47 protein-coding genes and 1 pseudogene (1 of these 48 running past the window's edge) are annotated in these 50,887 nt (G+C 38.8%); 27 read left to right on the top strand and 21 right to left on the bottom strand.

The window, feature by feature from the left end:
• The 6 genes from torA to rimO form a co-directional block, all read right to left on the bottom strand.
• Positions 1–721: the 5' portion of a trimethylamine-N-oxide reductase TorA gene (torA, locus tag ACXVWP_RS07350; RefSeq protein ID WP_297568703.1), read on the bottom strand. Its footprint begins 1,757 nt before the window's first position; the window shows 721 of its 2,478 coding nt (coding positions 1–721); the start codon lies at positions 719–721; its stop codon lies off the left edge, out of view.
• Positions 722–748: 27 nt separating this feature from the next.
• Entirely contained in the window at positions 749–1,849 is a 1,101-nt protein-coding gene (locus ACXVWP_RS07355; protein ID WP_297568705.1) for a NapC/NirT family cytochrome c, read from the bottom strand.
• 182 nt (positions 1,850–2,031) lie between these two features.
• Entirely contained in the window at positions 2,032–2,967 is a 936-nt protein-coding gene (locus ACXVWP_RS07360; protein ID WP_289902367.1) for an alpha/beta fold hydrolase, read from the bottom strand.
• A 54-nt stretch (positions 2,968–3,021) separates the two neighbouring features.
• Positions 3,022–4,137 carry an aspartate-semialdehyde dehydrogenase gene (asd, locus tag ACXVWP_RS07365; RefSeq protein WP_297568708.1) on the bottom strand — a complete coding sequence of 372 codons (1,116 nt, stop codon included), beginning with the start codon at positions 4,135–4,137 and terminating at the stop codon, positions 3,022–3,024.
• A 138-nt stretch (positions 4,138–4,275) separates the two neighbouring features.
• Positions 4,276–6,285, bottom strand: a complete 2,010-nt coding sequence (locus ACXVWP_RS07370) for a UDP-glucose:protein N-beta-glucosyltransferase (RefSeq protein ID WP_297568711.1) — start codon at positions 6,283–6,285, stop codon at positions 4,276–4,278.
• Positions 6,286–6,324: 39 nt separating this feature from the next.
• The gene (gene rimO / locus ACXVWP_RS07375; RefSeq protein ID WP_297568714.1) at positions 6,325–7,662 is read right to left on the bottom strand and encodes a 30S ribosomal protein S12 methylthiotransferase RimO; all 1,338 of its coding nucleotides are present in this window, start codon (positions 7,660–7,662) and stop codon (positions 6,325–6,327) included.
• Positions 7,663–7,812: 150 nt separating this feature from the next.
• Between rimO and ACXVWP_RS07380 the strand changes: the two genes are divergently transcribed.
• Both ACXVWP_RS07380 and mutS read left to right on the top strand, forming a co-directional pair.
• The gene (locus tag ACXVWP_RS07380) at positions 7,813–8,529 is read left to right on the top strand and encodes an MgtC/SapB family protein (RefSeq protein WP_126470028.1); all 717 of its coding nucleotides are present in this window, start codon (positions 7,813–7,815) and stop codon (positions 8,527–8,529) included.
• An 84-nt stretch (positions 8,530–8,613) separates the two neighbouring features.
• Positions 8,614–11,199: a DNA mismatch repair protein MutS gene (gene mutS, locus ACXVWP_RS07385; RefSeq protein WP_297568719.1), complete on the top strand. Its 2,586-nt coding sequence runs from the start codon at positions 8,614–8,616 to the stop codon at positions 11,197–11,199.
• A 56-nt stretch (positions 11,200–11,255) separates the two neighbouring features.
• Here the strand turns inward: mutS and glpX are convergent, their stop codons facing one another.
• Positions 11,256–12,269: a class II fructose-bisphosphatase gene (gene glpX / locus ACXVWP_RS07390; protein WP_014064477.1), complete on the bottom strand. Its 1,014-nt coding sequence runs from the start codon at positions 12,267–12,269 to the stop codon at positions 11,256–11,258.
• Between the two features lie 143 nt (positions 12,270–12,412).
• Between glpX and ACXVWP_RS07395 the strand changes: the two genes are divergently transcribed.
• The 13 genes from ACXVWP_RS07395 (at position 12,413) to ACXVWP_RS07455 (ending at position 23,202) form a co-directional block, all read left to right on the top strand.
• Complete coding sequence (locus ACXVWP_RS07395) at positions 12,413–12,631, top strand: cell division protein ZapB (protein ID WP_014064476.1); 219 nt, start codon at positions 12,413–12,415, stop codon at positions 12,629–12,631.
• A gap of 48 nt (positions 12,632–12,679) precedes the next feature.
• Positions 12,680–13,117, top strand: a complete 438-nt coding sequence (gene mioC / locus ACXVWP_RS07400) for an FMN-binding protein MioC (RefSeq protein WP_049355606.1) — start codon at positions 12,680–12,682, stop codon at positions 13,115–13,117.
• A 429-nt stretch (positions 13,118–13,546) separates the two neighbouring features.
• The gene (gene mnmG, locus ACXVWP_RS07405; protein ID WP_297568724.1) at positions 13,547–15,436 is read left to right on the top strand and encodes a tRNA uridine-5-carboxymethylaminomethyl(34) synthesis enzyme MnmG; all 1,890 of its coding nucleotides are present in this window, start codon (positions 13,547–13,549) and stop codon (positions 15,434–15,436) included.
• A gap of 170 nt (positions 15,437–15,606) precedes the next feature.
• Positions 15,607–16,218, top strand: coding sequence for a 16S rRNA (guanine(527)-N(7))-methyltransferase RsmG (gene rsmG / locus ACXVWP_RS07410; RefSeq protein ID WP_297568727.1), 612 nt, complete (start codon positions 15,607–15,609; stop codon positions 16,216–16,218).
• Between the two features lie 140 nt (positions 16,219–16,358).
• Entirely contained in the window at positions 16,359–16,733 is a 375-nt protein-coding gene (locus tag ACXVWP_RS07415; protein WP_049355603.1) for an ATP synthase subunit I, read from the top strand.
• Positions 16,734–16,755: 22 nt separating this feature from the next.
• On the top strand, positions 16,756–17,553 hold the full coding sequence (atpB, locus tag ACXVWP_RS07420; protein WP_049355602.1) for a F0F1 ATP synthase subunit A: 798 nt from the start codon (positions 16,756–16,758) through the stop codon (positions 17,551–17,553).
• A gap of 48 nt (positions 17,554–17,601) precedes the next feature.
• Positions 17,602–17,856 carry a F0F1 ATP synthase subunit C gene (gene atpE, locus ACXVWP_RS07425; RefSeq protein WP_005632219.1) on the top strand — a complete coding sequence of 85 codons (255 nt, stop codon included), beginning with the start codon at positions 17,602–17,604 and terminating at the stop codon, positions 17,854–17,856.
• Positions 17,857–17,894: 38 nt separating this feature from the next.
• Positions 17,895–18,365: a F0F1 ATP synthase subunit B gene (gene atpF, locus ACXVWP_RS07430; RefSeq protein ID WP_049355601.1), complete on the top strand. Its 471-nt coding sequence runs from the start codon at positions 17,895–17,897 to the stop codon at positions 18,363–18,365.
• A gap of 12 nt (positions 18,366–18,377) precedes the next feature.
• Entirely contained in the window at positions 18,378–18,911 is a 534-nt protein-coding gene (atpH, locus tag ACXVWP_RS07435; RefSeq protein WP_049355600.1) for a F0F1 ATP synthase subunit delta, read from the top strand.
• A gap of 12 nt (positions 18,912–18,923) precedes the next feature.
• Positions 18,924–20,465, top strand: coding sequence for a F0F1 ATP synthase subunit alpha (gene atpA, locus ACXVWP_RS07440; protein WP_289902358.1), 1,542 nt, complete (start codon positions 18,924–18,926; stop codon positions 20,463–20,465).
• An 18-nt stretch (positions 20,466–20,483) separates the two neighbouring features.
• The gene (gene atpG / locus ACXVWP_RS07445; RefSeq protein ID WP_289902357.1) at positions 20,484–21,353 is read left to right on the top strand and encodes a F0F1 ATP synthase subunit gamma; all 870 of its coding nucleotides are present in this window, start codon (positions 20,484–20,486) and stop codon (positions 21,351–21,353) included.
• A gap of 17 nt (positions 21,354–21,370) precedes the next feature.
• The gene (gene atpD, locus ACXVWP_RS07450) at positions 21,371–22,744 is read left to right on the top strand and encodes a F0F1 ATP synthase subunit beta (RefSeq protein ID WP_049355597.1); all 1,374 of its coding nucleotides are present in this window, start codon (positions 21,371–21,373) and stop codon (positions 22,742–22,744) included.
• A gap of 29 nt (positions 22,745–22,773) precedes the next feature.
• The gene (locus tag ACXVWP_RS07455; RefSeq protein ID WP_289902356.1) at positions 22,774–23,202 is read left to right on the top strand and encodes a F0F1 ATP synthase subunit epsilon; all 429 of its coding nucleotides are present in this window, start codon (positions 22,774–22,776) and stop codon (positions 23,200–23,202) included.
• A gap of 49 nt (positions 23,203–23,251) precedes the next feature.
• On the opposite strand, the gene ilvA is transcribed toward ACXVWP_RS07455, so the two are convergent.
• The 6 genes from ilvA to ACXVWP_RS07485 form a co-directional block, all read right to left on the bottom strand.
• A complete protein-coding gene (gene ilvA, locus ACXVWP_RS07460) occupies positions 23,252–24,793 on the bottom strand; it encodes a threonine ammonia-lyase, biosynthetic (protein WP_297568734.1) in 1,542 nt (513 codons plus the stop codon).
• A gap of 86 nt (positions 24,794–24,879) precedes the next feature.
• The gene (ilvD, locus tag ACXVWP_RS07465) at positions 24,880–26,718 is read right to left on the bottom strand and encodes a dihydroxy-acid dehydratase (RefSeq protein ID WP_289902354.1); all 1,839 of its coding nucleotides are present in this window, start codon (positions 26,716–26,718) and stop codon (positions 24,880–24,882) included.
• A 335-nt stretch (positions 26,719–27,053) separates the two neighbouring features.
• Positions 27,054–27,629 (bottom strand): hypothetical protein, encoded by a 576-nt coding sequence (locus tag ACXVWP_RS07470; RefSeq protein WP_297568737.1) that lies wholly within the window; start codon positions 27,627–27,629, stop codon positions 27,054–27,056.
• On the bottom strand, positions 27,629–27,847 hold the full coding sequence (gene ilvM / locus ACXVWP_RS07475; RefSeq protein ID WP_297568740.1) for an acetolactate synthase 2 small subunit: 219 nt from the start codon (positions 27,845–27,847) through the stop codon (positions 27,629–27,631). The genes ACXVWP_RS07470 and ilvM overlap by 1 nt, the downstream gene beginning before the upstream one ends.
• A 1-nt stretch (position 27,848) precedes the next feature.
• Positions 27,849–29,504 (bottom strand): acetolactate synthase 2 catalytic subunit, encoded by a 1,656-nt coding sequence (ilvG, locus tag ACXVWP_RS07480; RefSeq protein ID WP_329506025.1) that lies wholly within the window; start codon positions 29,502–29,504, stop codon positions 27,849–27,851.
• Positions 29,505–29,690: 186 nt separating this feature from the next.
• Complete coding sequence (locus tag ACXVWP_RS07485) at positions 29,691–30,329, bottom strand: tellurite resistance TerB family protein (RefSeq protein WP_289902351.1); 639 nt, start codon at positions 30,327–30,329, stop codon at positions 29,691–29,693.
• 164 nt (positions 30,330–30,493) lie between these two features.
• Between ACXVWP_RS07485 and ACXVWP_RS07490 the strand changes: the two genes are divergently transcribed.
• Both ACXVWP_RS07490 and ACXVWP_RS07495 read left to right on the top strand, forming a co-directional pair.
• Positions 30,494–32,008 (top strand): sodium-dependent transporter, encoded by a 1,515-nt coding sequence (locus tag ACXVWP_RS07490; protein ID WP_289902350.1) that lies wholly within the window; start codon positions 30,494–30,496, stop codon positions 32,006–32,008.
• Positions 32,009–32,010: 2 nt separating this feature from the next.
• Entirely contained in the window at positions 32,011–32,109 is a 99-nt protein-coding gene (locus ACXVWP_RS07495) for a methionine/alanine import family NSS transporter small subunit (RefSeq protein ID WP_049355588.1), read from the top strand.
• A 57-nt stretch (positions 32,110–32,166) separates the two neighbouring features.
• Here ACXVWP_RS07495 and cpdB read toward each other — a convergent pair whose 3' ends face one another.
• Positions 32,167–34,140, bottom strand: coding sequence for a 2',3'-cyclic-nucleotide 2'-phosphodiesterase (gene cpdB, locus ACXVWP_RS07500; protein WP_289902349.1), 1,974 nt, complete (start codon positions 34,138–34,140; stop codon positions 32,167–32,169).
• Between the two features lie 229 nt (positions 34,141–34,369).
• Between cpdB and ACXVWP_RS07505 the strand changes: the two genes are divergently transcribed.
• From ACXVWP_RS07505 to potE, 4 genes are all read left to right on the top strand, one after another.
• A complete protein-coding gene (locus ACXVWP_RS07505) occupies positions 34,370–35,374 on the top strand; it encodes an ornithine carbamoyltransferase (protein WP_289902348.1) in 1,005 nt (334 codons plus the stop codon).
• Between the two features lie 210 nt (positions 35,375–35,584).
• On the top strand, positions 35,585–35,779 hold the full coding sequence (gene speFL / locus ACXVWP_RS07510; protein ID WP_289902347.1) for a leader peptide SpeFL: 195 nt from the start codon (positions 35,585–35,587) through the stop codon (positions 35,777–35,779).
• 250 nt (positions 35,780–36,029) lie between these two features.
• Positions 36,030–38,192 carry an ornithine decarboxylase SpeF gene (speF, locus tag ACXVWP_RS07515; RefSeq protein WP_126469984.1) on the top strand — a complete coding sequence of 721 codons (2,163 nt, stop codon included), beginning with the start codon at positions 36,030–36,032 and terminating at the stop codon, positions 38,190–38,192.
• A gap of 104 nt (positions 38,193–38,296) precedes the next feature.
• Positions 38,297–39,616, top strand: coding sequence for a putrescine-ornithine antiporter (gene potE, locus ACXVWP_RS07520; RefSeq protein ID WP_112122537.1), 1,320 nt, complete (start codon positions 38,297–38,299; stop codon positions 39,614–39,616).
• A gap of 101 nt (positions 39,617–39,717) precedes the next feature.
• Here potE and ACXVWP_RS07525 read toward each other — a convergent pair.
• Positions 39,718–39,864, bottom strand: a pseudogene (locus tag ACXVWP_RS07525) (SoxR reducing system RseC family protein); the annotation flags it as partial.
• A gap of 176 nt (positions 39,865–40,040) precedes the next feature.
• Between ACXVWP_RS07525 and pepE the strand changes: the two are divergent.
• The 3 genes from pepE to ACXVWP_RS07540 all read left to right on the top strand — a co-directional run bounded on the left by pepE (position 40,041) and on the right by ACXVWP_RS07540 (position 43,400).
• Positions 40,041–40,745, top strand: coding sequence for a dipeptidase PepE (gene pepE, locus ACXVWP_RS07530; protein ID WP_289902346.1), 705 nt, complete (start codon positions 40,041–40,043; stop codon positions 40,743–40,745).
• A 17-nt stretch (positions 40,746–40,762) separates the two neighbouring features.
• The gene (dcuC, locus tag ACXVWP_RS07535; RefSeq protein ID WP_289902345.1) at positions 40,763–42,058 is read left to right on the top strand and encodes a C4-dicarboxylate transporter DcuC; all 1,296 of its coding nucleotides are present in this window, start codon (positions 40,763–40,765) and stop codon (positions 42,056–42,058) included.
• Positions 42,059–42,128: 70 nt separating this feature from the next.
• Complete coding sequence (locus tag ACXVWP_RS07540) at positions 42,129–43,400, top strand: M20 family metallo-hydrolase (RefSeq protein WP_458473336.1); 1,272 nt, start codon at positions 42,129–42,131, stop codon at positions 43,398–43,400.
• Positions 43,401–43,499: 99 nt separating this feature from the next.
• Here ACXVWP_RS07540 and ACXVWP_RS07545 read toward each other — a convergent pair whose 3' ends face one another.
• The 6 genes from ACXVWP_RS07545 to ACXVWP_RS07570 form a co-directional block, all read right to left on the bottom strand.
• Entirely contained in the window at positions 43,500–43,940 is a 441-nt protein-coding gene (locus ACXVWP_RS07545) for a SoxR reducing system RseC family protein (protein ID WP_289902343.1), read from the bottom strand.
• Positions 43,934–44,701, bottom strand: a complete 768-nt coding sequence (locus ACXVWP_RS07550) for a class I SAM-dependent methyltransferase (RefSeq protein ID WP_289902342.1) — start codon at positions 44,699–44,701, stop codon at positions 43,934–43,936. The genes ACXVWP_RS07545 and ACXVWP_RS07550 overlap by 7 nt, the downstream gene beginning before the upstream one ends.
• The gene (gene trmA / locus ACXVWP_RS07555) at positions 44,683–45,774 is read right to left on the bottom strand and encodes a tRNA (uridine(54)-C5)-methyltransferase TrmA (RefSeq protein ID WP_289902341.1); all 1,092 of its coding nucleotides are present in this window, start codon (positions 45,772–45,774) and stop codon (positions 44,683–44,685) included. The genes ACXVWP_RS07550 and trmA overlap by 19 nt, the downstream gene beginning before the upstream one ends.
• Before the next feature lie 100 nt (positions 45,775–45,874).
• Entirely contained in the window at positions 45,875–46,210 is a 336-nt protein-coding gene (locus tag ACXVWP_RS07560) for a MaoP family protein (protein ID WP_289902340.1), read from the bottom strand.
• Positions 46,211–46,265: 55 nt separating this feature from the next.
• Entirely contained in the window at positions 46,266–46,871 is a 606-nt protein-coding gene (gene dsbA, locus ACXVWP_RS07565; RefSeq protein WP_289902339.1) for a thiol:disulfide interchange protein DsbA, read from the bottom strand.
• A 9-nt stretch (positions 46,872–46,880) separates the two neighbouring features.
• Entirely contained in the window at positions 46,881–47,147 is a 267-nt protein-coding gene (locus ACXVWP_RS07570; RefSeq protein WP_289902338.1) for a YihD family protein, read from the bottom strand.
• Between the two features lie 66 nt (positions 47,148–47,213).
• On the opposite strand from ACXVWP_RS07570, the gene mobA reads away from it, so the two are divergent.
• The 3 genes from mobA to ACXVWP_RS07585 form a co-directional block, all read left to right on the top strand.
• The gene (gene mobA / locus ACXVWP_RS07575; RefSeq protein ID WP_289902337.1) at positions 47,214–47,780 is read left to right on the top strand and encodes a molybdenum cofactor guanylyltransferase MobA; all 567 of its coding nucleotides are present in this window, start codon (positions 47,214–47,216) and stop codon (positions 47,778–47,780) included.
• A 78-nt stretch (positions 47,781–47,858) separates the two neighbouring features.
• Entirely contained in the window at positions 47,859–48,710 is an 852-nt protein-coding gene (gene htpX, locus ACXVWP_RS07580; RefSeq protein WP_289902391.1) for a protease HtpX, read from the top strand.
• A gap of 252 nt (positions 48,711–48,962) precedes the next feature.
• Positions 48,963–50,887: ESPR-type extended signal peptide-containing protein (locus ACXVWP_RS07585; protein WP_369866758.1), on the top strand; the 1,925-nt coding region annotated here is incomplete at its 3' end.

A 50,887-nucleotide genomic window follows, 5' to 3' on the forward strand; every position in this document is an offset into this window, starting at 1 on the left:
GGTCGGTAGACATCCAAGCAATACGCATGGTTGTGAGTGGGTTTGCAGACCAAAGCACAATAATATCGCTGTTTTCTAACACAGATTCCCAGCTGGTTTGTTGTTCATAGACCTCAATAGTACCAAGCACATGCGGCATGATGACTTGCGCAGCACCCGTAGAGTAGTCCCCTTTATGCCCCACAAAACCACCGGTAGCATTCATGTAGCGCTGTAATAACGTACGAGAAGCATGTAATGAACCACAACTAAACCAACCATAAGAACCGGCAAAAATACCTGTTGGCCCATGTTCGTCACGAACACGTTTAAGTTGATTGTGTACTAAATCTAACGCTTCATCCCAAGAAACTCGCACCCATTCATCACGACCACGCATTGCGGTATCACTTTTTCCTGGGTTAGCTAAAAAGCCTTTACGCGCCATTGGATATTTCACGCGAGTTTCGCTGTATAGCTGATCAGCAACAACTGTTTGTAATTCGTTTGGTACAGCAGGTTCAATGGCAGGGCCAGATTTCACAACTTTACCATCTTCCACAACCACACCAAGCGGTCCCCAGTGAGCCGCAGTAACTACTGTTTTTATTTCAGCTTCTTTTGCGACCGCACTTTTTGATACAACGCCCACCATACCACCAGAAAGGGCACTACCTGCCACGCCTAAAGATGTTTTTTTCAGAAAATCACGACGTTGTTCATTTACGTTATTCTTTTTCATTTCAGCCTCGTTTTAGATAGTTGGTTATTATTGTTTTGCCATATCTTTGGCATTGCGTTGCAGATAAATAGTTAATGCTCGTACTTCATCTTTGTTCATTGATGTACGGTCTTTCATAGAATTCACCACACCAATCCATTGGTTAGCGGTGTAATGATCTGCACCAATTGCCGCGTGACAACCACTACATTGAGTTTGATTTAACTGATTGCCATATTGATTAAGTGCGGTCAGATCTGATGACATTTTTTCTTTTGCGACATTCACCGCAACATTGATTTCTTTCCACTCAGAATCTGTTACTGCATCATGTATTGTTTTTACGACTTGAACATGGTTACGTGCATCTTCATCCAGTAAAGCAAGCGTGATACGTTTGCCTAACTCTTGATAAACAACCGCTTCAGCTCCCACTTGTTGCCAACCATGTAAGGTGCCTTGAACTTGATCACCATTTACTTTCCATTGCATTAATTCTGCATAAGGCATGAGGCGAACCTCATTTCCTTTATCATTGGTCGCTTTCACCATTTCAGTGGCAAAAATAGCTGAGCCATCAGAGAGAATGCTACCTTGTACGGCAGAGGATTTTTGCGCATTTTGATCGCCATGCACTTCAGGAAGGAAGTGAACAATGCCTTTATGGCAATCAATACAGGTTTGGCCGTTTGTTTGAGCATCTGTATGGGTTTGTTTTGCTAATTTAGTTTGTTGTGAAAGCTCCATTGCATCAAAACTGTGGCAGCTACGACAGGTTTCTGAATCGTTGGCTTTCATATCATTCCATACCATTTGAGCAAGCTCTGCACGATGGGCTTCATATTTTTCTTTATTCTCAATCTTACCTTGTGCTTCATACCACAAGTCTTTTAAAGCAATAAATTTAGCTTTGACATAATGCCAGCCTTCTTTTGGAATATGGCAGTCTGAACATTGTGCTCGCACACCTTTTGCATTAGCAAAGTGGCTCGAGCCTTCCCATTCTTCTTTTGGATAGCTCATTGAATGACAACTGACACAAAACTCTGGTGAACTTGTTTTATGCATAACCCACTGCGTTCCCCACAATACCACAGCGCCGACACCAGCCAAGCAAAGTGCGGTGACGATTTTCTTCATTTTTGACATAGACACTCCAACTATACAAACAACAAAAACATAACTACAAATAAGTATTATGGATTGTAGGCATATAGTGAGAAAGAAACTATGATCTTGCTCAATAAAAGGCTAAACACTCATGAGATAAAAATAAAAAAACATTAATAAATCAATATATAATGTTTTGTATTTAATCTAATTAGGAAAATTTAAGAATGAAGAAATTGATTAACGCGTTCAAGCACGGCTTTTCTCACGTTATCCTTTTCAAAAAGGATTTCATGTTTTGCTTGAGGTACAAGCATGGATTCTGCATGCGGAAAAAGTGCGGTCAATTTTTCAAGATTTTTGTTATCCACTATCTTTTCCTTTTCCGCTTGTAGGATAAGCACGGGTATTTCCACTCTTGGAATGATTTTAGGGAGCGCTTTGATTGCATTTAAACACAAATGTACCCAACGGAATGTCGGGCCACCTAAGTGAATAGCTGCGCGTTTTCGATTAACTCGGTTCATCCATTTCATTCGCGTTTTAGAATGACTAAGTTCATTAAGGTTTAAATCTGCCGGTTTGTAATGTCCTTTGCCAAAAACATAACGATGACCTTGACCAAATGCCATCATCGTTGCAATGATGATTTCATCTCGTAACGGATGTTTCATGGGAACGCCAAAGAAAGGCGAAGAAAGCACAGCCTTTTTAATATGATGATCGTAATTGGCTAGATAATAGGTAGAAATCAAAGCGCCGAGGGAGTGTGCAAGAATATATTGCGCTTGATAAGAATAAAGTGCGGTCGTTTTTTCAATGATTTTTGCCATATCATCAATATAAAAACGAAACTCATCTAAATGCCCTTTTTGAGGAATAATACGCTGTGAATAGCCTTGTCCTCGGTGATCGAAAAGCAAAACATCATAACCTTGTTGATAAAAGTCATAAGCCAACTCAGTCCATTTCAGCATATTTTCTGCTCGACCATTAACCAAAATCATCAATTTTCTGACCGCGCTTTCAGGCTGAACCAAATGACGATAAGCTAATTTGATATTTCGTTCACCAGAAAGATATTGCGTCGGAAATTGCTCAAAAAAAGGCAATAACTCTGCAAGAGCAAATTGATGAAAATGAGGTTCTCTGATCATAATTTTTTAATGAAAAGGGCGTAGTAAATACGCCCTTTGTAGTGAAAGTAAAACTTATGCCACCAATTGTTTTAAGATACGGCGAACTGGCTCTGCAGCGCCCCATAATAATTGGTCACCTACAGTGAATGCCGCTAAGTATTCCGGACCCATTGCCAATTTACGTAAACGACCAACCGGTACGCTTAATGTACCTGTTATTTTCGCTGGAGTTAATTCACGTAATGTGGTTTCTTTGTCGTTTGGAATCACTTTCACCCATTCATTGTGAGACGCTAAAATTTGTTCGATTTCTTCTAACGGTAAGTCTTTTTTCAGTTTGATAGTGAATGCTTGGCTGTGGCAGCGTAATGCACCGATACGCACACATAAACCATCAACAGGAATTGGATTGTCGCTTAAACCTAAGATTTTGTTGGTTTCTGCATAGCCTTTCCATTCTTCTTTCGTTTGTCCTGTTTCAGGGAGAAGTTTGTCAATCCAAGGGATTAAGCTTCCCCCTAATGCTGCACCGAAGTTATCCGTTGGGAAGCGATCAGAACGCATTTCTGCCGTCACTTTACGTTCAATATCTAAAATTGACGAAGCAGGATCTTTTAATTCACTTGAAACCGATTGTTCTAATAAGCCCATTTGTGAAATCAATTCACGCATATTTTTTGCGCCCGCACCTGAAGCCGCTTGGTAAGTTGCAACAGATACCCATTCCACTAAATCTTTTTCAAACAAACCACCGATAGCCATCAACATTAAGCTTACAGTACAATTACCACCCACAAAAGTTTTAATGCCTTTTTTCAAGCCTTCAGAAATCACGTGTTGGTTTACCGGATCAAGCACGATAATCGCATCATCTTTCATACGTAGTGCAGACGCTGCATCAACCCAATAACCATCCCAACCTGTTGCTTTTAATTTTGGATAGACTTCATTGGTATAGTCGCCACCTTGGCAGGTCACGATAATGTCTAATTTTTTAAGTTCTTCAATGTCGAATGCATTTTTAAGCTCACCTGCCTCTTTGCCTGCGAATACAGGGGCTTTTTGACCTGCTTGAGAAGTAGTGAAGAAAACTGGATTAATATTGGCAAAATCTTGCTCTTGTACCATACGATCCATTAATACGGAACCGACCATTCCGCGCCAACCGATAAAACCGACGTTTTTCATGAGTTTTTCCTTATTTTATGTTGTGTTGAATGGGTCTATTAATTACAGGCTTTATGTCACAAAATCAAGTTTTTTTAGAAAAAATGAGGCTTTGTTTAATTTTTTTCAATAAAAAATCCCCTTTCGGGGATTTATTGATTATTTATCTGCTTTTTTTTTTACCATTTTTTTCGGCTCAGATTTACCTTCAGATTTGACCGCACTTTTCTTTTCTGTCGTAGACTTTGTGGCCTTCTCTTTTGTCGTTGCGGATTTAGTCGCTTTTTTCTTTGGCTTTTCAGCTAAATTTGCTGCTTTCCATTCCTCAAATTTTTCAAGTAACACTTTACCCATTGGGCTTGGATCACCTGTAAATAAGGTTTGTAAACCGTTATTTTCAATGATATGACGGCGAAGTTCTAAACGTTCTTGATGATTTTCTGCTAAACGAATTGCACGCTCAACATATTCATCTACCGTATTTGCAATTAACCATTCCGGTAAACCTAAACGTTTGAATAACCCTTCATCAATATGTTCATGCACTTCTGCACCAGTTTTACATACGCCCACTAAACCTAACGTCACCATATCAATAATGCCGTTGGTGTTACCGAATGGGAATGGGTTTACCATCATATCGCAGTTATGCAAAATACGAAGATATTGATCATAAGGTGCATGTGGATGAGCTGTCGCATCATTGCCTAAATAAGATTTAATAAAACGCTCAACATAAGGATGCGTCACACCACTAGATTGACCTAATGCAAAGTGGAAATGCACTTTCACATTAGCACGATCACGAATAGCCTTTAATGCTGCCAAGAAATAGGGGTTAAGCTTCATTGTGGTAGAGGCAATACCAATATTCACCACTTCAGGGTTTTCACGTAAGCGATATTCTACGTGTTGTGGTGCAAGTGCTGAAGGCACATAAGGTAAGGCATCTTTCGGTAAACGCAATAATTGCTCACTGAAACATTTTTCAGAACCCACATAATCATCTTCTACAATCACATATTCAATAAAATCAGAATGTGTCGTAGCTGGGTGACCTAAAGCAATTACTTGAACTGGTGCAAGGCGTGTATTGCTTGCAAAAATAGTGGTTAAATCCATTCCAATACTTGGCATATAAAGAACCGCAGCACCATTTTTTTCACAAATCTCTTTTAATTCATTCAATTTACCAAAAATATTATCACCTTTTAATAAATGGAATTCATCAAACACCGCTTGTCCTGCTGCATCTACAGCATCATTACCTACACCAATTAAATGAAAACGCTCACGCGCAGCAATCATTGAAGTGGAATGCGTACGATAAATTGAATGGGATGAATGGAAATGCTCCAATAATATGACCATGACTGGTTTGCCATCACGTTCACCTAATTTCGTGACATCGCGATCTACCCATCCACCTTGCAATAAATGACGACGAATAACTTGGTTTAATGCTTGTTTCACCCAGTGTTTATTTTCAGCAATATCGTAGCTGCAATGCATATACACATCATGTGAAATTGCACTTGGTATATTATTTAAGTTTTCAATCGTTGCTAATTTTTCAGGGAACCATTGTAAAAGCGTACCACGCTTAGAAAACGATTGTTCTGTACCAATAAAACGTGGTGATTGCAATGCAAAACAAAGGGATGCACATAATTCTGGATCTAAATTCCATAAAGCATCAAGATTGACGTTTATATTCGATTCCGGCAAATACAAAATACAGAATTTAATTAATGATGATTTCGTATTATCTAAATGGAAATCGAATAAATTGGTTTTATCTGGATTGCGGTTATAAGCTTGTAACACATGATCAGCGTTCACAAATGGTGATGAAGCAAAAATCATATTAATCCAACGTTGTAATGTAAAGAAACGTTGTGCCCCACCTTCAGAAATATCTAATTTAGGATCAGAAAATAACTCACTCATTGCTACCGCTACACGGATGCATAAATGCTTAATTTTATCTTGTACTAATTCATCATTTAATTGGCTAGGATAATCAATTTCAATACCTTCAACGCCACCAAAATTACTATCAATTTTGCTTAAAATATCCAGCAATTCAACGCAAGCTGATTCATAGCTTTTTGCTGCTACTTCCTGTTCAAAACGGATAACACTTGGTTGTTTTTGTGCTTCTGTCATTTCTAAATTTCTTTGGTAAAAAATAAATAAAATGAATAATTAACAGGTTCCCCACAGATCATATTCATCTGAATGGGTGATAGTGACTTTAATAACTTCGCCTACTTTTACAGGTGTGCCACTTAGATTTTCAATATAAACTAAGCCATCAATTTCTGGTGCATCAGCTTTTGTACGGCCAATAATACCTTCGTCATCAATTTCATCCACGATTACATCAAGCATTCGGCCAATTTTTTGCTTTAATCGTTCAGCGGAAATTTCTTGTTGTAACTGCATAAAGCGGTGGAAACGTTCTTCTTTTACCTCTTCAGGCACTTGGTCGGCCATTTCGGTAGCCGGTGCGCCTTCTACTGGGCTAAATTTGAAACAGCCCACGCGATCAAGTTGTGCTTCTTTTAAGAAATCCAATAACATTTGGAAGTCTTCTTCTGTTTCACCCGGGAAGCCTACAATGAAAGTTGAACGCAAGGTTAAATCCGGACAAATCTCACGCCATTGCTTGATACGCTCTAAAGTGCGGTCAATTTTTCCTGGTCTTTTCATCGCTTTTAAAATTTTTGGACTTGCGTGTTGCAATGGAATATCCAAATAAGGCAACAATAAACCTTCCGCCATTAATGGAATTAAATCATCCACGTGCGGATAAGGATAAACGTAGTGTAAACGTACCCAAATGCCTAATTTACCAAGTTGTTTACACAAGGTCATTAAGTCATTTTTAATTGGCATACCATTCCAGAAAGCCGTTTTTACGCCACCTTCTTTGCGTTGTGTATCCATTGCATAAGCAGAGGTATCTTGTGATACGACCAATAACTCTTTCACGCCTGCATCAGCAAGACGTTTTGCTTCATCCAATACTTGCGTGATAGAACGGCTTTCTAAATCCCCACGCAATGAAGGAATTATGCAGAATGTACAACGATGATCACAACCTTCTGAGATTTTCAAATATGCATAGTGTTTTGGTGTTAATTTCACTCCTTGTTTTGGAACAAGGCTGGTGTAAGGATTATGTTCTGGCTTTGGTACATACTTGTGTACTTGAGCCATTACTGCTTCATAACTATGCGGACCAGTTACTTCCAATACTTTCGGGTGAACTTGGCGAATTTGATCTTCTTTCGCCCCTAAACAGCCGGTCACAATCACACGTCCGTTTTCTTCCAACGCCTCGCCAATAGCTTCTAGGGATTCCTGTACAGCACTATCAATAAAACCGCAAGTATTCACAATGACCAAGTCTACATTTTCATAACTTGGCACAATGTTATATCCGTCAGTACGTAATTCGGTCAAAATCCGTTCTGAATCAACTAAATTTTTAGGGCAACCTAAACTTACAAAGCCAATATTTGGCGTTGATTTTTGCATAAATTTATTCTCAGCTATCGTCATTTTTCAAAACCTTAGATTTTACTCAATTTCAAGCAGAAAGGCGATAATTAAAGTAAATTTACCCATTAACGCCTTTTTTTCAGGTAGAATAAGTACCATTTTTATTTACTTATATTGATTATTAATATGGAAAATCTCTCTCTTTTTTCAACTATTTTTGAACAAATGGCTTATTTAATTATTCTCGGAAAAATGCTACTCGCACTTGTACTTGGCGGGATTATTGGCTTAGAACGAGAACTTAAACACAAACCGGTTGGTGTCAAAACTTGTGCTATTATTGCGGTAACGACTTGTGTACTCACGATTGTCTCCATTCAAGCTGCTGAACATTACGCACAAGTTTCAGATAATATCCGAACTGACCCTATGCGACTTGCCGCACAAGTAATCAGTGGTATTGGTTTTTTAGGCGCAGGGGTAATTTTACACAAGAAAAATGATGCTATTTCAGGCTTAACTACTTCCGCCATTATTTGGGCGGCTGCGGCTATCGGTGTGGCAACAGGTGCGGGTTTTATTTTTGATGCGATTATTGCTACTTTGATGATTTTAATCGCTATCCGTATTAGTCCGATTGTACAACGTTATGTTCGCCGCAAAAAATACAAAAAACGTACTCGATTAGCTATTCAACTGAGTTCTGCTAACGGCATCAGTAAAGTGACAGATTTATTATTGAAACATGATTACCGCATTGAAAATATCTCAGTCAAAGACCAAGCAAGTGGCGAGGTTCGCTTGCAAGTGCGATGCTACAACATCGATAATGAAATGCTAAAAGATGTCTATACGCTGTTAAAAACAGAAGATGAAGTACTAAGTGTAGATGTAGAAAATTAGAATCAGCTTAAAGTAACACATTACTTCTATCATAAAACCTATACTTGCTAGACAAAAAGTTAAAAACTTAAACTGGATAACATCATGAATTTACAAGATAATTTCGAGCAACATACGCCAATGATGCAGCAATATCTCAAGTTAAAAGCAGAAAATCCTGATATTTTGTTATTTTATCGAATGGGGGATTTTTATGAGCTTTTTTATGATGATGCAAAAAAAGCGGCAGCGTTGTTAGATATTTCTTTAACGAAACGTGGACAATCAGCAGGTAATCCAATTCCCATGGCTGGCGTGCCTTATCATGCGGTAGAAGGTTATTTAGCAAAATTAGTGCAATTAGGTGAACCTGTAGCCATTTGTGAGCAAGTGGGTGATCCCGCTACATCAAAAGGGCCGGTTGAACGCAAAATTGTACGAATTGTGACACCAGGTACAGTGAGTGATGAAGCGCTTTTACCAGAACGCCAAGATAACTTAATTGTGGCGGTTTATCAGGAAAAAGAAAAATTCGGTCTAGCTACATTAGACATGACATCTGGACGCTTCCAGCTTTGTGAACCTCATTCAAAAGAAGCCTTGCAAGCTGAATTACAGCGTATTAATCCCGTAGAATTACTTTATTGTGAAGATTTTGCCGAAATGGCCATTATTGAACCTTATAAAGGTCTACGCCGTCGCCCAATTTGGGAATTTGAACTCAGTACGGCTATTTCAGAACTTAATCGTCAATTTGGTACGAAAGATTTACGTGCATTTGGTGTAGAAAAATCACCTCTTGGTTTGGCAGCAGCAGGTTGTTTATTGCAATATGCGAAAGAAACACAACGTGCTTCTCTGCCACATATTCAAAGCATCAGTGTTATTCAAAATAACGATAATATTCAATTAGATGCCGCAACACGCCGAAATTTAGAACTCACTCAAAATCTTGCGGGTGGCACAGAAAACACGCTGGCTTCGGTATTAGATAAATGTGTGACGCCAATGGGTAGCCGTTTATTAAAACGTTGGATTCATCAGCCTATCCGTCAAACAGACATTCTATTAAAACGCCAAAAAACCATTGGTGAAATTATTGAGCAAGATTTGTATCACGAATTGCAGCCTTATTTGCAACAAGTGGGGGATATGGAACGGATTCTTGCTCGTGTAGCACTACGTTCTGCGCGTCCTCGAGATCTCACACGTTTACGTACTGCATTAGAACAAATTGAACCGATAAAATCGCTGATTTATACAAAAACATCGTCAAATTTGACCGCACTTTCCGCGCAAATTGATGATTTTTCCGCACAAATAGCGCTACTTCAAAAAGCAATTATTGAAACCCCTCCGTTATTAATTCGCGATGGTGGCGTTATTGCTGAAGGCTATAATGCAGAATTAGATGAATGGCGAACCCTTTCCGCTGGCGCAACGCAATATTTAGAAAATTTAGAACAACGCGAACGAGAAAACACAGGTATTGATACCTTAAAAATTGGCTTTAATGCGGTGCATGGTTATTACATTCAAATTAGCCAAGGACAAGCCCATAAAGCACCAATTCATTATGTTCGTCGTCAAACCTTAAAAAATGCCGAGCGCTATATTATTCCTGAATTAAAAGAATACGAAGATAAGGTTTTAAAATCAAAAGGGGCAGCGCTTGCTTTAGAAAAGCAACTTTATGATGAATTGTTTGATTTATTATTGCCACATTTAGGTCAATTACAATTAGCCAGCTTGGCATTGTCTGAATTGGATGTGTTAGTTAACTTAGCAGAAAGAGCAGAAACCTTAAATTATGTTGCACCACAATTTAGCGATGAAATTGGTGTAAAAATTGAAAATGGTCGCCATCCTGTGGTGGAACAAGTCTTAAAAGACCCCTTTATTGCCAACCCTGTTAAGCTCAATCAACAGCGTCATTTGCTGATTATTACTGGCCCAAATATGGGCGGTAAAAGTACCTATATGCGTCAAACGGCTTTAATTACGTTAATGGCGTATATAGGCAGTTTTGTGCCGGCTGATAGCGCGGTTATCGGGCAAATTGATCGCATTTTCACTCGAATTGGCGCCTCTGATGATTTAGCCTCCGGTCGTTCTACATTTATGGTAGAAATGACCGAAATGGCGAATATTCTTCATCAAGCCACTTCACAAAGTTTGGTTCTGATTGATGAAATTGGACGAGGCACTTCTACTTATGATGGGCTTTCTTTAGCTTGGGCTTGTGCCGAATGGTTGGCGAAGAAAACTCATTCGCTTACGTTATTTGCGACCCATTATTTTGAACTCACCGCACTGCCAGAAAAAATTGAAGGTATTGCGAATATTCATTTAGATGCATTAGAACACAACAATACCATCGCCTTTATGCACGCGGTTCAAGACGGTGCGGCAAGTAAAAGCTATGGCCTTGCTGTTGCAGCACTGGCTGGTGTGCCTCAATCTGTCATTAAACTGGCGAAGCAAAAATTGCATCAATTAGAAAAATTGTCGGCACAAAATGGTGATCAACAAATTCAACATTTAAGAGCGTTAAATCAACATCAAGGTGAATTGGCTTTTGAAGCTGAACCGGATGCTTTACGCGAAGCCATTGAGCAACTTGATCCTGATGAATTAAGTCCAAAACAAGCCTTAGCTTATCTGTATCAATTGAAGAAAATGCTGTCATAAATAAAAAAGAGCGGTCAAAAAATTCATTGTTTTTTATGACCGCTCTTTTATTTTCACTAATTTCTTAAAATCTCATAGATTTCAGAATCTTTTCTATCAAGATAATGGATGGATTGGATTTTACGAATGGTGCGTGATTTACCACGAATTAATAAGGTTTCTGTAGTTGCCAAGTTTCCACGGCGAGAAATTCCTTTAAGCAATTCACCGTGCGTAATTCCCGTTGCAGCAAAAACAAGATTATCATCACGTACTAAATCTTCTAATTTTAAGATTTCATTGACCTTCACACCTAACGCTTCACAACGTTGAACTTCTTCTGCGGCAATTTTACGGTTTTCTTCTGTATCGCCTTTCACTTCATTACGTGGAATAAGACGAGCTTGCATATCCCCACCTAATGCACGAATTGCAGCGGCAGCTGCCACACCTTCAGGTGCACCGCCAATACCATAAACCATATCCACTTCAGCATCTGGTAAGCAACATAAAACCGAAGCTGCAACATCACCATCTGGAATAGCCATCACGCGAATACCTAAATTATGCATTTGCTTAATCACTTCATCATGACGTGGTTTAGCGAGTACCATCACGGTTAAATCCGATAAGGATTTACCTAAACGAGAAGCTACACGGCGCAGGTTTTGCTCAATCGGTAAACTTAAATCAATCATGCCTTTTACTTCAGGACCGACAACCAATTTTTCCATATACATATCAGGCGCTTTTAAAAAAGTACGTTTACCACCAGCCGCCAATACCGAAATCGCATTTGATTGTCCCATTGCTGTCATTCGTGTGCCATCAATCGGATCAACCGCAATAGAAACGAGTTCACCATTACCTGATCCCACTTTTTCGCCAATATAAAGCATTGGGGCTTCATCAATTTCCCCTTCACCAATCACAATTTCACCGTCCATATGGATTAAATTCAGCATATAACGCATGGCTTTGACTGCCGCCTCATCTGCCGCATTTTTATTACCACGTCCAAGCCAAGTATAAGCCGCTAATGCAGCTGCTTCGGTTACTCTTGAAAATTCAATAGCTAATGCACGATTCATTTTTCTCTCCCAATGCAAAAAGTCTCGCTATTTTATCACTAAGCAAACGTTTGCCTAATAATTTTTGATAAGAAGCTTTTAAAAATAAGATTAAGTGGGTAAAATGAAGTCATTTCGGACTTATTTTAAAAAAGGAAATCACTATGTCTTTAGAAATTTTAGATCAGCTTGAAGAAAAAATTAGACAAGCAGTAGAAACCATTCAATTACTTCAACTTGAAGTAGAAGAATTAAAAGAACAAAAAAATCAATCTCAACAAGCGGTAGAAGCATTGCAACATGAAAACGAGCAACTTAGAAATGAACACCGCAACTGGCAAGAACACATTCGTTCATTGTTGGGTAAATTCGACAACGTATAATGACTATAAAGGCTTAGAAAATCTAAGCCTTTTTTATTAGGAAAGAATATGCATATTTGTTTGATTTCAGGCAGTACATTAGGCAGCGCTGAATATGTGGCGGAGCATTTAGAAGATGTATTAAAAACACAAGATTTTTCTACCGCACTTTTCCACGGACCAGAACTTGATGAGGTGATTGATGAAAATATTTGGTTGATCGTCACTTCAACACATGGTGCAGGTGAATTACCTGATAATTTAAAACCACTTTTTGAACAAATTGCGGCATCAGATAAAGATTTCTCTTCTCTCCGCTTTGCCGTTGTAGGCTTAGGTAATTCAGATTACGATACATTCTGTCATGCCGTGAATAAAGTCGAAACACAATTAAGTGAAAAAAGTGCGGTCAAAATCTGCGAGAGTTTAAAAATCGATGTCTTGTATGTTGATGATCAAGAACAATTTGCGGAAGATTGGTTACCACAATTTATTCATGCACTTTAGTCATAATAAAGCGATAATTTGAGTTATCGCTTTTTCTTTATCTATTATCCAAAAAAATTATCTGTGGGTAACTTTAATAAAACCTGTCAAAAACTTGTTCTTTTCCACTGAGTAAATATGATGATTGTTTTAACTGTGGATAAAATTGAAGGTTATCCACAAGAAAAAGCCTCCAAACTGATGACATTTCAACAAAGTCTAAAATGATCTAACTTCTTCATTTAAAAAAGGAAAAGGATCTTATTCACAAGGTAAAAGGATCATAATAGTAACAATAATAAGATCTTTATATATAAATAGATCTTATCTTTATTACCTTTAGATCTTCTCTTATCACAGATTGAATTCTTGCTTTCAAGCACACGTAATTTTCAGTAGAATAGCGTCTATTTTTAGATCGAAGATCAAATTAAAGACAAAGAGAGAGATATGTTTTACACCGAAAATTATGATGTGATCGTTGTTGGTGGCGGTCATGCTGGTACAGAAGCGGCATTAGCACCAGCACGTATGGGATTAAAAACTCTGTTATTGACACATAATGTCGATACCCTAGGACAAATGTCATGTAATCCAGCCATTGGTGGCATTGGTAAAGGCCATTTAGTGAAAGAAATTGATGCGATGGGTGGCCTTATGGCTCATGCAGCGGATAAAGCCGGTATTCAATTTCGTACTTTAAACAGCAGTAAAGGGCCTGCTGTACGTGCAACTCGTGCTCAAGCTGACCGGGTGTTATATCGTCAAGCGGTACGCATCGCACTAGAGAATCAACCAAATTTAGATATTTTCCAGCAAGAAGTGACCGATATTTTAATTGAGCAAGATCGCGTTTGTGGTGTAGAAACCAAAATGGGGCTTAAATTCCGTGCTAAATCAGTTATTTTAACTGCCGGTACTTTCTTAGCGGGTAAGATCCATATCGGTTTAGAACATTATGAAGGTGGCCGAGCTGGTGATCCAGCATCTGTTACACTTTCTCATCGTTTACGTGATCTGAATTTACGTGTAGATCGTTTAAAAACCGGTACACCGCCGCGTATTGATGCACGCACGATCAATTTCGATATTTTAGCTAAACAGCATGGTGATGCCGTATTACCGGTATTCTCTTTTATGGGATCGGTGGATGATCATCCTCAACAAATTCCTTGTTATATCACCCACACTAATGAACAAACCCATGAAGTGATCCGTAATAACTTGGATCGTAGTCCAATGTATACCGGTGTGATTGAAGGGATCGGTCCACGTTATTGCCCATCTATTGAAGATAAAGTGATGCGTTTTGCAGATCGTAATTCACATCAAATTTATTTGGAACCAGAAGGCTTAACCAGTAACGAAGTGTATCCAAACGGGATCTCTACCAGTTTGCCGTTTGATGTGCAAATGGGCATTGTGAATTCTATGAAAGGTTTGGAAAAAGCGCGCATCATTAAACCAGGTTATGCCATTGAATATGATTATTTTGATCCACGAGATTTAAAACCAACATTAGAAACTAAAGCTATTTCTGGTTTATTTTTTGCGGGTCAAATTAACGGTACAACAGGTTATGAAGAGGCGGCGGCACAAGGCTTATTGGCCGGGATTAATGCAGGTCTTTACGTACAAGAAAAAGAGGCATGGTATCCACGTCGCGATCAATCTTATACAGGCGTATTGGTGGATGACCTTTGCACACTTGGTACCAAAGAACCATATCGCGTATTTACTTCTCGTGCAGAATACCGTTTGTTATTACGTGAAGATAATGCGGATATTCGTTTAACGCCAATTGCCCATGAATTAGGTTTGATTGATGAGGCTCGTTGGGCGCGCTTTAATCAAAAAATGGAAAATATTGAACAGGAACGCCAACGCTTACGCAGCATTTGGTTGCATCCGCGTTCTGAATATTTAGAAGAAGCGAATAAAGTGCTTGGTAGCCCACTTGTGCGTGAAGCCAGCGGTGAAGATTTATTGCGTCGTCCAGAAATGACCTACGATATTTTGACTTCTTTAACGCCATACAAACCAGCAATGGAAGATAGAGAAGCTGTAGAACAAGTGGAAATTGCTATTAAGTATCAAGGCTATATTGAGCATCAACAAGAAGAAATTGAAAAACAAAAACGCCACGAAAATACGGCTATCCCGGCTAACTTTGATTACAGCAAAGTGTCTGGTTTATCTAATGAAGTACGTGCGAAGTTAGAACAGCATCGTCCGGTTTCCATTGGCCAAGCGAGCCGAATTTCAGGCATTACTCCTGCAGCAATTTCAATTATTCTGGTGAATTTGAAAAAACAAGGCATGCTAAAACGTGGGGAGTAAACTTCTCAGGTATTGAAAGCAAAAGTGCGGTGAATTTTCATCGCACTTTTTTATATTACAAATTAAAAAGATGTAATTAGTAGGCTAAATTTTTACTGAAATAAAAACACTAAGGATTTTAACCGCACTTTCAAGTAGAATGGCGACAAACAGACAAGATAGATAGAAAAATGAAAGCAAAACTCGAAAATTTACTGGCTCAAGCAGAAATTCAATCAACCGATCTACAAAAAGATCAGCTGATTCAGTTGGTACAATTACTCAATAAATGGAACAAGGCTTATAATTTAACCTCTGTACGTGATCCGCAAGAGATGTTAGTAAAACATATCTTGGATAGTATTGTTGTTAGTCCTTATTTACAAGGGGATCGTTTTATAGATGTAGGAACAGGTCCAGGCTTGCCAGGACTGCCTTTGGCCATTATTAATCCTACCAAGCAATTTGTCTTGTTAGATAGTTTAGGTAAGCGTATTAGCTTCATTCGAAATGCAGTACGTGAGTTAGGACTAACAAATGTAGAACCTGTTCTTAGCCGTGTTGAGGAATACCAACCTGAACAAAAATTTGACGGAGTATTAAGTCGTGCATTTGCTTCGTTAAAAGATATGACAGATTGGTGTCATCATTTGCCAAAAGAAAATGGGTATTTTTATGCTTTGAAAGGCATTTATCACGAAGATGAAGTTCAAGAATTAGACAAAAAATTCGAAGTAAAAGACGTGATAACTTTGCATGTACCAGAGCTTATAGGTGAGCGACATTTAATCGTTTTACGATAAAACACACTTTTTTTACGGCTATTTTGTTAATTATTTTTTAAAAGTGTGATTTGTTTAACATTTTTTAGTGGTTTAAAAGTTGAAACTCTTTGTAGCACGGGTATAATTAGGTAGTTTTTGTATTTTAAAAAAATAAGATAATGTCTAAGGTTTTAACGCAGGCCAAAAATCGATATCAAAAGGCGATAATCATTGAATCAGTCTGTCTTGTTGTTTTTGGTTTGTTAGTTGCGCTTTGGCAAGGTGAAAGTGCGGTAGATTTTAGTTTAGGATTTATTAGTGCTTTTGTACCATTTTGTGCTTTTGCTTATATTGTTTTTTTTCGTAAACAAGATTTTTCAACAAAATTAACGGCATTTTATCGTGGTGAAGCGTTAAAGTTTATGTTAATGATTGTGCTTGTGGGGGTGTCCTTTAAATGGCTTGTTATCTCACATTTTATTTTGTTTTTTGTTGGTTTTTTTACAGCATTAGCGTTGAATAATTTTATTCCGTTTTTGTTAAATAGATCTTAATTTTTTCTACAAAGGATCGATTATGTCTGGACAAACTTCAATTGAATATATCCAACACCATTTAACTTATCTTACAGCAGGTGAAGGTTTTTGGACGTTTAATCTTGATACGTTTTTCTTCTCTGTGTTGTGTGGTTTCCTTTTCTTAGCTATTTTTCGTAAAGTGGCTAAAAAAGCAACAGCAGGTGTACCGAGTAAACTACAATGTGCTGTTGAAATGGCTGTAGAATGGATTGATGGTGTGGTAAAAGAAAATTATCACGGCAAACGAGATGTGATAGCGCCGTTGGCTTTAACCATTTTCGTATGGGTGATGATTATGAATACTATTGATTTGCTACCTGTGGATTATATTCCCCAGTTGTTTGCTATTATTACAGGTGATCATCATATTCCTGTACGAGCTGTGCCGACTACGGATATGAATATGACATTTGCAATGTCGATTTCAGTATTTGTATTGATCCTTTTTTATACGATTAAATCTAAGGGTATTAAAGGTCTTGCAAAAGAATACACTTTACATCCTTTCAATCATTGGGCATTTATCCCTGTTAATCTTCTTCTTGAATCCGTGACGTTGATCTCAAAGCCTGTTTCATTAGCACTTCGTTTATTCGGAAATATGTATGCTGGTGAGCTGATCTTTATTTTGATTGCCGTGATGTATTCAGCCAATGCATTTGTGGCTGCACTGGGTGTGCCATTGCAGTTGGTGTGGGCGATTTTCCATATTTTGGTCATCGCATTACAAGCCTTCGTCTTTATGATGCTTACTGTGGTTTACCTGAGTATTGCATATAATAAAGCGGAACATTAATTTTTATTTTTTATTTAACAACTCAACTCTCAACAACGGAGAAAATTTATGGAAACTGTAATTAGTGCAACAATCATTGCTTCTGCGATTATGCTTGCTTTTGCTGCGTTAGGTACTGCGATTGGCTTTGGTCTTCTTGGCGGTAAATATCTTGAGTCTGCCGCTCGTCAGCCTGAATTAGCTAATTCACTACTTACTAAGATGTTTATTGTTGCAGGTCTTCTTGATGCGATTGCGATGATCGCGGTAGGTATCGGTTTATATTTCGCATTCGCAAATCCATTTGCTGCATTATTAGGTTAATAAACAACAAATTTCCTAATTAACGAAGGAGGTATGTTGTGAATATTAATGCAACATTAATTGGTCAAACCATCGCCTTTATTATTTTTGTATGGTTTTGTGTGAAATTTGTTTGGCCACCAATTATTAATGCGATTGAAACTCGTCAAAGTCAAATTGCGAACGCTTTAGCGTCAGCTGAAGCAGCTAAAAAAGAGCAAGCAGATACGAAAAATCTTGTTGAACAAGAACTTTCAGCTGCAAAAGTACAAGCTCAAGAAATTTTAGATGCAGCGAATAAACGTCGTAATGAAGTGTTAGACGAAGTGAAGGCTGAAGCCGAAGAACTGAAAGCAAAAATTATTGCACAAGGTTATGCTGAAGTAGAAGCTGAACGTAAACGTGTTCAAGAAGAATTACGTGTTAAAGTAGCTTCATTAGCAGTGGCTGGTGCTGAGAAAATTGTGGGTCGTTCTATTGATGAAGCGGCAAACAATGACATTATTGATAAATTAGTTGCAGAGTTATAAGAGGCTTAGCTTATGTCAGAATTAACTACAATAGCTCGCCCTTATGCAAAAGCTGCATTTGACTTTGCCATTGAACAAAGTGCGGTCGAAAAATGGACTGAAATGTTAGGTTTCGCTGCCGCCGTAGCTGAAGATGAGACGGTAAAAGCTTACTTAAGTAGTTCTCTTTCTGCACAGAAATTAGCTAATACAGTAATTTCTATTTGTGGCGAACAATTGGATCAATATGGGCAAAATCTTATTCGGTTAATGGCTGAAAATAAGCGTTTGAGTGCGATTCCTACCGTGTTTGAAGAATTTAAACATTATGTGGAAGAACATCAAGCTATTGCAGAAGTTGAAGTAACGTCTGCACAACCATTGAATGCAACACAAATCGAAAAAATTGCAGCTGCAATGGAAAAAAGATTAGCTCGCAAAGTGAAATTAAATTGCAATGTAGATAGCTCACTGATTGCTGGTGTAGTGATTCGTACAGAAGATTTTGTGATTGACGGAAGTAGCCGTGGGCAACTTACTCGTCTCGCAAACGAGTTGCAATTATAAGAGGAATACAAGATGCAACTAAATTCAACAGAAATTAGTGAATTGATTAAAAAACGCATCGCTCAATTCGACGTGGTGAGCGAAGCCCGTAATACAGGGACAATTGTTTCTGTAAGTGATGGGATTATTCGTGTTCACGGTTTAAGCGATGTGATGCAAGGCGAAATGATCGCCTTACCAGGTAACCGTTACGCAATGGCACTTAACCTTGAACGTGATTCTGTTGGTGCGGTAGTAATGGGTCCTTACGCAGATTTAGCGGAAGGTATGGAAGTACAATGTACTGGCCGTATCCTTGAAGTACCAGTTGGTCGTGGTTTATTAGGTCGTGTGGTAAACACACTTGGTCAACCAATTGATGGCAAAGGCGAAATTGAAAACGATGGTTTCTCTCCTGTTGAAGTGATTGCACCAGGTGTTATCGATCGTAAATCTGTTGATCAGCCTGTACAAACCGGTTATAAAGCGGTTGACTCCATGGTGCCAATCGGTCGTGGTCAACGTGAGTTAATCATCGGTGACCGTCAAACGGGTAAAACAGCATTAGCAATCGACGCTATCATTAACCAACGTGATTCAGGTATTAAATGTATCTATGTCGCGATCGGTCAAAAAGCGTCGACTATTGCAAACGTAGTGCGTAAATTAGAAGAGCACGGTGCACTTGAAAATACTATCGTTGTTGCGGCATCTGCATCTGAATCAGCGGCTTTACAATATTTAGCACCTTATGCTGGTTGTGCAATGGGTGAATATTTCCGTGATCGCGGTGAAGATGCGTTAATTGTTTACGATGATTTATCAAAACAAGCCGTTGCTTATCGTCAAATTTCATTATTATTACGTCGTCCACCAGGTCGTGAAGCCTATCCAGGTGACGTATTCTATCTACACTCACGTTTACTTGAACGTGCAGCACGTGTAAATGAAGAATACGTAGAAAAATTTACTCAAGGTGCAGTAAAAGGAAAAACTGGTTCTTTAACCGCTCTTCCTATTATTGAAACTCAAGCGGGTGACGTTTCTGCATTCGTTCCAACCAACGTAATTTCGATTACCGATGGTCAGATTTTCTTAGAATCTAACTTGTTTAACTCTGGTATTCGTCCAGCGGTAAACCCTGGTATTTCGGTATCTCGTGTGGGTGGTTCTGCACAAACTAAAGTAGTGAAAAAATTAGCTGGTGGTATCCGTACTGCATTAGCTCAATATCGTGAATTAGCTGCGTTTGCTCAGTTTGCATCTGATTTGGATGATGCGACACGTAAACAATTAACGCACGGTGAAAAAGTTACTGAATTGTTAAAACAAAGACAATATGCACCCCTCAGTGTGGCTGAACAAGCCATTGTACTTTTTGCTGTTGAGTTTGGTTATTTAGAAGATGTGGAATTGCAAAAAATTGCAAGTTTTGAGACCGCACTTTTAGATTATGCATACCGTACTCATGGCGATTTTATGGCTGAATTAACCAAAACTGGTAATTACAATGATGAGATTAAAAACACATTGAAAACAATTTTGGATAATTTTAAAGCCAATAGCGCATGGTAAAAGTAACGGAGAAATAAAATGGCAGGTGCAAAAGAGATAAAAACCAAAATTGCCAGCGTACAAAGTACACAAAAAATTACTAAGGCAATGGAAATGGTGGCGACTTCGAAAATGCGTAAAACGCAAGATCGTATGGCAGCGTCTCGTCCGTATTCTGAAACAATACGAAATGTTATCAGCCATGTCTCTAAAGCGAATGTTGGTTACAAACATCCATTTCTAGCAGAAAGAGATGTGAAGAATGTCGGCATTTTAGTCGTTTCTACAGATAGAGGAATGTGTGGCGGTTTAAATATAAATTTATTTAAAACGGTGGTAACAGAAATCAAACAATGGAAAACGAAAGGTGTTAATGTTCAATTAGGATTAATTGGTTCAAAAGGCATTAATTTCTTTCGTTCACTAGGATTGCCTGTTAATGAACAGCTCTCAGGTCTCGGTGATAATCCGGCAATGGAAGCATTGCTTGGTGTTGCAAATGGGATGTTTGAGGCCTATCGTAAAGGTGAAATTGATGCGATTTATATTGCTTATAACAAGTTTATCAATACGATGTCTCAATCCCCTATTTATCAACAATTAGTACCATTACCAGAATTAGAAACGGATAATTTAGAGCAAAGACAACACACTTGGGATTATCTTTATGAGCCAGATCCTAAAGCGTTATTAAATAGCTTATTAACTCGTTATTTAGAATCACAAGTGTATCAATCTGTGGTGGATAACCTTGCTTCCGAGCAAGCTGCTCGTATGGTTGCAATGAAAGCGGCAACAGATAATGCGGGTAACTTAATTAATGACTTGCAGTTAGTTTATAACAAAGCTCGTCAAGCGAGTATTACAAATGAATTAAATGAAATTGTCGCCGGTGCGGCTGCAATTTAACGAAAAGAGGAACGGTAATGGCAACAGGTAAAATTGTTCAAATCATCGGTGCGGTGATTGACGTTGAATTCCCACAAGATGCAGTACCAAAAGTTTATGATGCATTAAAAGTTGAATCAGGTTTAACCCTTGAAGTTCAACAACAATTAGGTGGCGGCGTAGTTCGTTGTATCGCATTAGGTACATCTGATGGTTTAAAACGTGGCTTAAAAGTGGACAACACGGGTAACCCAATTCAAGTGCCTGTAGGTACAAAAACCCTTGGTCGTATTATGAACGTATTGGGTGAACCTATTGATGAACGGGGTGAAATTGGTGCAGAAGAAAGTTGGTCTATCCATCGTGCAGCGCCAAGCTATGAAGAACAATCTAACAGTACAGAATTATTAGAAACAGGGATTAAAGTTATCGACTTAATTTGTCCATTCGCAAAAGGCGGTAAAGTTGGTCTATTCGGTGGTGCGGGTGTGGGTAAAACCGTAAATATGATGGAGTTAATCCGTAATATTGCGATTGAGCACTCTGGTTATTCTGTATTTGCGGGAGTTGGTGAACGTACTCGTGAAGGTAATGACTTTTATCATGAAATGACCGAATCTAACGTATTAGATAAAGTATCCTTGGTTTATGGTCAAATGAATGAGCCACCAGGTAACCGTCTTCGCGTTGCATTAACTGGTTTAACTATGGCTGAAAAATTCCGTGATGAAGGCCGTGATGTATTATTCTTTGTTGATAATATCTATCGTTATACCCTTGCAGGTACCGAAGTATCGGCACTTTTAGGTCGTATGCCATCTGCGGTAGGTTATCAACCAACATTAGCGGAAGAAATGGGTGTGTTACAAGAACGAATTACTTCAACCAAAACAGGTTCTATTACTTCTGTTCAAGCGGTATATGTGCCTGCGGATGACTTGACTGACCCATCGCCAGCAACAACATTCGCACACTTAGATTCAACCGTTGTATTAAGTCGTCAAATTGCATCTTTAGGTATTTATCCAGCAGTTGACCCGTTGGATTCGACTTCTCGCCAATTAGATCCGTTAGTCGTGGGTCAAGAACATTATGATGTTGCTCGTGGCGTACAAGGTATCCTACAACGTTATAAAGAATTAAAAGATATCATCGCTATTCTTGGTATGGACGAATTATCAGAAGAAGACAAATTAGTAGTGGCACGTGCTCGTAAAATTGAACGTTTCTTATCACAGCCATTCTTCGTTGCTGAAGTATTTACCGGTTCTCCAGGTAAATATGTATCATTAAAAGATACTATTCGTGGTTTCAAAGGTATTTTAGACGGTGAATACGATCATATTCCAGAACAAGCGTTCTATATGGTAGGTTCGATCGAAGAAGTGCTAGAAAAAGCCAAAAATATGTAATCGCTTCAAGTTATTGAAGGAGAACTAAAATGGCAACATTAAAACTCATTATCGTGAGTGCCGAAGATAAAATCTTTGAAGGTGATGTAACACAACTTAGAGCAACAGGTATTGAAGGAGAGCTTGGTATTTTACCTGGTCATACTCCCTTACTTACTGCGATTAAGCCTGGCATTATCAAATTTACGCTTAAAAATGAAACTGAAGAAGTTATTTATGTTTCAGGTGGTTTTTTAGAAATACAACCTACAGTTGTAACAGTACTCGCTGATGTAGCAATTCGTGGAGAAGAGTTGGATGCTGAACGCATTTTGAATGCAAAACGCCAAGCAGAAGAAAATATTGTGGCTCATATTTCTGATGTAGATCATGACCTACTTGTAGCGAAACTTTCTAGAGAGTTAGCGAAACTTCGTGCTTACGAGCTTACTGAAAAACTCGTTAAATCAAAACGATAAATTTATGGTAATAAAAAAAGAGTGGTCATTTTGACCGCTCTTTTTGTTTCTATCTTAAGAAATATCGATAAGCTTTACTTTCGCTTACATCTTCATAAACATAACCGAGTTGTGTTAAAGCTTGCTCAAATTCTGTGTTATCTTTTTCTTCTAATTGAAATGCTGCAAGGATATTACCGTAATCGGCACCATGCGCACGATAGTGGAACAATGAAATATTCCAGCGTTTACCTAATATTTCTAAGAATTTCAGTAAAGCTCCTTTTTGTTCTGGGAATTCAAAGCTATAAAGTCGCTCATTACGGTTTGAAACTCGTCCACCCATCAAGTAACGAATGTGTGTTTTAGCAATGTCGTCATTAGACATATCTTCAACATCAAAGCCATTTTTCGTTAAATCAGCAATAATGTCTGCTTTTTCTGCTTCATTAGTCGTTCGCACACCAACAAAAATGCAAGCTTTTTGGTTATCTGCATAACGATAACTAAATTCTGTTACTGCTCGATTACCGATGACATGGGCAAATTTTAAGAAACTACCAGGTTGCTCAGGCATGGTTACCGCCAATAAAGCTTCACGGTTTTCACCAATTTCGCAACGTTCTGAAACATAACGTAAAGTATGGAAGTTAAGGTTGGCACCGGATAAAATCGCTGCCATGTTTTTATCTTCTAGATTGTTTTGTTTTACGTATTTTTTCAAACCAGCTAGACCTAGAGCACCAGATGGTTCGGCGATCGCGCGCACATTTTCGAATAAATCTTTCATTGCGGCACAAACTTCATCGCTATCCACCAACACCATACCATCCAAATATTTCTGGCATAAGCGGAATGTTTCATCACCAATACGTTTTACTGCTACACCATCAGCAAACAGGGCAACGTGTGCTAAATCTGTAGGTTCACCTTTTTCTAAAGCAGCATTCAAACAGGCTGAATCTTTGGACTCGACACCGATCACTTTAATTTCCGGCATAAATTGTTTGAGTAAAATGGCTACGCCAGCGGCGAGACCACCGCCTCCAACTTGAACAAAGACATAATCCAAATCAGCCACTTGTTGCAGCATTTCCATCGCTAACGTACCTTGACCCGCTATCACCAATGGATGATCAAACGGTGGAATAAATGTCATATGTTTAGATTTTGAAAGCTCAATCGCTTTAGCTTTAGCTTCATCAAAATTGGCTCCGTGCAGCAACACCTCACCATCAAAACCACGGACTGCATCCACTTTAATGCTTGGCGTGTTCTGTGGCATAACAATTAATGCTTTTAGCCCAAGTTGTTTCGCTGATAAGGCTACGCCTTGCGCATGATTACCTGCAGAAGCAGCAATGACACCCGCCTGTTTTTGTTCATTGGAAAGGCTGGAAATCATTGCATAGGCACCACGCAGCTTAAAGCTATTTACTGGCTGGCGGTCTTCACGTTTAATCCAAATATTATTATGTAGGCGCTCGGATAATTTCCCCATTTTTTGTAGCGGGGTTACAGTAGCGGCTTCATATACTCTGGAGCCAAGTTTAACAATCGCGTTAACATAATCCGATTGAGAGGGTTGAGAATTGGTAAGTAGATTTTTCATGATACTTAATTTGTTATGATGAAGTGCGGTTAATTTTTCTTTATTTTTATCCTCCTCTCTTTTGTGAGAGGAGGAGTGATTAGAAATTATTTTAAAAGTGTTTTATCACGCACTGCACCTTTATCTGCAGAAGTAGCGAAGTGACCAAATACTTTTAAGGCGAATGATACTTCACGTTCACGGTGAGCTGGTTGCCAGCCTTTGGCATCTTGCTCAGTACGACGTGTTGCTAATTCTTCATCGCTAATTTTTAGATTAATCGAACGATTTGGAATATCGATTTCGATAATATCGTCATCATGTACTAAGCCAATTGCACCGCCGGAAGCTGCTTCAGGCGAGGCGTGACCAATAGATAAACCGGATGTACCACCAGAGAAACGACCATCTGTTAATAAAGCACATTTTTTACCTAAGCCCATCGATTTTAAGTAGCTGGTTGGATAAAGCATTTCTTGCATACCTGGGCCACCTTTTGGACCCTCGTAGCGGATGACTACTACATGGCCTTCTTTAACTTTACCACCTAAAATACCGGCTACAGCGTCTTCTTGGCTTTCAAATACGATAGCACGGCCTGTGAATTTCCAGATAGACTCATCCACACCCGCCGTTTTTACGATACAACCGTCTTTTGCGATATTACCGAATAATACGGCTAAGCCACCTTCTTGAGAAATTGCATTTTCTTTGTTACGGATACATCCACTTACACGGTCATCATCTATGCTATCCCAACGACAATCTTGCGAGAAGGCTTGTGTGGTGCGAATACCAGCAGGGCCGGCACGGAAGAATTTGTGTAATTCTTCGTCTTTGTTACGAATAATATCGTATTGATTTAATTGTTCTTCTAGTGTTGTTCCTAACACGGTTTTGGTGTTGCGATGGATTAGCCCCGCACGATCTAATTCACCTAATAAGCCCATAATACCACCTGCACGGTGTACGTCTTCCATATGGTATTTATTAGTATTTGGTGCAATTTTGCTTAAGCAAGGCACAACGCGTGATAAGCGGTCAATATCTTCCATTTTGAAATCTACGCCTGCTTCTTGAGCAGCCGCTAATAAGTGTAAAACGGTATTACTTGAACCACCCATCGCAATATCTAAACTCATGGCATTTTCAAAGGCTTCAAAGGTGCCAATTGAACGTGGCAATACACTTTCATCGTCTTGCTTGTAATAGCGTTTACAAAGCTCAACAATTTGACGACCAGCTTTTAAGAATAATTCTTTGCGGTCAGCATGGGTAGCCAACATTGATCCATTGCCTGGTAAAGATAAACCTAAAGCTTCGGTTAAGCAGTTCATTGAGTTAGCGGTGAACATGCCTGAGCAAGAACCACAAGTTGGGCAAGCGCTGCGCTCAATCGCATCAATACGCTCATCACTTACATTCGGATCTGCCGCTTCAATCATCGCATCCACTAAATCTAAGCGAATAAGCTTATCAGATAATTTCGTTTTACCCGCTTCCATTGGGCCACCTGAAACGAAGATAGTTGGAATGTTCAAACGCATTGCCGCCATTAACATTCCCGGGGTGATTTTGTCACAGTTGGAAATACACACCATCGCATCAGCACAGTGAGCATTAACCATATATTCCACGCTATCTGCGATTAAATCACGGCTTGGTAAGGAATAAAGCATCCCACCGTGACCCATAGCAATACCGTCATCTACCGCAATAGTATTGAATTCTTTTGCTACGCCGCCGGCTTTTTCAATTTCAGCTGCAACCAGTTGCCCCATATCTTTTAAATGAACATGCCCAGGTACGAATTGGGTGAAAGAGTTCACTACCGCAATAATCGGTTTACCAAAGTCATTTTCTTTCATCCCTGTTGCACGCCATAAGGCACGTGCACCTGCCATATTACGACCCTGAGTGCTGGTCGCTGAACGTAGTTTTGGCATAAATAATCTCTCCAAGTAAATTTTTGTTAAAGTTCGTTATATTATTTAATTTCTTCGTTAATGAATACTGCCAAATCTCCCCTACCCCTCTTTGCTAAAGAGGGGATTTTCTTTATAAATTTGCTGTCATCTGACTAATTTATATTTGCCATATCAAAGTAGAATAATGATATAAAATCTCGCTCGTTCTTTCCCCCTCTTTATCAAAGAGGGGTAGGGGAGATTTGGCAGAAGATAATACGAAGAAATTATTCAATAAAGTTAAATTTATAAATGCAATTATTTAGATAAAGAATCTATAGCTTGAAATGGTAATGTAATAATTGCTAATGGAATCATAAGAATAGCAACGCCCCCCAAACAACAGCCATTGAAGCTCCCTCTTTGGTCCCTTCATAATCAAAACTTGTTGATTTTTTATATTCAATAAAATTTGTTTTTAATGGTTTAGAGAGCTTTCCTTTAATCAAGATCTCATCTTTATTCTGAAGCTTTACAAGCTCACCATGACTTATTCCAAAAAGTAAGTCAGGATTTCCCTGAGAGGATTTGTAAACATCACGTTTATTAAATAAACTTTCTATCTCCTTTTTAGTCAATTTTTTGCTATCAAGTTCAATAAATACGAATGCTTTAATTTTGTTATCTTCACTATTTTTTTCAATACGATCTATGCGTGCTTCTTTAAAAGCTTTCATATCTTTAGAATTTAAAAAATTAATGAAATTTTGCACATCTTCAGATTTAGAAGATGAGAATTGATAGCTATTTAAATCTCCTATGGCATAAATATTATTGTTTGCAATAAAAAAGGCTTGGATCACCTCTGTTTGTTTAGATATTTCTTTTTTATTGGTTGTACATCCAACTATAAATAAGATAGAAATAACAAGTAAAAGAAATTTTTTCATTATTTTATCTCCACCACATCCGGCAATTTCTCCAATTGATTCACCAACAAATCAAAAGTGCGGTCAGATTTTACAGTGATTTTTAACTTCACTTGGGTTTCTACCAATGCCATATCCATATTAGTCACAGTGAAACCACGTAAACGAATAACGCGTAATACACGTTCTAAAACCTCTGGGCGATGTTGAGCGATCAAGTCAAAAGTATATTGATTCATCTTAAATTTCCTCCAACATATCGGCATTACATGCACCTGGTGGGACTAATGGCCATACGCATTCTTCAGGTGGAATGCATACTTGTAGCAAATAAGCGGTTTCGCTATTTAATAAGCGATTAAGTGCTGCATCCACGTCATCAGCGCGCTCAATGCGTTCAGCTGGAATATCAAAAGCTTTCGCTAACATCACGAAATCAGGGTTATCTTCTAAAATGGTTTCAGAGCGGCGTTTGTTCCAGAAAAGGTCTTGCCATTGACGCACCATACCAAGACGTTGGTTATCTAACAGTAAAATTTTCACGGGTAATTTGCCGCGTTTGATTGAACCTAATTCTTGAATGTTCATCATCAATGAACCATCACCCGTGACTAAAATCACTTCATCATGAGGACGTGCTTTTTTCGCGCCCACCGCTGCAGGTAAACCAAATCCCATGGTGCCGAAGCCCGCAGAGGTAATATAGTTTTCTGGTGCGAAATGACGCATATGTTGTGCTGACCACATTTGGTGTTGACCAACATCGGTACAAATCACCGCATTTTGAGGTTTACGCTGTGAAAGAGTGTTGAGCAATGCCCAAGGGTCAATCGGTCGATTACCTGCATTGTTGATATAAGTAAAATCGAGTTTGGCTTTCAGCGCTTGAATATGTGTACGCCAATCATCAATCGCAAGCGGGATACTTAAAGCCTCTAAAGCTTGAATTAAATCACCTTGAAGGGCAACATTGGCCACACGAAGTTTATTGATTTCAGCCGCATCAATATCACAATGAATGACTTTAGCTTGTGGCGCAAAACTGTCTAATTTGCCTGTCACGCGGTCGTCAAAACGTGCACCGCACACTAACAATAAATCACATTCGTGTACGGCAATATTGGCAGGTCTTGTGCCGTGCATACCAATCATGCCCATATAAACGGGATCGGTCGGGTCAATTGAGCCTAAACCTTTTAATGTTGAAACAGATGGCATTTTGGTAATTTGTAGGAATTTTTTGACCGCTTGTGTAGCTTTCGCCATGCCTACACCACCACCGACATAAAGCACCGGTTTTTTCGCTTGTGCCAATAATGTTTTTGCTTCAGCTAATTTTAATTCTGAAAGTGCGGTTGGTTTTACGGTTGGTTTGACAATAGGTTTGATATGTTCTGGTACATCGCCAACTTGGATGTTACGAGGGACATCGATGAGAACAGGGCCTGGTCTGCCGCTTTGTGCAATTTGGAAAGCAGAAGCAATAATTTCAGGAAGTTCTTCAACAGATTGAACAATATAGCTGTGTTTGGTACACGCAAGGGATAAACCTAAAACATCAGCTTCTTGGAAAGCATCTGTACCGATAAGTGGTGCTGCTACTTGACCAGTAAATGCCACGATAGGTACAGAATCAGCAAAGGCATCGCCTAAACCTGTTACTAAGTTGGTTGCACCTGGACCTGATGTTGCGACACATACGCCAACTTTGCCCGTAGAGCGAGCATAACCAATTGCGGCTATTGCTGCACCTTGTTCGTTACGGCAAAGAAGATGGTCAAGAGCTGAGTCATAAATTGCATCATAGGTTGGCATGATTGCCCCGCCTGGGTAGCCGAAAAGATCGGTTACGCCATGCGCTTTTAGACATTGAATGATGAGTTGTGCACCTGTCATATTGCTTCCTATTTTATGATTATTGATATAGTTTATTAAAAGCTTAAGTTCAGCATTGTAGCTGAATTTTTCTATTTTTAGACAGGTTTTTACAAAAATACAAGCGAAAAAAACACGATAAAAAATATTATCGTGTTTTTTGATGAAAAGAGACATTAGAAAATGTGATATTTTCTGTGTCTAAAATTAGAAACCAGCTTGTTTTTCTAATTGTTCAACAAGTGCATCATCTAAGCCTAATGCTTTTGCTAAATCTGCTAAGAAAATGATTTCTTTGCGAGATAAATCTTTGCTTACTAAACGAGCAGCTAAATATACATTGCTTGCAAGTGCAGTATCGTTGCCTACAAGACGTGCAATTTCATTGATAGAAATTGGATTTTGGATTTCTTGTGCAATCCATTGTGCTAATTCAGGGTTGTTACCTGCTTCGTTTGCAATAGTTTGTTTTTCATCTTCAGTAATTTCACCATCTGCTGCCGCTGCGGCGATCATTGTGCGTAAAATTAATTCACCTGTATCGATATAAGTTGATGAATTTAATACATCAAACGCATTTTCTGAGATGTTTGGTTGGCTGCTTTGTTGGGATTTTTGATAGTTTTGGTAAGCTTGATAAGCAAGGTTACCTAATACAGCAAGTGAGCCTAATTTTGCTAAACTTGCACCACCACTACGGCCTAAAATCATTGATAAAATACCGCCTAATGCAGCACCGCCACCTACTTTAGTGATAGAGTCAATAGTTTGGTTGCCGGTTTCAAGTTTGCTTGCAGAGTTTTTAGCGACATCTAAAACTTGATTTAAAATGCTGTTGAGATCCATAAATGTTTCCTTTTCAGTTTGGTGTAAATAAAAATTTAATTGTGTGATTAGACAGTTAAATTTGAAAAAAATTCACTGAATTTAATCTCTCTTTAAATCGAGTTCTTGACTCGGTTTTAGAATTCATTATATTGAAATCTTTCTTCATTCAAAAGGAACTTAATATGGCGCAGTCAAACGCAAAGCGTGAGACCTTCTCCGGTCGGAAAGCATTTATTATGGCGGCAATTGGATCCGCTGTTGGCTTAGGAAACATCTGGCGTTTCCCTTATACCACTTATGAAAACGGAGGCGGTGCATTTATTATCCCTTACCTCATTGCTCTTTTAACCGCTGGTATTCCATTGCTTTTCTTAGATTACGCAATTGGTCATCGCCATCGTGGAGGTGCGCCACTTTCTTATCGTCGCTTTAACCCACATTTTGAAGTGTTTGGTTGGTGGCAGGTGATGGTCAATGTCATTATCGGGCTTTACTATGCAGTAGTATTAGGTTGGGCGGCAAGCTATACCTACTTCTCACTTAATTCTGCTTGGGGCGATCAACCAATTGATTTCTTCTTACATGAATTCTTAAAAATGGGGGAGATCAGTAATGGAGTGAGCTTTGAGTTTGTCGGCATGATAACTGGTCCATTAATCGCGGTATGGTTAGTAGCATTAGGCGTACTTTCTTTAGGTATTAAAAAAGGGATTTCTAAATCTGCAGATATCTTAATGCCTGTTTTAGTGGTGATGTTTGTGGCGTTGGTTGTTTATTCTTTATTCTTACCAGGTGCAGAAAAAGGCTTGAATGCGTTATTTACCCCAGACTGGTCTAAATTGTCTAACCCAAGTGTGTGGATTGCGGCTTACGGTCAAATCTTCTTCTCTCTTTCTATTTGTTTCGGGATTATGATCACTTATGCGTCTTACCTGAAAAAAGATTCTGATTTAACAGGAAGTGGTTTAGTTGTTGGCTTTGCGAACTCAAGCTTTGAAGTACTTGCAGGTATCGGTGTATTTGCGGCATTAGGCTTTATTGCAGCTGCACAAGGTGTGGAAGTGAGTGAGGTGGCAAAAGGCGGTATTGGTTTAGCCTTCTTTGCATTCCCAACCATCATTAATAAAGCACCATTTGGTGAAGTGTTAGGGGTATTGTTCTTCGGTTCATTAACTTTCGCAGCATTAACTTCATTTATCTCTGTTATTGAAGTAATTATTTCTGCGGTACAGGATAAACTTCGCATTCGTCGTTCAAAAGTGACCTTTATCGTCGGTTTACCAATGATGGTGGTATCAGTAATTTTATTCGGTACCACAACCGGCTTACCAATGCTTGATGTGTTCGATAAATTTGTGAACTACTTTGGTATTGTAGCGGTCGCATTTGTTTCATTAATTGTGATTGTAGCAAATGAAAAACTAGGTTTATTAGGCAACCACTTAAATCAAAGCTCTTCATTTAAAGTCGGTTTTTTATGGCGTTTATGCATTGTCATCACCACGGGTATTCTTGCCTTTATGTTATTTAGTGAAGGTGCGAAGGTATTTACAGAAGGTTATGAAGGTTATCCAAGTTGGTTCGTAAATACCTTTGGTTGGGGTATGGCAATTTTGCTTGTAGTCGTTTCGTTCATTCTTTCTCGCTTAAAATGGAAAAATGAAGAGAACTTTAATCTTGAAGAAAAAGGAGAATAAAGATGACAAGTATTGCAATTGCAATGATGATTGTGGCGCTTCTTGTGATTTGGGGAGGCTTGATCTTTGCTTTAATTAGACTTCCAAAAGAAGAGAAATAAAGTCAAAATTGACCGCACTTTGAAATAAGTAGGGCGTGCTGAGCACGCCCTTTTTTGTTATTTAGATAAATCGATTTGATATACCGCAAAGCCCACTTCATCAGTGCCGACTTTCTTCATTGGATATTGTGCATTATCTTGAATAAATTTCGCTGCCTGTTCGCTTGGCGAGGTTTCAAAACGCACATCTAATTTATCGTTACCTTTAATCGGTGCAAAACGCCAGTTTTTATCCGCACTTGGGTTTACATGGCCATGCTTTTCACTTTCTGCTTTGATGTAATCCGCAAGAATTTGGCGGTTTTCATCAGGAGAAGCGTAAACAATGTGTGCATCGCCTGTGCCTGGGAATTTATTACCGTAAGCTCGATAGTTATTAGTCGCAATTAAGAATTCTGCTTTTGGATCAACCGGTTTACCTTGGTAAGTTAAATTCACTACACGGTGTGAATTCGGGTTAATCAATTTGCATTCGCCATCATAACGCGCTGGTTGAGTGAGGTCGAATTCATAATTTACACCGTCAATCACATCATAGTTATAAGTACGGAAGCCTTCCCAATCAAGTAAAGATTGTGGTTTGTCACTTGTAGGATCGATTTGTTTGAACATACCTGCGCTACATTCCAACCATTCTTTCAATTCTTCACCCGTTGCTTTCACCACAATTAAGGTATTTGGATAGAGATATAAATCTGCCGCATTACGGAAGGTTAATTCACCTTTGTTCACCTCTGTATAGCCAGTAGGGTCATTTTTACGTCCACCTGCTTTAAATGGTGCGCCTGCACTTAAAATTGGTAAGCCTGCCATTGCTGCAACACTTGGTGCTACTTTTTCAACATAAGCTTTTTGTGCTTGGTTCACAATTTGAATAGTTGGGTCATCTTGCACTAAGGCTAAGTAGCTATACATGTTATCGGTGGCTTTACCGATTGGTTGCGCCACGAATTCACGGGTGGCTTCATGCACAGGTTTTAAAAGTGCGGTCAATTCTGCGTCACTTTCTGTGGTCGCTTTTTTGTTTTCAGCGTCGTAAATTGGGCGAAGAGCCGCTTTACCATCAGCCACTAACCATTTGCCATTGTGTTGAGCAAGGGTTAAGTCGATTACACTGATGTTATTTGCCCAGTAACCTGCCATACTTTCAGGCACGCCTTTCACAGTACCTTTAGCAATATCTGCATTTGGTGATTTTGCAAACTCTTTATTTGGGAATAAACGGTGAGAGTGACCGAAAACAATCGCATCAATGTGCGGTATATCAGCAAGATAGAATGCTGAGTTTTCTGCACCTTCTTGATATGGCTCGTCAGATGGGCCTGTGTGCGCAAGTGCCACAATAATATCTGCACCTTTTTGTTTCATTTCTGGCACATATTTTTGTGCGGTTTTCACGATATCGCGGGTTTCTACTTTGCCTTGTAAGTTCGCTTTATCCCACACCATAATTTGTGGTGGCACAAAACCGATATAACCAATGTTTAGTTTATGCGTTTCACCTTGGCTATCCACCACTTCTTTTGTTTGGATTACATAAGGCGTGAAATAGGGCTCTTCGGTACCGACTTTCACTACGTTAGCATTGATGATAGGGAATTTCGCTTGTTTAATCGCATCCGCTAAATAATCTAAGCCATAGTTAAACTCGTGGTTACCTAATGTCCCTACTTCATAGTGCATCGCATTTAAGCAATCCACGGCTGGGTTTGATTTGCCTTCTTTATAACCTTTAGCTGCTTGATAGTCAGCAATTGGGTTACCTTGAATTAGGTCACCGTTATCAACTAAAACGCTGTTTTTCACTTCTTGACGAGCTTGACGAATCAAGCTTGCTGCACGGGTAAAACCGAATTTCTCAGTCGGTGCATCTTTGTAGTAATCGAAGTCAGTTAAAAAACTGTGAATATCGGTCGTTGCCACAATACGTAAATCGACTTGTGTGTCGCTTTTCGCAAAAGCAAAACGGCTTGCACTTAACGCTAAAATGCTGCTTGCGCCAAGTTGGATGAAATCTCTTCTGTTGATCATATGAGCTCCTGTTGTATAAAAATCGGCAAGATTTTAAATCTCTTTTATATATAAAGAAAGCGCAATATAAAGTTCTGAAATGAAGTGTGATATGCATCACAAAATAAGGGATTTAATTTGATTGCAAAACTTCACGTTTGGGACAAAAATAGGGTATTAAATCCGCTAAAAATTACTTCATTCACAGTAAGGTAGCCATTTATTGATGGCATCCGATAAGGAGATCGCTATGGCTTTTAATCTTAAAAATAGACACCTATTGAGTCTTGTTCATCACACAGAACGTGAAATTAAATATCTCTTAGATCTCTCCCGAGATTTGAAACGAGCCAAATATGCAGGCACAGAACAACAAAAATTAAAAGGCAAAAATATAGCGCTCATCTTTGAAAAAACCTCCACCCGCACACGCTGTGCATTCGAAGTCGCTGCTTATGACCAAGGCGCACAAGTCACCTACATCGACCCGAACTCCTCTCAAATTGGCCACAAAGAAAGTATGAAAGATACCGCCCGCGTATTAGGCAGAATGTATGATGGCATTGAATATCGTGGCTTTAAACAAAGTACCGTGCAAGAACTTGCTGATTATGCTAGTGTGCCGGTATTCAATGGTTTAACCGATGAATTCCACCCAACACAAATGCTTGCCGACGTACTTACCATGATTGAACATTGCGATAAACCATTAAGCGAAATTAGCTATGTATATATTGGGGATGCTCGCAATAACATGGGTAATTCACTTTTATTAATTGGTGCAAAATTAGGTATGGATGTTCGTATTTGTGGACCTAAAGCATTATTACCAGAAGCAAGTCTTGTGGAAATGTGCGAAAAATTTGCGAAAGAAAGTGGCGCTCGTATTACTGTAACTGAAGATATCGACAAAGCTGTGAAAGGTGTAGATTTTGTCCATACTGATGTGTGGGTTTCAATGGGTGAACCATTAGAAACTTGGGGCGAACGCATTAAATTATTACTTCCTTATCAAGTCACACCTGAATTAATGAAACGCACTGGTAATCCAAAAGTGAAATTTATGCACTGCTTACCTGCCTTCCATAACAGTGAAACCAAAGTGGGTCGTCAAATTGCTGAAAAATATCCTGAATTAGCGAATGGTATTGAAGTAACTGAAGATGTATTTGAATCGCCAATGAACATTGCATTTGAACAAGCAGAAAACCGTATGCACACAATTAAAGCAGTCATGGTTGCGAGTTTAGCTTAGGAAGGATCTAGATAAATTGGTATATTTATTTATCATCTAATTTTAAGGATAAAATATTTCCATACTTTTGTAGTTTTATTTTTATGTAAAATTTAAATTTATTTTTTGATAATGATCACGTTTTTTGAAAAATATTATTGACATAATATTTACACAAGCAGAGAATGTACCCAACAAAGGTTAGTTTAGATAGAAAGAGGGATTTTTTCTATGCTATTTCGTACATATATACACAGATATGTCCATACAAAGGCATTAAGACTTTTACGGTTTAATCCGATAAAAGGTCGTTCTTTAATGGCTCATATTCGTCGCATTCGTCATATTATGATGCCATCTTATCGTTCTTGTTTCTCATACTCTTTATTTGCTTCTCAAAACAAACCATCCAACACGGCTCTCTAAACAGAGTTGTTCTCTCTGTTTAGAGAGTCTCCACAGATTAATTTCTGGATATTTTTGTATTGCCTAGAACAGGTAAGAAATATCTTTAGGAATTAACTTAATCTTATTTAATTTAAAATAAATATATTCTTACTTTAGTTTTTATAATAAAAAACTAGATAGGGTTATTTTATTCTAAATAAATCTATTGCATTATTAAAATTAATAATGCTGGGTAACTTTACGTCAAAAATAAATGAAGGAGTTCATTATGCCAAACTTAAAAATTGCATATAGCCCAAAAGTTGAACAATATTTCTCTACAAATAGAGAATTAGTTGAGATTGCTAAAACAGACTTTACAGATGTTGCAGCCATCGTATTAAGTTCAAGTGATGTAGGTGAATACCTCGATAGAATTCAAGCAACAAAATTCGGCGTTCCTGTATTCGTTGTTCAAACAGAAGAACAACAAGTGGATCCAAAATTCTATGATTCTATTTACCATATTCAAGATTTAAACGGTTATGACATCAAACTTTATAGCCGTCAAATCGAAACTGCATCGAAACTTTATGAAGAAAAAATGTTACCTCCATTCTTCAAAATGTTAAGTGAATATGTAGAAATGGGTAATATTGCTTTTGACTGCCCGGGACATCAAGGTGGTCAATACTATCGTAAACATCCAGCAGGTCGTTTCCTTTATGACTTCTACGGTGAAAACATTTTCCGTTCGGATATTTGTAATGCGGACGTGAAATTAGGTGACTTGTTAATTCACGAAGGGGCAGCTTGTGATGCACAAAAATATGCGGCTCAAGTATTCAATGCAGATAAAACTTACTTCGTATTGAATGGTACATCTTCTTCAAACAAAGTTGCGTTAAATGCTGTACTTGCTCCAGGCGATTTAGTGTTATTTGACCGTAATAACCATAAATCAAACCACCATGGTGCATTAATTCAAGCGGGTGCAACCCCAATTTACTTAGAAACTGCTCGTAACCCATTTGGTTTCATTGGTGGTATCGATAGTCACTGCTTCGAAGAAGATTATTTGAAATCATTAATTAAAGAAGTGGCGCCTGAAAAATTAAACCAAAAACGTCCATTCCGTTTAGCTGTTATTCAATTAGGTACTTATGACGGTACAATTTATAACGCACGTCAAGTGGTAGATAAAATTGGTCATCTTTGTGACTACATCTTATTCGACTCTGCATGGGTAGGTTATGAACAATTCATTCCAATGATGAAAGACTGCTCGCCATTATTGCTTGAATTAAATGAAAATGACCCAGGTATTTTAGTGACACAATCTGTTCATAAACAACAAGCAGGTTTCTCACAAACTTCACAAATTCACAAAAAAGATAAACACATTAAAGGTCAAGATCGTTATGTAAACCACAAACGTTTCAATAATGCCTTTATGCTACATGCGTCAACTAGTCCGTTCTATCCGTTATTTGCTACGTTAGATGTGAATGCGAAAATTCAAGGTAGTGAAGCTGGTCGTCGATTATGGCATGAATGTGTGAAAGTCGGTATCGAAGCACGTAAATTAGTATTAAATCACTGTGAATTAATTCGTCCATTTATTCCAACCACAATTAAAGGTAAAAAATGGCAAGATTATGACACAGAAGAAATCGCAACTAATCTCGAGTTCTTCAAATTCCACCCAACAGATACATGGCATAAATTTGAAGGTTATGCTGATGAACAATACTTCGTTGACCCATGTAAATTCTTGCTTACCACACCGGGTATTAGCTTAGAAACAGGTGAATATGAAGAATTTGGTGTACCAGCAACCATTCTTGCTAACTACTTACGTGAAAACGGTATTATTCCGGAAAAATGTGACTTGAACTCAATCTTATTCTTGCTCACTCCGGCAGAAACTCTCACCAAAATGCAAACTTTAGTTGCTCAAATCGCCTTGTTTGAAAAACACATTAAACAAGACTCTTTATTAAAAGATGTCTTACCAACTGTGTATAAAAACAATGAAGATCGTTACAAAGGTTACACCATTCGTCAATTATGCCAAGAAATGCATGATCTTTATGTAAGCCGCAATGTAAAACAACTTCAAAAAGATTTGTTCCGCAAAGCGACATTACCAGAATATGTATTAAATCCACATGATGCAAATATTGAGTTAGTACGTAACAAAGTTGAACTCGTTCCGTTGACTGATATTGTTGGTCGTGTGGCTGCGGAAGGTGCGTTACCTTATCCTCCAGGTGTGTTATGTGTAGTGCCAGGAGAAAAATGGAGCACTACAGCACAACAATATTTCCTTGCATTAGAAGAAGGTATCAACACATTACCTGGCTTCGCACCTGAAATCCAAGGGGTTTACTTACAAAAAGACCCTGATGGACGTACTCGTGCATATGGCTATGTTTTAACTGACTATTAATAAAGTGAGGTTGTGAGGATCTTCTTCATAACTCTCTCAGCACAAACAAAAAAGTGCGGTTAAAAACATCTGATTTTTTGACCGCACTTGTAGGAGTATAAATTATGAGTGCTAAAAGTAATAAAATTGGTGTGGTACAACTCACCATTCTTACCATGGTTAATATGATGGGTTCTGGTATCATTATGTTACCGACTAAATTAGCCGAAATTGGAACCATTTCAATAGTATCTTGGCTGGTCACAGCGGTTGGCTCAACTGCATTAGCATATGCATTTGCCCAATGTGGAATGTTTAGCAAAAAATCTGGTGGTATGGGCGGTTATGCGGAATACTCTTTCGGTAAAGCCGGTAACTTCATGGCAAACTACACTTACGGTGTATCATTAGTTATTGCCAATACAGCAATCGCAATTTCTGCGGTGGGTTATGGTTCAGAGCTTTTCGGCGCAATCCTTTCACCACTTTCTATCGCATTATGGACTATCTTCACTCTTTGGCTTGCAACCGTTCTTAACTTTGGTGGTGCAAGAATCACCGGTAATATCAGTTCATTTACCATTTGGGGCGTAATTATTCCTGTGGTAGGTATTTCTATCATTGGTTGGAAATGGTTTGATGGTTCAATGTATGTAAACTCTTGGAATCCACACAATGTACCAACTTTTGAAGCGATCGGTGTATCTATTTCAATGACATTATGGGCGTTCTTAGGGTTAGAATCAGCTTGTGCTAACGCAGATGCCGTTGAAAATCCAGAGAAAAACGTACCAATTGCAGTACTTGGTGGTACCTTAGGAGCAGCAGTAATTTATATCGTTTCAACTAACGTGATTGCAGGTATTGTACCTAACCTTGAACTTGCTAATTCAACAGCGCCATTCGGTTTAGCCTTTGCTCATATGTTTGATGAAACTGTCGGTAAAGTTATCATGGGCTTAATGGTGATGTCTTGCTTTGGTTCATTATTAGGCTGGCAGTTCACTATTGCTCAAGTATTCAAATCTTCAGCAGAAGAAGGTTATTTCCCAGCATTTTTCAAAAAAGTTACCAGTAAAGATGCACCTGTTGTTGGTATGATTACCATTACTGCGTTACAAACTTTACTCTCTTTAATGACAATCAGCCCATCATTAAATAAACAATTTAACGTGTTGGTGGACTTAGCAGTGGTTACAAACGTCATCCCATACTTACTCTCAATGGCTGCTCTCGCAGTGTTATTGAAAGCGGAAAATGTTGCGCCACAAAAATATAAAACAACCGTTTTTGTTGCCTTTATTGGTTCACTCTATAGTATCTATGCACTTTATGCAGCCGGTGAACAAGCGATGTTATATGGTTCAATTGTGACCTTTATTGGTTGGACATTGTATGGTTTTGTTTCTTACAAATTTGATCTTAAAAAATCACAAGCTAATTAAAAAAGAAACGCCCACATCTTAATGTAGGCTCTTTCGAGTAGTAATAAGCTAAGTACAAAAGAGCGGTTGAAAATTTAATTGTTTTCAACCGTTCTTTTTATTTAGGACAATACTCTTAACAACACAAGCTGAAATTCTGTTTGTTGGCCGAGTTTTCGGGTGTAACGTTTAACTATGACAAAGGAAAGTGCGGTCAACATAAAGATTAAAATCGCACGGATGGTCTCATTTTCACTGATATAACATGAAATAAAAGCCAGTTTTTCAATTAAATTTTGAACACGATTAAGATTAATTGACATAGTTTTCTCCTGATACGGTTTATTTTTTGATATTCGTCAAACAATAATAATTTTTCGTTGAAAATTAACCTTTTCTAAGCGTAATATCGGTATTGCTAAATGCCTCTAAAAAGGAGTGGAAAATGAAAAACATGTTACTGCTCAGTAGCTCAAAATACAAGAACACAGGTTATCTTGAACACACCATACCTTGGTTACAAAATTTCTTGGCTGATTATCATGGTAAAACAATTGCTTTTGTGCCTTATGCTGGGGTACGCCGCACTTTTGATGAATATGAAAAAACTGTGCAAAATGCACTCCCTGATTTAGGGATGAATATTGTTTCCGTTCATCATGGTGAGCTGCATCGAGATATCATTGAACAATCAGATGTCATCGCTATTGGCGGCGGGAATACATTTTGTTTGTTAAAACAACTTTATGAACACAATTTGATTGATATCATTCGTGAAAAAGTAAATAACGGTACGCCTTATTTTGGTTGGAGTGCTGGGGCCAATGTAGCTGGTGCATCCATTATGACAACTAATGATATGCCGATTACTTATCCTCCTTCATTTCAAGCATTACAACTTTTTCCTCATCAAATTAATCCGCACTTTATTTCAGGTAAAATGCAAGGCCACAATGGAGAAAGCCGAGAAGAACGTTTGGCAGAATTTTTACTCGTTAATCCAACTGCATTTGTATATGCATTACCTGAAGGTTCTGCGCTTCATATACAAAATGAAATGGCAACTGTGTTGGGCGAAAATCCTATTTTGTGCTTCAGTGAAAATATGGAATGTGGCACATTTGACATCAATACAACTTTTTCTTATTAACTTAAAAGGAACATATAATGGAATTATTTAAATCCATCGTTGCAGTGATTGGCATTATTGCCACAATTTATTTTCTGATTAAAAAAGCCGAAACCCGAACCGTTTTGATTGGTGTCGGTTTAATAATGTCTATTCTGACGATTAATCCAATGGGCGCATTAGATGCTTTTGCCAAAAGCATGACATCGGGCGGATTAATTATGGCTATCTGTTCTAGTATGGGTTTTGCTTATGTAATGAAATACACTCAATGTGATACTCATCTGGTGCATTTACTTACCAAACCATTAAGCGGATTAAAATTCTTCTTAATTCCGATTGCAACAGTCATCACCTTTTTCATCAATATTGCTATTCCTTCTGCTGCTGGTTGTGCTGCTGCGGTTGGCGCAACATTAATTCCCGTTTTAAAAAGTGCGGGTGTTCGACCAGCTACTGCTGGGGCAGCTATTTTAGCAGGGACTTTTGGCTCAATGATGAGCCCAGGTTCTTCTCACTCAGCAATGATTAGTGAAATGTCAGGCTTAACTATCGCTCAAGTAAACCTTTCACATGCGCCATATAACATGATTGCGGGAGCAATAGGTGCGGTTGTTTTAACAATTCTTGCGCTTGTTTTTAAAGATTATGGTGAACAACATCGCCAAGCTTATCTCGCAGAACAAAAAGAAAGTGAAATTAAAGTTGTTGAAGGCGTCAATGTACTTTATGCCCTTGCACCATTAATACCATTAGTTATTTTAGTGATTGGTGGAACGTCATTACAACAAGTACAGGGTCTTGAATGGACTAAAATGGGTGTGCCTCAAGCGATGTTGATTGGTGCAATTTATGGCATTATAGTCACTCGTATTTCTCCAGTGAAAATCACTGAAGAATTTTTCAATGGTATGGGAAATTCTTATGCAAACGTACTTGGTATCATCATTGCAGCCAGTGTATTTGTAGCAGGTTTAAAATCTACGGGCGCAGTTGATGCTGCAATTTCTTTCTTAAAAGAATCCAACGAATTTGTACGTTGGGGTGCAACAATTGGACCATTCTTAATGGGCTTAATTACAGGTTCTGGCGATGCTGCAGCGATTGCCTTTAACAGTGCCGTCACACCACATGCTGTAGAACTCGGATACACTCATGTAAATCTAGGTATGGCAGCAGCCATTGCGGGTGCAATTGGTCGTACAGCTTCACCAATTGCAGGTGTAACCATTGTTTGTGCAGGCCTTGCGATGGTAAGCCCAGTAGAAATGGTAAAACGTACCGCACCAGGCATGATACTTGCTGTTTTATTCTTAGCATTATTTATGTTGTAGAAATAATAAAAAATTGACCGCACTTAAATAAAGTGCGGTCAATTTTTATAGACTTTTAAAGGAGAAAAAAATGAACTTAGATTTAAATCAACTTGTTAAATGGCGTCGTGAATTTCATCGTTTTCCAGAAATTGGTTGGAGTGAATTTTGGACAACTTCTCGCATTGCAGATTACTTGGAAGACTTAGGTTGTTTTGAAATTTTTCTTGGTAAACAGATTATAAATCCTGACTTTGTTCGTGGACGAAAACAAGCCGTAGTAGATAAAGGCTTAACTAATGCAAAAGCCTATGGAGCCAATGAAAAATGGCTCGAAAAAATGGAAGGATATACTGGTTGTGTGGCATTATTTGATTCAGGTAAACCAGGAAAAACTATTGCATTACGTTTTGATATAGACTGTGTGAATGTAACGGAAACTCGTTCACCCGAGCATATTCCAAATAAAGAAGGTTTTGCCTCAATTAACGATGGTTTTATGCATGCTTGTGGACATGATTCACACATTACAATAGGTTTAGGCATTGCATTATGGATCGCTCAGAACAAAGATAAACTCACTGGAAAAGTAAAAATTGTATTCCAACCAGCAGAAGAAGGTGTTCGAGGTGCAGCAGCCATTGCACAAAGTGGCATAATTGATGATGCAGATTATTTTGCTTCTTCACACATTAGTTTTTGCGCAAATACAGGCACTGTTATTGCTAATCCAAGAAATTTTCTTTCCACTACAAAAATTGATATTCGCTATAAAGGTAAACCAGCCCACGCAGGTGCTGCCCCCCATTTAGGTCGTAATGCTTTATTAGCTACAGCGCATACAGCCACTCAACTTCATGGTATTGCACGCCATGGTGAAGGCATGACAAGAATTAATGTGGGTGTGCTAAAAGCGGGTGAAGGACGAAATGTCATTCCATCCTCTGCTGAATTACAATTAGAAGTGCGGGGAGAAAATAAAGCAATTAATGAATATATGACTGAACAAGTCATGCAAATAGCCAAAGGTATCTCCATAAGTTTTGATGTAGTGTATGAAACTGAAATTGTAGGTGAAGCCGTGGATATGAATAATGATGTTGAACTTATAAAACTCATCGAAGAAATATCTCTTGAACAACCACAAATAAATAACGTAAATTCAGATTATGCTTTCAATGCAAGTGAAGATGCGACTATTTTAGGTAGACGTGTACAAGAACACGGAGGCAAAGCTATTTACTTCATTCTTGGTGCAGATCGAACAGCAGGTCATCATGAAGCTGAATTTGATTTTGATGAAAATCAATTGTTTACTGGGGTTAATATTTATATTTCTTTAGTACAAAGATTATTATCTTAATAGAAAAGCCTACATCTTCATGTAGGCTCTTTCGAGTAGTAATAAGCTAAGTATAAAAGAGCGGTTGAAAATTTAATTGTTTTCAGCTGTTCTTTTTATTTAGGACAACACTCTCAACAAAACAGGCTGAAATTCTGTTTGTTGGCCGAGTTTGTGGGTGTAACGTTTAACCATCACAAAGGAAAGTGCGGTCAAAATAAAGATTAAAATCGCACGGATGAGCTCATTTTCACTGATATAGTTAGAAAGTAATGTTGCAAACAATAGAGTGAAAAGCGGCACGATATACATTAATAATGCAGAAAATAACATGGATTTTTCTTCTAGACCGATTTCTACCATTTGGCCTGCACGGAGTGGCGTGATGGTTTCTACCGTGAAGATATGTTCACCTCGTTTTCCGTTAAGCTCAGAAAGGGAAGCTGTTCCACAGGCTTCTCTAGCCGAACAAGCTCCACAGGCACTTTGTGATTGACATTTCACTTTAGCAAGGCCTGTTTTCGCATCATAGCTCATTACAACTGCACTTTCTTTTAGCATTGTGCTTCTCCCATATAAATATCAAAGCGGTGATTTTTGGTTTCACGACTAACATGGGGCGCTTTTTGCGCTAAGAATTCCGCATAATCAGGACGTTTTACCACCACGCGTTTACGGGCTAATTGTAGCGCAGGTGTCAAGAGCTCATCGGCATCCAAATCTGCACCAACCAAATGTTGGAATACCCGCATTTCTTTTTTAACTAGGGCGGATTTTTGCTTGTGTGGATACATTGGATCCAAATACACTACATCGGCACTCTCGGTTTGTGGATTAAGTTCGGCAATATGATGAACATCTAGTAATTGCATATTTTGTTGCATCATTTCACCTATTTCTGCATCCTGATAGGCGCGGTTGAGTCCATCCTGTAAAAGTAAATATACCACTGGATGACGTTCTACTAAGCGCACTTGGCAACCGATAGAAGCTAAAACAAAGGCATCTCGACCAAGCCCTGCTGTGGCATCAATCACGGAAGGCAATTCTGAGCCCTTAATGCCTACAGCTTTGGCAACTGCCTCACCACGACCTCCACCGAATTTACGACGATGAGCCATCGCACCGGCTACGAAATCTACAAAGACATCGCCCAACTTAGGTTCATCCAGTTTACGTAGGGCAAGGTGGGTTTCGGTTCGCACCAATGCAAGCGGGCTTTCAGTACAATGCTCAATACCAAAAGGGGAACAAAGTGCGGTCAATTCCGACGATGTTCCCGCTTCAGCAAGCAGTTGAATTTTTATTTTCTCACCAGCCATACGCCGCTTTCCATATGATCTGTATAAGGGAATTGATCAAACAGCGCCGCTTTTTCAATGCGGTGGGTTTGGCTTAGGGTTTGCAAATTCTCACAAAGGGTATGTGGATTGCAGGAAATATACAAAATACGATCGTAATTCTGCACCAGTTTTACCGTGTCAGGGTCAAGCCCTGCTCGTGGTGGATCCACAAAAATCGTATTGCATTGATAGGCTTTTAAATCAATGCCTTTTAAGCGATTAAACTCACGTACGCCATTCATGGCTTGGGTAAATTCTTCTGCCGACATACGGATAATTTGCAGATTATCTATGCCATTTTTCGCAATATTAAATTGTGCAGCCGCAACAGATGGCTTGGCGATTTCGGTAGCAAGTACTTTGCGGAAGTTTTGTGCAAGGGCGATGGAGAAATTACCGTTACCACAATACAGTTCCAATAAATCCCTTTGCGAACCTTGGGTACAATCAATCGCCCATTCCAACATCTTGCAATTTACCGCTGCATTAGGCTGGGTAAAGCTGTTTTCCACTTGGCGATAAACATAATTACGCCCTTTCACCGGTAACACTTCATCAACAAAATCCTGCTCTAAACAGATTTTTTGTTTACTCGCACGACCAATCAACTGCACATCAAAACCAAGTTGTTGTAATGCTTCTTTTAAGCGTGTAGCAGCGTTTTGCCATTCTTCTGTGAGTTGCTTGTGGTAAAGCAGGCTGACAATAATCTTATTGCTGAGCGTGCTCAAATAATCAATTTGGAACAGTTTTTTATGTAATACTTCCTGAGTTTTTAACAATGGCAGTAAGGTTTTCATCATGCGATTGATCAGTTCGCTGGCAATTGGGAACTCATCCACTCGATAACGCTGTAAGGTGCTTTGGTCAAACATGATGTGATAAAAATCGCCTTTATCATGCCAAATACGAAATTCTGCACGCATCCGATAATGGCTAGTTGGCGAATCAAACACGGCGATTTCTGGGGCGTTAAAGGGCTGCAAAAGTGCGGTCAGCTTTTCGGTCTTTTTTTGCAGGAGTTCGGTATATTGGGAAATGGGTAGTTGCATTGATGTTTACGTTTGAATGATAAATATCCCACAGCCCTTGGCAAGCATGGGGATTGGTAAAAAAGCAAAAGGCAAGCTTCTGCCTGCCTTTTAAAATGTATTATTCGCCAGAATAATCTTCGCCACCAGAAGTCGCTTCGCTCACATCACCCGATAAGGTGTAAACACGTTTTGTGGTGTTGATGCGAGTACGATATTTATTCCACGTTTTTTCGAAGAAAGTTTCCGGCGCACGTTCACCACGGCAAAATGCAACAAATTCTTTTTCTTCTTGTGTCGCTGGATTGCGTTCACCTAAATCTAATGCTTTAAACGCTTGGCCATATTGCTCTAATACTTGGGATTCTTTGATTGTATAATCACCGTGACGGGAAAATCCGCGTGGGTAGTTTTTGTCGTCAAAAAAACGACGAGTAACACTGAAACTAGCAGCCATAAAATCATCTCTCTTCTTTATATTTAAAAACGGCAGGCATTAAACCAATTTTTTTTTATTTTTGCAATAAACCTTTCACGGTTTCTACATAATCTTTGACGAAATCGTCGTAATTTAAGCCTTCAGGGTTTACACGGTATTTGCCATTGACATAGAAATCAGGTACGCCACGTACTTGGAACTGTTCCGCTGCATTTACTTGTTTATTCACTAAACCGTTTACAGCAAAGCTGTTGATGTTGTTATCAAATTGCTCAGCTGTAACGCCGTTATCAATGAAGATTTTGCGAATATCGTTCATTGAGCTTAATTTATCTTGTTGTGCCGCTTCGAATAAAGGCGCTTTCACTTTGTTTTCAGCACCAAGTGCCATCGCTAATGCCCATGCACGAGTGAGGTTTTCAGATTGACGACCTAAGAAATTAACGTGATATTGTTTAAATTCAGTACCTTTTGGTAAGCTTTCTGCAACTTGTTTTGGAATGTGGTATTCCATTTCAAAGGCATAGCAATGTGGGCAGTAGAAAGAGAAGAATTCAATGACTTCTGGTTGTACGGAAGCGGTTTGGCCCACTTGAATGTATTGTTTCCCTTCTTCTAGATTAGCTGCGAATGCATTAAATGAAAATAAAGCACCGAGTAAAAATAAAATGTTTTTCATTTGTTTTCCTTATTTAATAATTCCGCGCGCTTTTAACAATGCGGTTTTAAAATCTTCTTCATAATCTTTTTTGATGCCTGGAATTGGCTCAAATTTATCTGTGCCGTGCATTTTTAAATGATAAATAATAATTTCATCAGATAATTCTGCTACCGATTTATCAAATCCCGCTTCATCAGCAATTTTTTGCAGAATTTGTAGCAAGCTCAGATCTGGGTCTTTAGACCAATAAGGTTGTAAAAGTTCCAATACTTCATTTAAACGCTTACATTTCATTGCTATTTCCTTTTAAATGGAGAAAAATAAGGCTAGATCATACTTCAAATAAGGCAATAAGAAAATATGAAATACACAATAAGTGCGGTTATTTTGGCGGGAGGAAAAGCACGGAGGATGAATGGGGCGGATAAAGGCTTGCAGCTTTTACAAAATAAACCATTAATTAGCCATGTGATTGAACGCTTACAACCTCAAGTGATTGATATTTCAATTAATGCTAATCGTCACCATGCGGAATATGCACAATGGGGTTTTCCTGTATTTTCAGATGAATTGCCTGATTTTCAGGGACCATTGAGCGGTATGTTAACAGCACTCGAACAAGCTAAAACGGATTTCGTGCTTTTTGTGCCTTGTGATAGCCCGTATTTTCCGCAAAACTTATTAGAAAAACTAAAAAGTGCGGTTAAAAATGACCGCACTTTGATGGCTTATGCAAAAGATAAAGCGCGTGAACACCCGACATTTTGTTTGATGTCAGTTCAGCTTAAAGAGAAGTTACGCGCTTATTTAAACCAAGGCGAACGTCGTTTATTACAATTTATGAACAAAAATGGCGCGGTTGCTGTCCAATTTGACGAACAAGAAGGACGATTTGTAAATTTTAATACCTTAGAAGATTTACAATAAATTATTTGTTTAACCTTGAATTTTGTAAAAAATTCTCCATTATTGCCGTGTTTACTTTCTAGTTTATTGAGGAACTTTATTATGATGCGAATCCTTTTATTTTTAGCCACTAACTTTGCTGTGATGCTTGTGTTAGGGATTATTTTAAATGTGACCGGTATTGCAGGAAATAGTACAGGTGGCATTTTAATTATGGCGATGCTTTTTGGTTTTGCCGGATCATTGATTTCATTATTTTTATCAAAAACTATGGCATTACGTTCTGTGGGTGCAGAGGTGATCACCGAACCACGTAATCAAGCTGAACGTTGGTTGGTTGAAACGGTACGTCGTCAAGCGCAACAAGCAGGCATCCCAATACCGGATGTCGCGATTTACCATTCTAATGATGCGAATGCTTTTGCGACGGGTGCAACTAAAAACAATTCTTTAGTGGCAATTAGTACGGGTTTATTAAACGCCATGACGGAAGAAGAAGCTGAAGCGGTATTGGCTCACGAGGTCTCACACATCGCAAACGGTGATATGGTGACTATGACCTTATTACAAGGCGTATTGAATACCTTCGTGATTTTCTTATCTCGCGTGATTGCTAATGTGGTAGCAAGTTCTCGTAATGGTGATGAAGAAAGCCGTAGCTCAGGTATTTACTTCTTGGTTTCAATGGTGTTAGAAATCTTGTTTGGTATTTTAGCGAGCATCATCGCAATGTGGTTCTCTCGTTATCGCGAATACCGCGCAGATGCAGGTTCTGCACAACTTGTCGGTAAAGAAAAAATGATTGCGGCATTGCAACGTTTACAGCAAATTCATGAGCCGCAAGAGATGGAAGGTTCACTTAATGCCTTTATGATTAACGGTAAACGTAGTGAACTCTTTATGAGCCATCCTCCGCTAGAAAAACGAATCGAAGCATTGCGTATATTATAAAAAAAACCTATACACACTTGGTGTATAGGTTTTTTTATTACCTTGAAGATCACGGTCGGTCTGCCTTCTCATTATTGTATTTTTTCTGTTCTTGTTTGATTCATTAATTTGTCATAGAATTGATAGGCTCATCTGTTTGTAGGCTTTTTAGCCTTATTGAGCGAAAATGACATTTCTATGTGTATATTTGCAGTATGTATTTTTGTATTGTAAATAAATTTATTTTTAATCATTATTTAGGATAATCGAAAAGTGAATAAAGTATTCAAGATTATTTGGAATAAAACCACGCAATCATTAGTGGTGACTTCCGAATTAGCAAAAGGGGAAGCAAAAGCCTCATCCTCGAGTTCATCAAAAAATTCCACAACGGGAAAGTTTTTTAAACTATCCGTTTTAGCCTTATTTTTTTCTCAAATCTGTGATGTCGCTTATGCTGCAGTAACAGCAGGAAATCGAGATACAGCAGTTAGAACTGACGACAGAGGTGCTATCGCCATTGCAGGAGGGACAGCAGGTGACCCAAAGAGTACAAGTCTTGACCAAGGTAATGGGCCTATCGCCATCGGTTGGGGAGTAAAAGCCGTCAAAAATGGTGATATTGCGATTGGTGGTAAAGACAATTTAGCGACAAGCGTTAATGGTGGGAATGCCATCGGTTTTGGGGTTAAAACCCTTGTAACAGCCTCTAAAGGCGTGGCGATAGGTTCCGATGCACAGGTGCTTGCAAATAGTGGTTTAGCCCTTGGTGAAGGAGCTGTCGTTACGGCTGGTAATGATCAAGCTCATAGCATTGCTTTAGGTTCAGGCTCTTATAGTTTGTCAACATCGACAAGTAACCTAGATATTACTTATAAAAATAAAGATGGGCAAGATGTTACTGCGGTGTCAGCAGGTAAAAACAATATTGGCACACTCTCTATAGGTAATGCTGGCTCAGGTGGTAAAACCCCATTTACTCGCCAGATTGTTAATGTTGGTGCGGGTGAAATAGCGGAGTCCAGTACAGACGCTGTAAATGGTAGCCAACTTTATCACGTATTAACAAAAAGTGGCTTTAATGTTAAACAAGCAGGGACGGATACATCGCGCATTACAAACAACAAAAACGTTAATTTTGTAAATGGTGCTTATACCACCGCAAGTGTGGCATCAACTGCGTCAGGCGCAGACGTTACGTTTAATGTGAAGACACAAGATATCACAGTGAGCAAGGGGCGAGCATCAGAAGCAATCGATGATGATGTTGTGGCAAGAGCAAAAAATGTTGCTAAAGCAATTAATACGGTAGCGGATTCAAAAGCGGATAAAGAGACCGAGTATCAGTTTCGTGTTGCAGGAAAAGCAGCGAAAACGTGGAATCTTGGTACAGGAAATAGAATTAATTTTGCCGTTGAGAATACAGGCGATCTTGAGGTTGAATATATCAATGATGAGAATGGTTCGGTGCAATATGGTTTATCTCAAAAAACCAAAAGTAATATATCGAATGCTTTAACCACAGCGCAACAGGCAAGTACATCGGCCTCTTCTGCAACAACAGTTGCCAATAATGCATTAAATGTATCGCAAACAGCGAGTACAGTGGCCTCATCTGCTCAGAATACGGCTAATTTAGGTTTAACAACAGCTCGCACCGCAAGTAATTCAGCTTCAGCGGCTTATCAAGTGGCGACTGGCGCCCGCGATACGGCAAATGCAGCAAGTAGTGCAATCAGTGCGCTACATCAGCGACAGTACAAGTTTAATATTGCGAATAACGTTAATAAATTAAAGAATGATAAAGGTGAAGCTGTTGGTTGGGATCTTAAGAACGATGGTGGTGTAACATTTGGTGCTACTGATGATCTTGAAGTTTCCACTGATAAGATGGGTAATATTGTCTACGGTTGGTCGCAAACTTCAAAAAATACGATTAGTTCAGCGGTTTCAAATGCAGTAGGTGCAGCAAACTCTGCAAAATCTTCAGCTTCAGCGGCAAGCAACAGTGCAAGTTCTGCGCAATCTTCCGCATCCGTGGCAAGTAATAGCGCAAGCTCAGCAGACAGTTCAGCGTCAGCGGCAAGCAATAGTGCAAGCGCAGCGGACAGTTCAGCTTCGGCAGCATCTAACAGCGCATCTGCAGCGGACAGCTCAGCGTCAGCGGCATCTAACAGTGCAAGTGCAGCGGACTCTTC

The organism is Haemophilus sp. SZY H56, from assembly GCF_054332415.1.

What these genes read in the sequence shown, in the direction of transcription:
- ACXVWP_RS07355 (WP_297568705.1), bottom strand. Translation starts at nt 1,849, where the DNA reads ATGTCAAAAATGAAGAAAATCGTCACCGCACTTTGCTTGGCTGGTGTC.
- ACXVWP_RS07360 (WP_289902367.1), bottom strand. Translation starts at nt 2,967, where the DNA reads ATGATCAGAGAACCTCATTTTCATCAATTTGCTCTTGCAGAGTTATTG.
- asd (WP_297568708.1), bottom strand. Translation starts at nt 4,137, where the DNA reads ATGAAAAACGTCGGTTTTATCGGTTGGCGCGGAATGGTCGGTTCCGTA.
- ACXVWP_RS07370 (WP_297568711.1), bottom strand. Translation starts at nt 6,285, where the DNA reads ATGACAGAAGCACAAAAACAACCAAGTGTTATCCGTTTTGAACAGGAA.
- rimO (WP_297568714.1), bottom strand. Translation starts at nt 7,662, where the DNA reads ATGCAAAAATCAACGCCAAATATTGGCTTTGTAAGTTTAGGTTGCCCT.
- ACXVWP_RS07380 (WP_126470028.1), top strand. Translation starts at nt 7,813, where the DNA reads ATGGAAAATCTCTCTCTTTTTTCAACTATTTTTGAACAAATGGCTTAT.
- mutS (WP_297568719.1), top strand. Translation starts at nt 8,614, where the DNA reads ATGAATTTACAAGATAATTTCGAGCAACATACGCCAATGATGCAGCAA.
- glpX (WP_014064477.1), bottom strand. Translation starts at nt 12,269, where the DNA reads ATGAATCGTGCATTAGCTATTGAATTTTCAAGAGTAACCGAAGCAGCT.
- ACXVWP_RS07395 (WP_014064476.1), top strand. Translation starts at nt 12,413, where the DNA reads ATGTCTTTAGAAATTTTAGATCAGCTTGAAGAAAAAATTAGACAAGCA.
- mioC (WP_049355606.1), top strand. Translation starts at nt 12,680, where the DNA reads ATGCATATTTGTTTGATTTCAGGCAGTACATTAGGCAGCGCTGAATAT.
- mnmG (WP_297568724.1), top strand. Translation starts at nt 13,547, where the DNA reads ATGTTTTACACCGAAAATTATGATGTGATCGTTGTTGGTGGCGGTCAT.
- rsmG (WP_297568727.1), top strand. Translation starts at nt 15,607, where the DNA reads ATGAAAGCAAAACTCGAAAATTTACTGGCTCAAGCAGAAATTCAATCA.
- ACXVWP_RS07415 (WP_049355603.1), top strand. Translation starts at nt 16,359, where the DNA reads ATGTCTAAGGTTTTAACGCAGGCCAAAAATCGATATCAAAAGGCGATA.
- atpB (WP_049355602.1), top strand. Translation starts at nt 16,756, where the DNA reads ATGTCTGGACAAACTTCAATTGAATATATCCAACACCATTTAACTTAT.
- atpE (WP_005632219.1), top strand. Translation starts at nt 17,602, where the DNA reads ATGGAAACTGTAATTAGTGCAACAATCATTGCTTCTGCGATTATGCTT.
- atpH (WP_049355600.1), top strand. Translation starts at nt 18,378, where the DNA reads ATGTCAGAATTAACTACAATAGCTCGCCCTTATGCAAAAGCTGCATTT.
- atpA (WP_289902358.1), top strand. Translation starts at nt 18,924, where the DNA reads ATGCAACTAAATTCAACAGAAATTAGTGAATTGATTAAAAAACGCATC.
- atpG (WP_289902357.1), top strand. Translation starts at nt 20,484, where the DNA reads ATGGCAGGTGCAAAAGAGATAAAAACCAAAATTGCCAGCGTACAAAGT.
- atpD (WP_049355597.1), top strand. Translation starts at nt 21,371, where the DNA reads ATGGCAACAGGTAAAATTGTTCAAATCATCGGTGCGGTGATTGACGTT.
- ACXVWP_RS07455 (WP_289902356.1), top strand. Translation starts at nt 22,774, where the DNA reads ATGGCAACATTAAAACTCATTATCGTGAGTGCCGAAGATAAAATCTTT.
- ilvA (WP_297568734.1), bottom strand. Translation starts at nt 24,793, where the DNA reads ATGAAAAATCTACTTACCAATTCTCAACCCTCTCAATCGGATTATGTT.
- ilvD (WP_289902354.1), bottom strand. Translation starts at nt 26,718, where the DNA reads ATGCCAAAACTACGTTCAGCGACCAGCACTCAGGGTCGTAATATGGCA.
- ACXVWP_RS07470 (WP_297568737.1), bottom strand. Translation starts at nt 27,629, where the DNA reads ATGAAAAAATTTCTTTTACTTGTTATTTCTATCTTATTTATAGTTGGA.
- ilvM (WP_297568740.1), bottom strand. Translation starts at nt 27,847, where the DNA reads ATGAATCAATATACTTTTGACTTGATCGCTCAACATCGCCCAGAGGTT.
- ilvG (WP_329506025.1), bottom strand. Translation starts at nt 29,504, where the DNA reads ATGACAGGTGCACAACTCATCATTCAATGTCTAAAAGCGCATGGCGTA.
- ACXVWP_RS07485 (WP_289902351.1), bottom strand. Translation starts at nt 30,329, where the DNA reads ATGGATCTCAACAGCATTTTAAATCAAGTTTTAGATGTCGCTAAAAAC.
- ACXVWP_RS07490 (WP_289902350.1), top strand. Translation starts at nt 30,494, where the DNA reads ATGGCGCAGTCAAACGCAAAGCGTGAGACCTTCTCCGGTCGGAAAGCA.
- ACXVWP_RS07495 (WP_049355588.1), top strand. Translation starts at nt 32,011, where the DNA reads ATGACAAGTATTGCAATTGCAATGATGATTGTGGCGCTTCTTGTGATT.
- cpdB (WP_289902349.1), bottom strand. Translation starts at nt 34,140, where the DNA reads ATGATCAACAGAAGAGATTTCATCCAACTTGGCGCAAGCAGCATTTTA.
- ACXVWP_RS07505 (WP_289902348.1), top strand. Translation starts at nt 34,370, where the DNA reads ATGGCTTTTAATCTTAAAAATAGACACCTATTGAGTCTTGTTCATCAC.
- speFL (WP_289902347.1), top strand. Translation starts at nt 35,585, where the DNA reads ATGCTATTTCGTACATATATACACAGATATGTCCATACAAAGGCATTA.
- speF (WP_126469984.1), top strand. Translation starts at nt 36,030, where the DNA reads ATGCCAAACTTAAAAATTGCATATAGCCCAAAAGTTGAACAATATTTC.
- potE (WP_112122537.1), top strand. Translation starts at nt 38,297, where the DNA reads ATGAGTGCTAAAAGTAATAAAATTGGTGTGGTACAACTCACCATTCTT.
- pepE (WP_289902346.1), top strand. Translation starts at nt 40,041, where the DNA reads ATGAAAAACATGTTACTGCTCAGTAGCTCAAAATACAAGAACACAGGT.
- dcuC (WP_289902345.1), top strand. Translation starts at nt 40,763, where the DNA reads ATGGAATTATTTAAATCCATCGTTGCAGTGATTGGCATTATTGCCACA.
- ACXVWP_RS07540 (WP_458473336.1), top strand. Translation starts at nt 42,129, where the DNA reads ATGAACTTAGATTTAAATCAACTTGTTAAATGGCGTCGTGAATTTCAT.
- ACXVWP_RS07545 (WP_289902343.1), bottom strand. Translation starts at nt 43,940, where the DNA reads ATGCTAAAAGAAAGTGCAGTTGTAATGAGCTATGATGCGAAAACAGGC.
- ACXVWP_RS07550 (WP_289902342.1), bottom strand. Translation starts at nt 44,701, where the DNA reads ATGGCTGGTGAGAAAATAAAAATTCAACTGCTTGCTGAAGCGGGAACA.
- trmA (WP_289902341.1), bottom strand. Translation starts at nt 45,774, where the DNA reads ATGCAACTACCCATTTCCCAATATACCGAACTCCTGCAAAAAAAGACC.
- ACXVWP_RS07560 (WP_289902340.1), bottom strand. Translation starts at nt 46,210, where the DNA reads ATGGCTGCTAGTTTCAGTGTTACTCGTCGTTTTTTTGACGACAAAAAC.
- dsbA (WP_289902339.1), bottom strand. Translation starts at nt 46,871, where the DNA reads ATGAAAAACATTTTATTTTTACTCGGTGCTTTATTTTCATTTAATGCA.
- ACXVWP_RS07570 (WP_289902338.1), bottom strand. Translation starts at nt 47,147, where the DNA reads ATGAAATGTAAGCGTTTAAATGAAGTATTGGAACTTTTACAACCTTAT.
- mobA (WP_289902337.1), top strand. Translation starts at nt 47,214, where the DNA reads ATGAAATACACAATAAGTGCGGTTATTTTGGCGGGAGGAAAAGCACGG.